53 protein-coding genes and 2 pseudogenes (2 of these 55 cut by a window edge) are annotated in these 57671 nt (G+C 66.3%); 35 read left to right on the forward strand and 20 right to left on the reverse strand.

The features are described 5' to 3' along the window. Window positions 1–1030, reverse strand: partial view of a hypothetical protein gene (locus tag NQV17_RS28465; RefSeq protein ID WP_257774829.1) — the beginning only. It extends 1379 nt beyond the left edge of the window; 1030 of the gene's 2409 nt are visible here — the first part of the coding sequence; it begins with the start codon at window positions 1028–1030; its stop codon lies beyond the left edge, outside the window. Between the two features lie 38 nt (window positions 1031–1068). Continuing rightward, window positions 1069–2631, reverse strand: coding sequence for an anion permease (locus tag NQV17_RS28470; RefSeq protein WP_257774830.1), 1563 nt, complete (start codon window positions 2629–2631; stop codon window positions 1069–1071). A 158-nt stretch (window positions 2632–2789) separates the two neighbouring features. Between NQV17_RS28470 and NQV17_RS28475 the strand changes: the two genes are divergently transcribed. The 10 genes and pseudogenes from NQV17_RS28475 to NQV17_RS28520 form a co-directional block, all read left to right on the forward strand. Beyond that, a complete protein-coding gene (locus NQV17_RS28475) occupies window positions 2790–3530 on the forward strand; it encodes a GntR family transcriptional regulator (protein ID WP_257774831.1) in 741 nt (246 codons plus the stop codon). Window positions 3531–3714: 184 nt separating this feature from the next. Then, on the forward strand, window positions 3715–4518 hold the full coding sequence (locus NQV17_RS28480; RefSeq protein ID WP_308237243.1) for a transporter substrate-binding domain-containing protein: 804 nt from the start codon (window positions 3715–3717) through the stop codon (window positions 4516–4518). A 4-nt stretch (window positions 4519–4522) separates the two neighbouring features. Further along, window positions 4523–5257, forward strand: coding sequence for an ABC transporter permease (locus tag NQV17_RS28485; protein WP_257774833.1), 735 nt, complete (start codon window positions 4523–4525; stop codon window positions 5255–5257). Next, the gene (locus tag NQV17_RS28490; protein ID WP_257774834.1) at window positions 5254–6021 is read left to right on the forward strand and encodes an ABC transporter permease subunit; all 768 of its coding nucleotides are present in this window, start codon (window positions 5254–5256) and stop codon (window positions 6019–6021) included. The genes NQV17_RS28485 and NQV17_RS28490 overlap by 4 nt, the downstream gene beginning before the upstream one ends. 21 nt (window positions 6022–6042) lie before the next feature. Next, entirely contained in the window at window positions 6043–7422 is a 1380-nt protein-coding gene (locus NQV17_RS28495; RefSeq protein ID WP_257774835.1) for an LLM class flavin-dependent oxidoreductase, read from the forward strand. A gap of 112 nt (window positions 7423–7534) precedes the next feature. Beyond that, window positions 7535–9088 carry a sugar ABC transporter ATP-binding protein gene (locus NQV17_RS28500; protein ID WP_374692765.1) on the forward strand — a complete coding sequence of 518 codons (1554 nt, stop codon included), beginning with the start codon at window positions 7535–7537 and terminating at the stop codon, window positions 9086–9088. After that, entirely contained in the window at window positions 9085–10140 is a 1056-nt protein-coding gene (locus NQV17_RS28505; RefSeq protein ID WP_257774836.1) for an ABC transporter permease, read from the forward strand. The genes NQV17_RS28500 and NQV17_RS28505 overlap by 4 nt, the downstream gene beginning before the upstream one ends. A 166-nt stretch (window positions 10141–10306) precedes the next feature. Next, window positions 10307–11377 (forward strand): substrate-binding domain-containing protein, encoded by a 1071-nt coding sequence (locus NQV17_RS28510; protein ID WP_257774837.1) that lies wholly within the window; start codon window positions 10307–10309, stop codon window positions 11375–11377. A 60-nt stretch (window positions 11378–11437) separates the two neighbouring features. Next, the gene (locus tag NQV17_RS28515; RefSeq protein WP_257774838.1) at window positions 11438–11968 is read left to right on the forward strand and encodes an OsmC family protein; all 531 of its coding nucleotides are present in this window, start codon (window positions 11438–11440) and stop codon (window positions 11966–11968) included. Window positions 11969–12025: 57 nt separating this feature from the next. Next, a pseudogene (locus NQV17_RS28520) lies at window positions 12026–12406 on the forward strand (transposase); the annotation flags it as partial. A 496-nt stretch (window positions 12407–12902) separates the two neighbouring features. Here the strand turns inward: NQV17_RS28520 and NQV17_RS28525 are convergent. Then, entirely contained in the window at window positions 12903–14474 is a 1572-nt protein-coding gene (locus NQV17_RS28525) for a hypothetical protein (protein ID WP_257774839.1), read from the reverse strand. A 72-nt stretch (window positions 14475–14546) separates the two neighbouring features. Next, window positions 14547–15364, reverse strand: a protein-coding gene (locus tag NQV17_RS28530; protein ID WP_257774840.1) for an IS5 family transposase whose coding sequence is annotated in 2 segments (ribosomal slippage) — window positions 14547–15016 and window positions 15016–15364 — 819 coding nt in all. Because the reading frame shifts where the segments join, the coding sequence is not laid out codon by codon here. Between the two features lie 173 nt (window positions 15365–15537). Between NQV17_RS28530 and NQV17_RS28535 the strand changes: the two genes are divergently transcribed. From NQV17_RS28535 to NQV17_RS28550, 4 genes are all read left to right on the forward strand, one after another. Further along, window positions 15538–15783 carry an AbrB/MazE/SpoVT family DNA-binding domain-containing protein gene (locus tag NQV17_RS28535; RefSeq protein ID WP_257774841.1) on the forward strand — a complete coding sequence of 82 codons (246 nt, stop codon included), beginning with the start codon at window positions 15538–15540 and terminating at the stop codon, window positions 15781–15783. Beyond that, entirely contained in the window at window positions 15780–16175 is a 396-nt protein-coding gene (locus NQV17_RS28540; protein WP_044847222.1) for a PIN domain-containing protein, read from the forward strand. Before NQV17_RS28535 ends, NQV17_RS28540 begins: the two co-directional genes overlap by 4 nt. A gap of 367 nt (window positions 16176–16542) precedes the next feature. Next, window positions 16543–17262 (forward strand): response regulator transcription factor, encoded by a 720-nt coding sequence (locus tag NQV17_RS28545; RefSeq protein WP_044848486.1) that lies wholly within the window; start codon window positions 16543–16545, stop codon window positions 17260–17262. Beyond that, window positions 17262–18755, forward strand: a complete 1494-nt coding sequence (locus tag NQV17_RS28550) for a HAMP domain-containing sensor histidine kinase (RefSeq protein WP_257774842.1) — start codon at window positions 17262–17264, stop codon at window positions 18753–18755. The genes NQV17_RS28545 and NQV17_RS28550 overlap by 1 nt, the downstream gene beginning before the upstream one ends. Before the next feature lie 211 nt (window positions 18756–18966). Here NQV17_RS28550 and NQV17_RS28555 read toward each other — a convergent pair whose 3' ends face one another. Both NQV17_RS28555 and NQV17_RS28560 read right to left on the reverse strand, forming a co-directional pair. Then, a complete protein-coding gene (locus tag NQV17_RS28555) occupies window positions 18967–19356 on the reverse strand; it encodes a hypothetical protein (protein WP_257774843.1) in 390 nt (129 codons plus the stop codon). 144 nt (window positions 19357–19500) lie between these two features. Then, window positions 19501–20601, reverse strand: coding sequence for an AraC family transcriptional regulator (locus NQV17_RS28560; protein ID WP_257774844.1), 1101 nt, complete (start codon window positions 20599–20601; stop codon window positions 19501–19503). Between the two features lie 326 nt (window positions 20602–20927). Between NQV17_RS28560 and NQV17_RS28565 the strand changes: the two genes are divergently transcribed. Together NQV17_RS28565 and NQV17_RS28570 are read left to right on the forward strand one after the other, a co-directional pair. Continuing rightward, on the forward strand, window positions 20928–22562 hold the full coding sequence (locus NQV17_RS28565; protein WP_257774845.1) for an AMP-binding protein: 1635 nt from the start codon (window positions 20928–20930) through the stop codon (window positions 22560–22562). 248 nt (window positions 22563–22810) lie between these two features. Beyond that, entirely contained in the window at window positions 22811–23857 is a 1047-nt protein-coding gene (locus NQV17_RS28570) for an AraC family transcriptional regulator (RefSeq protein WP_374692766.1), read from the forward strand. A 264-nt stretch (window positions 23858–24121) separates the two neighbouring features. On the opposite strand, the gene NQV17_RS28575 is transcribed toward NQV17_RS28570, so the two are convergent. From NQV17_RS28575 to NQV17_RS28610, 8 genes are all read right to left on the reverse strand, one after another. Then, entirely contained in the window at window positions 24122–25366 is a 1245-nt protein-coding gene (locus NQV17_RS28575; RefSeq protein ID WP_257774847.1) for an MFS transporter, read from the reverse strand. Between the two features lie 136 nt (window positions 25367–25502). Beyond that, window positions 25503–26930, reverse strand: coding sequence for an MFS transporter (locus NQV17_RS28580; RefSeq protein ID WP_124489188.1), 1428 nt, complete (start codon window positions 26928–26930; stop codon window positions 25503–25505). A gap of 207 nt (window positions 26931–27137) precedes the next feature. After that, entirely contained in the window at window positions 27138–27581 is a 444-nt protein-coding gene (aroQ, locus tag NQV17_RS28585) for a type II 3-dehydroquinate dehydratase (RefSeq protein ID WP_257774848.1), read from the reverse strand. 19 nt (window positions 27582–27600) lie between these two features. Next, the gene (aroE, locus tag NQV17_RS28590) at window positions 27601–28434 is read right to left on the reverse strand and encodes a shikimate dehydrogenase (protein WP_257774884.1); all 834 of its coding nucleotides are present in this window, start codon (window positions 28432–28434) and stop codon (window positions 27601–27603) included. Beyond that, entirely contained in the window at window positions 28434–29654 is a 1221-nt protein-coding gene (locus tag NQV17_RS28595; protein WP_257774849.1) for a CaiB/BaiF CoA-transferase family protein, read from the reverse strand. Before NQV17_RS28595 ends, aroE begins: the two co-directional genes overlap by 1 nt. Then, complete coding sequence (locus tag NQV17_RS28600; protein WP_044848448.1) at window positions 29654–30112, reverse strand: MaoC family dehydratase; 459 nt, start codon at window positions 30110–30112, stop codon at window positions 29654–29656. The genes NQV17_RS28595 and NQV17_RS28600 overlap by 1 nt, the downstream gene beginning before the upstream one ends. A gap of 2 nt (window positions 30113–30114) precedes the next feature. After that, window positions 30115–30507, reverse strand: coding sequence for a VOC family protein (locus tag NQV17_RS28605; RefSeq protein WP_044848449.1), 393 nt, complete (start codon window positions 30505–30507; stop codon window positions 30115–30117). After that, window positions 30504–31454, reverse strand: a complete 951-nt coding sequence (locus NQV17_RS28610; protein ID WP_044848450.1) for a ketopantoate reductase family protein — start codon at window positions 31452–31454, stop codon at window positions 30504–30506. The genes NQV17_RS28605 and NQV17_RS28610 overlap by 4 nt, the downstream gene beginning before the upstream one ends. Window positions 31455–31586: 132 nt before the next feature. Between NQV17_RS28610 and NQV17_RS28615 the strand changes: the two genes are divergently transcribed. After that, a complete protein-coding gene (locus NQV17_RS28615; protein ID WP_044848491.1) occupies window positions 31587–32507 on the forward strand; it encodes a LysR family transcriptional regulator in 921 nt (306 codons plus the stop codon). On the opposite strand, the gene NQV17_RS28620 is transcribed toward NQV17_RS28615, so the two are convergent. Further along, the gene (locus NQV17_RS28620; protein ID WP_257774850.1) at window positions 32483–32875 is read right to left on the reverse strand and encodes a hypothetical protein; all 393 of its coding nucleotides are present in this window, start codon (window positions 32873–32875) and stop codon (window positions 32483–32485) included. The two genes, NQV17_RS28615 and NQV17_RS28620, sit on opposite strands and share 25 nt — an antisense overlap. A gap of 81 nt (window positions 32876–32956) precedes the next feature. On the opposite strand from NQV17_RS28620, the gene NQV17_RS28625 reads away from it, so the two are divergent. The 11 genes from NQV17_RS28625 to NQV17_RS28675 all read left to right on the forward strand — a co-directional run bounded on the left by NQV17_RS28625 (window position 32957) and on the right by NQV17_RS28675 (window position 42446). Continuing rightward, window positions 32957–33430 carry a hypothetical protein gene (locus NQV17_RS28625; RefSeq protein ID WP_257774851.1) on the forward strand — a complete coding sequence of 158 codons (474 nt, stop codon included), beginning with the start codon at window positions 32957–32959 and terminating at the stop codon, window positions 33428–33430. A 31-nt stretch (window positions 33431–33461) separates the two neighbouring features. Beyond that, a complete protein-coding gene (locus tag NQV17_RS28630; RefSeq protein WP_044848452.1) occupies window positions 33462–33959 on the forward strand; it encodes an Lrp/AsnC family transcriptional regulator in 498 nt (165 codons plus the stop codon). Between the two features lie 150 nt (window positions 33960–34109). Further along, window positions 34110–35189 (forward strand): homoserine dehydrogenase, encoded by a 1080-nt coding sequence (locus NQV17_RS28635; protein WP_257774852.1) that lies wholly within the window; start codon window positions 34110–34112, stop codon window positions 35187–35189. Beyond that, window positions 35186–36616: an aldehyde dehydrogenase family protein gene (locus NQV17_RS28640; RefSeq protein WP_257774853.1), complete on the forward strand. Its 1431-nt coding sequence runs from the start codon at window positions 35186–35188 to the stop codon at window positions 36614–36616. The genes NQV17_RS28635 and NQV17_RS28640 overlap by 4 nt, the downstream gene beginning before the upstream one ends. An 80-nt stretch (window positions 36617–36696) precedes the next feature. Then, a complete protein-coding gene (locus NQV17_RS28645; RefSeq protein WP_257774854.1) occupies window positions 36697–37494 on the forward strand; it encodes an ABC transporter ATP-binding protein in 798 nt (265 codons plus the stop codon). A 31-nt stretch (window positions 37495–37525) separates the two neighbouring features. Further along, window positions 37526–38305 (forward strand): transporter substrate-binding domain-containing protein, encoded by a 780-nt coding sequence (locus NQV17_RS28650; RefSeq protein WP_257774855.1) that lies wholly within the window; start codon window positions 37526–37528, stop codon window positions 38303–38305. A 72-nt stretch (window positions 38306–38377) separates the two neighbouring features. Beyond that, window positions 38378–39055 (forward strand): ABC transporter permease, encoded by a 678-nt coding sequence (locus NQV17_RS28655; protein ID WP_124668288.1) that lies wholly within the window; start codon window positions 38378–38380, stop codon window positions 39053–39055. Between the two features lie 13 nt (window positions 39056–39068). Next, entirely contained in the window at window positions 39069–39764 is a 696-nt protein-coding gene (locus NQV17_RS28660; protein WP_257774856.1) for an ABC transporter permease, read from the forward strand. Between the two features lie 44 nt (window positions 39765–39808). Continuing rightward, the gene (locus NQV17_RS28665; RefSeq protein ID WP_124523939.1) at window positions 39809–40978 is read left to right on the forward strand and encodes a PLP-dependent aspartate aminotransferase family protein; all 1170 of its coding nucleotides are present in this window, start codon (window positions 39809–39811) and stop codon (window positions 40976–40978) included. Between the two features lie 104 nt (window positions 40979–41082). Continuing rightward, window positions 41083–42012 carry a homocysteine S-methyltransferase family protein gene (locus NQV17_RS28670; protein ID WP_257774857.1) on the forward strand — a complete coding sequence of 310 codons (930 nt, stop codon included), beginning with the start codon at window positions 41083–41085 and terminating at the stop codon, window positions 42010–42012. After that, on the forward strand, window positions 42009–42446 hold the full coding sequence (locus NQV17_RS28675; protein WP_044848460.1) for an Lrp/AsnC family transcriptional regulator: 438 nt from the start codon (window positions 42009–42011) through the stop codon (window positions 42444–42446). Before NQV17_RS28670 ends, NQV17_RS28675 begins: the two co-directional genes overlap by 4 nt. Before the next feature lie 129 nt (window positions 42447–42575). Here NQV17_RS28675 and pntB read toward each other — a convergent pair whose 3' ends face one another. The 5 genes and pseudogenes from pntB to NQV17_RS28700 all read right to left on the reverse strand — a co-directional run bounded on the left by pntB (window position 42576) and on the right by NQV17_RS28700 (window position 48225). Beyond that, complete coding sequence (pntB, locus tag NQV17_RS28680; protein ID WP_257774858.1) at window positions 42576–43991, reverse strand: Re/Si-specific NAD(P)(+) transhydrogenase subunit beta; 1416 nt, start codon at window positions 43989–43991, stop codon at window positions 42576–42578. A 13-nt stretch (window positions 43992–44004) separates the two neighbouring features. Continuing rightward, window positions 44005–45609: a Re/Si-specific NAD(P)(+) transhydrogenase subunit alpha gene (locus tag NQV17_RS28685; RefSeq protein ID WP_257774859.1), complete on the reverse strand. Its 1605-nt coding sequence runs from the start codon at window positions 45607–45609 to the stop codon at window positions 44005–44007. Window positions 45610–46066: 457 nt separating this feature from the next. Then, entirely contained in the window at window positions 46067–46657 is a 591-nt protein-coding gene (locus tag NQV17_RS28690) for a dimethylsulfoniopropionate lyase (RefSeq protein WP_257774860.1), read from the reverse strand. Then, window positions 46650–47081 (reverse strand): annotated as a pseudogene (locus NQV17_RS28695) (M24 family metallopeptidase); the annotation flags it as partial. The gene NQV17_RS28690 and the pseudogene NQV17_RS28695, both read right to left, overlap by 8 nt. Before the next feature lie 13 nt (window positions 47082–47094). After that, window positions 47095–48225: a hybrid-cluster NAD(P)-dependent oxidoreductase gene (locus tag NQV17_RS28700; RefSeq protein WP_257774861.1), complete on the reverse strand. Its 1131-nt coding sequence runs from the start codon at window positions 48223–48225 to the stop codon at window positions 47095–47097. Between the two features lie 558 nt (window positions 48226–48783). Here NQV17_RS28700 and NQV17_RS28705 point away from each other — a divergent pair. The 7 genes from NQV17_RS28705 to NQV17_RS28735 all read left to right on the forward strand — a co-directional run. Further along, window positions 48784–50574, forward strand: a complete 1791-nt coding sequence (locus NQV17_RS28705; RefSeq protein WP_257774862.1) for an acyl-CoA dehydrogenase — start codon at window positions 48784–48786, stop codon at window positions 50572–50574. Between the two features lie 79 nt (window positions 50575–50653). Beyond that, window positions 50654–52282, forward strand: a complete 1629-nt coding sequence (locus NQV17_RS28710; protein WP_374692767.1) for an electron transfer flavoprotein-ubiquinone oxidoreductase — start codon at window positions 50654–50656, stop codon at window positions 52280–52282. A 48-nt stretch (window positions 52283–52330) separates the two neighbouring features. Continuing rightward, complete coding sequence (gene bktB, locus NQV17_RS28715; RefSeq protein ID WP_257774864.1) at window positions 52331–53524, forward strand: beta-ketothiolase BktB; 1194 nt, start codon at window positions 52331–52333, stop codon at window positions 53522–53524. 38 nt (window positions 53525–53562) lie between these two features. Then, window positions 53563–54414: a 3-hydroxybutyryl-CoA dehydrogenase gene (locus NQV17_RS28720; RefSeq protein ID WP_257774865.1), complete on the forward strand. Its 852-nt coding sequence runs from the start codon at window positions 53563–53565 to the stop codon at window positions 54412–54414. Between the two features lie 489 nt (window positions 54415–54903). Beyond that, window positions 54904–55776 carry a hypothetical protein gene (locus NQV17_RS28725; protein ID WP_257774866.1) on the forward strand — a complete coding sequence of 291 codons (873 nt, stop codon included), beginning with the start codon at window positions 54904–54906 and terminating at the stop codon, window positions 55774–55776. 221 nt (window positions 55777–55997) lie between these two features. After that, a complete protein-coding gene (locus tag NQV17_RS28730) occupies window positions 55998–57059 on the forward strand; it encodes a hypothetical protein (protein WP_257774867.1) in 1062 nt (353 codons plus the stop codon). Window positions 57060–57269: 210 nt separating this feature from the next. Then, window positions 57270–57671 carry the start of a hypothetical protein gene (locus NQV17_RS28735; protein ID WP_257774868.1) on the forward strand. It continues 804 nt past the right edge of the window, so the window shows 402 of its 1206 coding nt (coding positions 1–402); it begins with the start codon at window positions 57270–57272; its stop codon lies beyond the right edge, outside the window.

Genomic DNA, 57671 nt, shown 5'->3' on the forward strand with positions numbered 1-57671 from the left:
TGCCGCCGATGTCGCGTGCGTAGCGTGCGTTGTACTCGGGGCTGTTGGTGCCGACCGTGTCGTGCGCATGCACATGGAGATCCGCATACAGCGCGCGCGATACCGGCAACGACGCGTCGAGCGTCAGCCACGCTTCGGCCGCACGCACGTCCGGCCGCGCGGGCACGTCGGCCACGATGCGCAGCGTGCCGGCGTCGACCGGCAGGTCGTCGACCGCGCAACTCGCGAATCCCGCCTCGGGCAGCGCATGTTCGCGCCGGTAGACAGCTTCGCCTTGCGCGTCATATGCAACGACGCGCACGGTGCCGCCGACGTCGCGGCACGCATTGCCCCAGCGATCCTGCAGCGACAGCCGGAATGGCGCGCGGGTGCCCGGCCGCACGAAGCGCGGGCCGTTCAGCAGCACGTCGGACGGCGCGCCGGCGCGGATGTCGATCGAGACGTCGCCGGGCACCGCGACGAAACGCGACGTGCCCAACGGATCGACGTAGAGCCGGAACCGGAAGTTGTCCTCGGCGAAGGTCTGCACGCGAGTGCCGGGGCCGCGACGGCGATCGCCGAGACGGATCACGATCCGGTCGCCGGCGTTCAAGTAGCCGTCGACGACATCGACGATCACCGCCTTCTGGAACGGCCGCTCGTGCCCCTTCTGGTCGAAGCGCACGTTCAGCGCCTGCACGGTGGCCGGGCTCTGGCCCGGCACGAGCGGCGCCGCATGGTATTCGGCGCTGATGTAGTTCGCGGCGCCCGGGTCGCTCGTCTGGAACAGCGCCCAGTCGGAATAGAACTTGAAGGTGGCCTTCAGCCAGCCGCCGTCGGCGATGCCGGATGAGCCGACCTCGTAGTCGAGCACGATCTCGCTCCACTCGCCGGCTTCGAGGCGCGTGACGTTGCAACGCACGCGTCCGGCGAACGGCAGGCGCTTGTGGCGTTCGTACAGGCCTGCGGGTGCAACGTGCGGGCCCAGGCGGTCGCGCAGCGCGGCGGCGCGGGCATCGACGGAATCGGGGATGTCCGTGGATTCGTTCATGAGGAATACGAAATGATGTCGTTGGAAAGCAGCGCGCTTCAATGCGCGAACGGCCAGGGCGCGCTCGCGTCCCAGACGGGGATGCCCATGTACGCATACCACGGCGCGATCACGCAGAGGCCATAGACGATCGCGATCAGCACCGATACCGCGCCGACCTTCGCGTAGTCGGCCGTCGAGAACGCGCCGCTGCTGTACGCGATGACGCCGGCGGTGATCTGCGTGGGCAGCAGATAGGCGAAGCTGTCGGTATCGCTGACGAGCATCGTGAACGCGACCGGATGCAGCCCGAGGCGCGGCGCCAGCGCGAGCGCGATCGGCGCGATCATCGTGACGGCCGCGACGTTGGACAGCATGCCGATGCGGATCACGTGCGTACCGAGCATCACGATCGCGATCGCGAGCCACCAGCCGTGCCCGCGCGCGGCGACGTAGATGTGATCGGCGGCCCAGTTCGCGAGCCCGGACGCACTGATCGCCGACGACAGCGACAGCGCACCGGCCAGCAGGAACAGCGTGCCCCAGATCGTCCGCTGCTCGACCTCGGCCCAGCCGAAGCGCAGCACGCCGGGTGCGAACAACAGCGCCAGCGCGATCAACGCGACGATTTCCGACGGCAGGCGATGGAGCGGCTCGGTCGCCCACAGCACGGCGACGGCCGCGAACAGCGCGAGCACGGCCCAGTCGTTGCGGGCGGCGGGCGGTTGCGTACCGCGCATCGCCGCGATCGCGCCGGGGCCGCCGGGAAGCGCGACGGCGCGCGAGCGGAAATGGAACTGCACCCAGCCCTGCGTGATCGCGAACATCCCGAGATACGGCCACTGCAGCTTCAGCCACGTCAGGTAGGAGATCCGGATGCCGAGCTGCTTCTCGAGCAGGCCGGACACGACCATGTTCGGCAGATGCGCGGTGAGGATGCACATGCCGCTGATCATCGCGCCGTACACGAGCGTCTGGATCACGATCGCCTTGCGCGCGGCGCGTTCGCGCGGCGATTCGCCGAACAGCCGGACGATGCCGTTGGTGACCGGCAGCAGCGTGGCGGCGCGTGCGTTCGCGGCCGGCACGACGAGCGCCATCACGCAGTTCACGGCGAACATCGCCCAGATCACGCCGTTGGCCGTGCGCACCTTCAGGCGATCGAGCAGCAGCAGGGCGATGCGCCGGTCGAGCCCGCTCGCCTGCATGATCGCGCAGAACAGGAACGCGGCGAGGCACAGGAACACGACGGGCGCGGCGAAGCCGCTGGCCGCCTTCGGAAACGACGGGCTCGCATGCGACAGCACGAGCAGCATCGGCAGCAGGATGCCGCTCACGCCGACGGGAATCGCCTCGGTGATCCAGACGATCGCGACCCACGCGACGACCGCGAGCGTCGCCTTGCCCTCGGCGGAAAGATGCGCGGGCGCAGGCAACCACCAGGCGATCGCGAAGAACGCCAGCCATGCGGCGGCAAAACCGATCGCGGCACGCCGCTGCGCGCCGCGCGATCGTCCCGCCGCGTGCGGATCGGTGCGTGGCGCCGTGGCCGCTTCGGCCCGTGTCGGCCGGCTGCCCTGCACGCCATCGAGCGGCGGCGTGCCGATTGCGTTTTCAGTCACTGGTATGCTCCCCGGGGCATCGGGACCTCGAATCGCGGCCCCGACCGTCTGTCGAGATGTAATAATACGTATTAATACAAGTTGAGCATTCGAATTGCTTTTCATATCGATATCGGGAAACGCGCATAGCGCGAACCCAGCACGACGAGGAAGGATCGATGACGCTGGTGCGTGACGACACGACATCGCTTTACGAGCAGCTTGCGACGACGCTGCGCGACGAGATCGAGCGCGGTGTGTACGAGCCGACCGGCAAGCTGCCGTCCGAGGCGCAGTTGAGCGAGCGTTTTCAGGTGAGCCGCGTGACCGTCAGGCTCGCGCTCGATCGGCTGAGCGACGCGCGCATCGTCGAGCGCAAGCAGGGCAAAGGGACGTTCGCCGCGAAGCAGCGGCTGCGGCATCGACTCGATGTGCTGCGCGGGCTGCACGACTCGATCGCCGCGCAGGGCGCGCGGGCGCGGATGGAATTGCTGCGCATGGAAGCGTGCGACGTGCCGCCGGGCTTGAGGCACGCATTTGCCGCCGACGTCACGCGCTGCATCTATCTCGAACGCCTGCACTGGGTCGACGACGAGCCCGTCGCGCTCGCGCAGACCTGCCTGCTGCCCGACGCCGGCGCCGTCACGTTCGAGCAGGCCGAGCGCATGTCGACCTACGAGGTGCTGGAGAGCCGGCTCGGCTGGCGCATCACGGATGCCGACATGTCGGTGACGGCCATGGCCGCGCCGGACGATATCGCGGCCCGGCTCAAGGCCGACAAACACGCGCCGCTGCTCGTGCTGCGGCGCACGTCGCGCCTCGCGGACGGCCGCACGTGTGAATCCACGGTGTTTCATATCCGTCCGGAACGGTTCGACCTCGTCGTGCGCAGTGGCGTGGAGGCGAAATTCGTCGGCTGAGCCCGCAATGGCGACGGCAGCGCACACGATCTGAAATTCCTGGCACAGCGTCGATCGGTATATCGCGCGATCAGATATCCATCGAAAAAATAACCATTTGGTACACGCTTGCGCGCGCATTACAGTCTGGCCTCCTGCCGGCTGCGACGCCGGTCGTTTCGACGTTATTTCAGAAATGCGCCACATGAATCGTTTGATGCGTTCCAGGGTCCGCCGTGCCGCGGCCGCGCTGTTCGTGCTCGGCCTCGTGCCGGCTTCCCATGCAGCCCAGCCGACGTTGCGCGTCGGCATCGACGCCGAGTCGTATCCGCCGTTCTTCTCGAAGGACGCGGCCGGCAAGTGGAAAGGCTGGGAAATCGACCTGCTCGATGCCGCGTGCGGCAAACTGAACGTGCGCTGCGAGCTCACCGACATTGCGTGGGACGGCCTGATTCCGGCATTGCAGAACCGCAAGATCGACGTGATCTGGTCGTCGATGACGATTACCGGCGAACGGCAGAAGGCGATCGATTTCAGCCGTGCCTATTACGAGTCGCCGACGGTGTTCGTCGGCGCGAAGAGCGACCGGCGCCGCGTCGATTGCGCGGTGCCCGCGAGCTTCAAGGGCCGCGTGATCGGTGTCGAGGCCGGCACGAACTTCTCGGCGTTCCTCGATGCCCGCTTCAAGTCGGACGCGCAGATCAAGGCCTTCGACAAGTTCGACAACGCGCTCGCGGATCTGGTGTCCGGCCGGGTCGACTACGTGCAGGAAGGCAAGGGGCTGTTTACGGCATTCCTCGCGTCGCGCGACGGCAAGGACTTCGAGGTCAAGGCGACCTGCGCCGACAATCCGGTGCTGGGCCTCGGCATCGGCGCGGGCGTGCGCCAGGGCGATGCGCTGCGCGGCAAGCTGTCGACCGCGATCGCGCAACTGCAGCAGGACGGCACGTGGGATGCGATCACCGCCCGCTATCCGAACCTGAAGGGCACGATCGAGAAGGGCCGCTGACGCGATGGCCGCGGACGATTCGCTGCTCGCATTGCTCGCATTCGGCGACGGCGGCTATGGCCGCGTGTTCGCGGGCGCGTTCGCGCTGACGCTCGGCGTCGCGGCAGCGTCGTTCGGCACCGGCGTGCTGCTCGGCATCGCCGGCGCGCTCGGCAAGCTGTCGCGCCACGCGCCGCTCGCGTGGCTCGCGCGGCTCTACACGACGCTGGTGCGCGCGCTGCCCGAGCTGTTGTGCCTGCTGCTCGCGTTCTATGCGCTCGCGCCTGCCGTCGAGGCCGCACTGCACCGCGGCGGCCTGGTACCCGACGGCTTCGCGTTCCCGCCGTTCCTCGTCGCGGCGCTGTCGCTCGGTTTCATCCAGGGCGCGTATCTGACCGACATCTTCCGCGCGGCGCTCGTCAACGTGCCGGCCGGGCAGATCGAAGCCGCGCACGCGTACGGGATGACGCCGTGGCAGACGTTCACGCGCATCCGGCTTCCGGCCGCCGCGCGGCTCGCGTTGCCGGGCACGGGCAACGTGTGGCTCAACGCGACCAAGGATGCGTCGTTCATCAGCGTGCTCGGCTCGTTCACGGATCTGCTGAAGGCGAGCCAGCTCGCGGCCGGCGCGACGCGCCACTACGTATTCTTCTATCTCGTCACGGCCGCGCTGTTCCTGTTGCTGAGCATCGCGTCGACGGGCCTCTTCGCGGCGCTCGAGCGCCACGCTAACCGTGGCACGAGGCGCGCAACCGCATGATCTTCTCGCTGCCATTCCTGCTCGACACGGTGATGCCGAAGCTGCTCGCGGCGGTGCCGACGACGCTCGCGCTGACGCTCGTGTCGGGCGCGGCCAGCGTGCTGCTGGGCGTGCCGCTCGCGCTCGCCGCCGGCGCGCGCCATGCGCCGCTGCGCTGGTCCGCGCGCGGCTGGCTCATGCTGATTCGCGGCACGCCGCTGCTCGTCCAGCTCTATTTGCTTTACTACGGATTCGGGCAGATCGTGCCGCGCGAATGGATGCGCGACAGCTGGGCGTCGCCGCTGCTGCGCGACGCGTTCTGGTACGCGATCGTCGCGTTGAGCGTGAACGAGAGCGCGTATGTCGCGACGATCCTGCGCGGCGCGATCGCCGGCGTGCCGGCCGGCGAGATCGAAGCCGGGCACGCGTACGGCATGACGCGCGTGCAGGTGCTGCGCCGCATCGTCGGCCCGCGCGCGTGGCGGCTCGCGCTGCCCGCGCTCACCGGCGAGGCGATCCTGCTGCTGAAATCGACCGTCCTCGCGTCGACCGTGACGGTGTTCGACGTGATGGGAACGGCCAATACGCTGCGCTTCGAGACGTTGCGCGTGTACGAGCCGCTGGTCGGCGCGGCTGTCGTCTATGTCGTGCTGGTCGCGCTGCTCACCATTCCGGCCGCTCGTCTCGAGAGGCATGTCAATCGCCACCTGACGCGCCCCCCCGACGCTCGCGTCCCCGTACGCCGCCGCCGCGCGTCGCCGGACGCGTGGGCGGCCCCCAACTGATTCCTGGTAACGAACCTCACGATGTCCGATCCTCGCCCCTTGCTGTTTTCCCTGTATGAACAAGCCAGCGTCGGCTGCGGCGGCGCGCCGAGCCTGTGGACCCATCCCGCCGACGAGCGGCTGCGCGCGAATACGCTCCCGTTCTGGTCGAACCTCGCGCGCACGGCCGAGCAGGCCGATCTCGACATGCTGTTCTTCGCGGACGTGCTCGGCCTGTACGACGTCTATGGCGGATCGGCCGACGCAGCGGTCCAGTGGGCGGTCGAGGCGCCCGCGAACGATCCGATGATGCTGATTCCGGCGCTCGTCGCGCAGACCGAGCGGCTCGCGTTCGGCGTGACGGCGAGCACGACGTACGAACACCCGTTCGCGCTCGCGCGCCGCTTCAGCACGCTCGATCACCTGAGCAACGGCCGGATCGGCTGGAACATCGTGACGTCCTACCTGACGAGCGCGGCGCGCAACTTCGGGCTCGACCGGATGATCGGCCACGACGAACGCTACGCGCGCGCGGAGGAGTTCCTCGACGTCGTGTACAAGCTGTGGGAAGGGAGCTGGGCGGACGATGCGGTGGTCGCCGACAAGCACGCGCCGCGCTATGCGCGCGGCGACCGCGTGCGGCCGATCGCGCACGAAGGCACGCACTACCGCGTGCAGGGGCCGCACGTCTGCGCGCCGTCGCCGCAGCGCTCGCCCGTGCTGATCCAGGCCGGCTGGTCCGGGCGCGGGCGCGAGTTCGCGGCGAAGCACGCGGAGGTGGTGTTCGTCGCGAAGTCGAATCCGCACGAGATTCGTGCGGGCCTCGACGAGATTCGCCGGCTCGCGACGGAGCGCGGCCGCGCGGCGGACGACGTGAAGTCGCTGACCGTGCTGCGGATCGTGACCGCGCGCTCGTCGAGCGACGCGAAGGAGAAATACCACACGCTGCAGCAGCACTATCACCAGCACGCGCAACTCGTCAGCTATGCGGGCGACACCGGCATCGACATCGACCGCTATGCGGACGACGAACCGCTGACGACGCACACGGAAGGGCTCACGTCCTACGTGGTGCGGCCCGACGGCAGCGGCAAGCCGCTCACCGCCGGCGACGTGCGGCGCAAGTTCGCGAGCGTCACGCGCGGCACCGACCTGATCCTCGTCGGCTCGCCCGACGAGGTCGCCGATCAGCTCGCCGAGCATGCGCGCCAATCGACGACGAGCGGCTACATGCTCAATCCGCTGATCAGCCCGGGCACGCTCGACGATTTCGCCGAGCTGATCGTACCGGAACTGAAAAAGCGCGGCCTGTACCGCACGACGGCGCCGGCCGGCACCTTCCGCTCGCGGCTGAGCGGCCGCGACCGCCTGCCGGACACCGCGCACGGCGCGTCGTTCCGGCAATCCGCCATCCGCAGCTGACGGACGGTGACGCGCCGGTCGATACGGAACGACTATCAGGGGAGGGGCGTGACGTGAACCACGACGTGCTGTTCCGGCTGCAACCGCGCCGTGCCCGACAGGGGCTTCCGGCATGAATTCGACGGCGAACGAGAATGCGGGTGCGATGCGCGAAGGCCGAACAAGTCGATCGGCGTCGCCGCCCGTCCTGAGCGTCGCCGGCATCGCGAAGCGTTTCGACGCGACCGTCGCGCTGTCGGCGTTGAACCTGACGATCGACGCGGGCGAAGTCGTCGCGTTGATGGGTGCGAACGGCGCGGGCAAGTCGACCTTCGTCAAGATCCTGAGCGGCGTGCTGCGGCCGGACGGCGGCACGCTGACACTGCGCGGCCAACCGTACCGGCCGGCGTCGCCGCACGCGGCCAAGCGGCTCGGTGTCGCGACCGTGCACCAGTCGGTCGCCGACGGTGTCGTGCCGACGCTGTCGATCGCCGACAACCTGCTGCTCGACCGGCTGTGCGATCGGGCGTCGCCGTGGCGCGCGACGCCGGCCGCGCGGCGTGGCGCGGCGGGACCGCTCGCCGCGCGGGTCGGGCTCGACGCCGACCTGGCCGCGCCGCTCGCGTCGCTGTCGCTGGCGGACCAGCAACGCGTGACGCTGGCGCGCGCGCTCGGCGCTCAGCCGTCGCTGCTGATACTCGACGAGCCGACCGCCAGCCTGTCCGCCCCGGAGGCCGAGCGGCTCTTCGCGCTGCTGGACGCGCTGCGCCGCGATGGCGTGGCAATCCTGCTGGTGTCGCATCGGCTCGGCGATTTGCGCCGCATGGCCGATCGCGTGGCGATCGTCCGCGACGGCCGCATCGTCGCGGACCTGCCCGCGCCCGTCGATCTGGATGCGGCGGTGCAGACGATGATCGGGCGGCCGTTGCCGAGCACGCGTGAGCCGGTGCCGGCCCGCGCCGCGCCGCGCGACCCGGACGCGGCGTTCAGCATGCGGCGCATCCGGCTGACGCCGGCCAGTACGCCGTTCGACCTCGACGTGCGGCGCGGCGAGATCGTCGCGATCGCGGGGCCGGTGGGCGGCGGCAAGTCGCGCCTCGCCAATACGATCTTCGGCGCCGCGCGCGCGGTGGCCGGCGACATGACGCTCGACGGGCGGCCGTGGCGGCCGCGTTCGCCGGCGGATGCGATTCGCGCCGGCGTCTTCCTGGCCGGCGAGGACCGCTGGCGCACGTCGCTGTTTCCCGACAGCGTGCCGTTCGCATCGATCGCGGGCACGATCGGCTTTCCGTTTCTGGCGCGCTGGTTCGCGCGCGGCCCGGTGCGCAGGGCGCGCGAACGCGCGGCCGCCGCGGCGGCGATCGCGCGGTTCGGTATCCGCTGCACCGGCCCGGACGATCGCGTGGCTCACCTGTCCGGCGGCAACCAGCAGAAAGTCGTGCTCGCACGCTGGCATGCCGAACCCGCGCGGCTGTTGCTGCTCGACGAACCGTTTCAGGGCATCGATGCCGGCGCGCGGGCCGATATCGTCGATACGCTGCGGCGTCATGCGCAGGCGCGCGCGACGATCGTGTTCGTCAGCGATCTCGAGGAAGCTGCCGAGATCGCGGATCGTATCGTGCGGTTCGATCGCGCGACGCTCGATGACCCGCCTCCAACGTCCTCCACCTTGCGTGCCTGCTCATGAAAACCGTGACTTCTTCCGCCCGGCGCGATGCCGCGCCCGCCGAACGGCCGCGCGCCGCGGCGGCCCGCGTCCGCGACGCGCTCGAGCGCACGGGCATCCTGCTCGTGCTGATCCTGCTGGTGATCGGGTTTGCGCTCAGGGAGCCCGCGTTCCTGAACGTCGACAATCTGTTCAGCATCCTGCAGTCGGTGTCGATCGTCGCGTTGCTCGGCATCGGCGTGACGATCACGCTCGCGGCCGGCGGTTTCGACCTGTCGGTCGGCAGCGTGGCCGCGACCGCGCAGATGGCCGCCAGCTATGTGCTGGTCGTGTGGCACGGCGGCACGCTGGCGGCGGTGATCGCCTGCGTGACGCTCGGCGTGGCCGCCGGGTGGTTCAACGGCGTGCTGATTACGCGCCTGCGCGTGCCCGATCAGCTCGCGACGCTCGGCACCTTGTTCCTGATGGCCGGCCTGCAATTGATTCCGACCGGCGGCCGTTCGCTCGCGACCGGCTCGGTGCTGCCCGACGGCACGGACGCGACCGGCGTGTTCCCCGACGCCTTTCTCGCGCTCGGCCGGCTGCGCGTGTTCGACGTGGTGCCGCTGCCGGTGCTGCTGCTCGCAGCGGTCACGGCCGTGGCCTGTGTCGCGATGGAGGCCACCCGATGGGGCCGCGTGATCTACGCGATCGGCGGAAACGAAACGGCCGCGCGGCTCGCCGGCGCGCCCGCCGCGCGCTACCGGGTCGCCGCGTACGTCGTATCGGGGGCGATCGCGTCGCTGGGCGGCGTATTGATCGCCGCGCGGGTCGGTCGCGGCGACGTGAGCGCCGGCCACTCGCTGCTGCTCGACGCGGTGGCCGCCGCGCTGATCGGTCATGCGGTATGGGGCGCGAAGCGGCCCAACGTGTTCGGTACGGTCGTCGGCGCGGTATTCGTCGGCGTGCTGCTCAACGGGCTGACGATGCTGAACGCGCCGTACTACATGCAGGATTTCATCAAGGGCGCGCTGCTCGTGCTCGCGCTCGCGTTTACGTTCGGCATCGGGCGCCGCACGGATGCGCGAGCGTGATGCGCATGCCGCGATGCGCCGCAGCGGCTAGCTTTGACGGGCCGGCTCACTGAACCGGAACGGTTTGTCATCCTAAGTCATATCTATTTCCGAATCGCTCGGTTTGAGTTCGCGTGCGGCGCTGATAGATTGGGCCGATATCGTCCTATCTGGAGACAGGCCCGCCATGCGCTCGTTGCTTCGCCGGAAATCGCGCGTCGATCTGAAGATCGGTGCATGCATGCTGTGGTTCGCGACTGCGCTGGGCGTGCCCGCCGCGCAGGCCGGTCCGCTCACGGGCGCGCCCGCGCCGTTCGACAAGGGCGGCGTGAAGATCGCGCTGGTCAACTATCTGTCGACCGGCGACTTCTTCCAGGCCTACGAGGCCGGTGCGCAGAAGCAGGCGCGTGCGCTCGGCGTCGATCTGCGCATTTACGAGGGCCGGCAGGATGCGGCCGAACAGCGCGAGCAGATCCAGCAGGCGATCAGCGTCGGCGTGTCCGCGATCATCGTCAATCACGGCCTGCCGGAATCGCTGAAGGACGTCGTGCAGCGTGCGCTGGACAAAGGCATCAAGGTCGTCGCGTTCGACGTCGACCTCGGCAACCCGAAGGTGCCGCAGATCGAGCAGAACGATCGCGACCTCGCGAACCTGCTGCTCGGGCAGGCCGTCAAGGACAACGGCGACGCGTTCTCGGCCGGGTACGTCTACGTCGCCGGTTTCGCGCCGCTCGACCGGCGCGATGCCGCGTGGCGCGACTTCAAGCGCGCGCACCCGAAGGTGCGGGAGAAGGCGCGCTGGGGCACCGTCGACAATCCGATCGCGCAGTCCGTCGCGAATCAGGCGGCCGCGGCGTATCGCGCGAATCCGGATATCCGTGTCGTCTTTGCGCCTTACGACGAGTTCGCGCGTGGCGCGAAGCTCGCCGCGGACGAAGCGAAGCTGGCGTCGAAGATCCGCATCTACAGTGCCGACATCTCGACGGCCGACATCGAGGCGATCCGCGCGCCGAACAGCGCGTGGGTCGCGACCGCCGCGACCAATCCCGCGGTCGTCGGCGCCGTGTCGGTGCGCGCAGCGGCACTGCTGGTGGCCGGCCAGGATCCGGGCGCGCGCATCGCGGTCAAGCCGACGCTGATCACGCGCGACGATCTCGTGAAAAACGACATTCGCACCGTGGCCGAACTCGGCGCGAAGTTTCCTGCGTTCCGCGCAAGCGACGCTGCGACCGCCGCATGGATTCCGGCGGCCGACTGATCGCCTCGGCACGCGGCGAATCGATCCGTCGCCCGCGTGCAGCCTACCCCTGACTCGACCATGACGACACTCAACGACTATCTCGCACAAAAACGCGATGCGTGGCACGCGAAGCAGCAGGCAGCCCGCAACGATCCCGATTTCAAGGCGACGCCGCTGAAGGCGACCGTGCGCGCGCTCGGTCGCAGCGGCGTGCGCGAGATCCGGATTCGCGACTTCCAGGTGATCAGCGACAGTCCGCCCGACTTCGCGGGCTACAACCTCGGGCCCGCGTCGCCGGAGCTGCAGCTTGGCGCGCTCGGCAGTTGCCTCACGCATATCACGTTGATCCAGGCGGCCGAGCGCGGCCTGAAGATCGATTCGATCGCGGTCGAGGTGACCGGCGACCAGCATCCGCTCGCACAGCAGCCGGGGTTCGAGCATGTCCCGGTATTCCCGCACAACATCCGCTATACGCTCGACATCGTGTCGCCCGAGCCGTCCGAGGCCATCCGCGCGCTGCATCAGGCGGTCGAGGCGGTCTGCCCGATCTTCAACCTGCTGAGGCTGCCGCAGGAGATCGACGGCGAATTGCGGCATACGCAGGGTTGACGCGCGGGAGCGGCGATGCGTTCATGCAGCTTCGCTGCATTCGCCTGCGGTCGACGGGCGCGCGAGAAGCTGCTGCGTGCATTGCTGCTGTAAGTGTTTTATTCGGTGCGCAGCGAGCGCATGCTGATGGAGCAGAGGCGCTACAACCTGCTGTTCCGTTGGTTCGTCGGCTTGGCGATCGAAGACGCCGTCTGGGATCACTCGGTGTTCTCGAAGAACCGGGATCGCTTGCTCGAGCACGAAGTGGTCGAAGCGTTCTTTACCGAAGTCATGAGCTTGGCGGACAAGCAAGGGCTGCTGTCCAGAGATCACTTCTCGGTAGATGGCACGCTGATCCAGGCGTGGGCCAGCCACAAGAGCTTCTGGCCCAAGGACGGCTCGGACGATCCACCGGCCGGCGGCGGCCGCAATGTCGACACCGACTGGAAGGGCAAGCGGCCCGAGCCGGCTAAGCTTGGCCGTCGCGCGGCGACGCGCCTGCTGGCCCGCTAGCCCGCAGGGCAGCCGTGACGATTTATCTGCAACTCAGCAGTCAATCGCATACGAAACCCTTTTAAATAGTGCTCCAGCCGTCAAAACGAGGCGCTTTTCAACAGCCTGGTAGGGCCACGCCTGGATAGGACGGGGCGGGGTTGACTGCCGCGCCGGGGATTGAAGCCCGTCAGGGGCGAGATGCGGGACGCGGCTCGACGCGCAAACGCGAAAGCCCGGTCACGGCGCGTGAGCGGCGGGAGGCGCTCGGACGACCCGGCCGGCGCAGGGTCTAACTGCCTACGGCGCAGATCGCAGATGGGCCAGCCGATCATCAACGGCGAACCCTGGATGCTGATCGAACTGTCACTACCTCCCACCAAGCGACAGCGGAAGAAGAGTCCGCTGACGCTTTGTTTCCCGAAGCGCGCTTCGCTGACCAGCCTCCTGTTTCAGCAGCCTGCTAGTCTGCAGCGTATTCAACCGACCACTTTGAATCTATATAGCTGAGAATACTGCCGGCTGCCGTTATGCAAAATCTTGGCGTGCCGCTCGTGTCCGGCAACATGCGCCGGCAGCCATGCGGCGCTTCCGTAAGCGTTTTCCACGAACCGCTCTGACGATCGAATTCCCTTAATTCAATATCCGAGCTAAATGCTCCTGTATTCCAACGCACCGCTCTTCCCTCGCTGAGATTATCAAACCGAATATCCGAGAAAACGTACGGCGGAGTATTGTATTTCAACCAAGTTTCACCATTGTCGCTTGACAAGTACAACTTGGAAAAAGCGCCTTGCGCATGATAAGCGGTCAGCACTCCGGATGCGGATGATGCGTGAAAGCCGGTCATTTCGGTGGGCGGGGTAACTGGGGTCCACGCCATCGTGGACAAATTTAGTCTTAATAGTTGAGACGGGGTGCCAACATAGTAGAAATCGCCGATTGACTCAATCTGCCCGGGAAATGCATTAATTGCCTTGAGTCCTTTTCCGCCGCCAATTTGCTTTATCTTGACCAGATCCCGCAAATCATTCTCGCCGGATTGATAGATTTCGATATTATTTATCTCCTTCCAGACAGGACCATTTACCACGCCTCGTGCCACTGCCACGAACCATCGGTTGGCTTTTCGATCGATATCCACGATTCTGGCATCACTTCCCATGGCGGCAAGAATTTTCCAGTCCCCCCGCCCAACTTCGGTGACACGAATAACACCGTTGTCGAATCCGGCCAGAAGTGCTTTGCCGTCTACCTTGACGGCAGTTACTTCGTGCAGCGAGCCTGTATCCAGCGATCTCCAGTTCCCCTGAGGGCCTCTGATCCGAATTTGACCCATATCTGCACCGTAGTACAGGTTGCCAGATGCGTCGTGTTCAAATTTCCGAGTCAATGGCGGAGCTGCAGTTTTCCATAACTGAAAGAAATCATTCGCCGCCCGCGTGTCGACAAGTTGCTTGCTTATGGCTGGCCTGTTGACGTGCCGTTCATAATCCATCAATAAGTCGGCCAGCAAGCCAAGCCCCGTAAGGGGATATATGGTTTCAATGGGCGCGGGCACTTTCTGAACCTCCCATTCGATCGGATATTTCGACATCAAAACCGATTGATATTCATTTACGACGGAATTTAAGTTTTCAACAAATTCCCTATGCCTAACCGGGAGCACCACAAATTTATATCCCCCAATCGGCAATTGAATCAAGCCACCAAGGTCCGTTATCCGGCCTCGCTGAACTTCTATTTTTGGATAATCTATCAGATTGTAATTTTTCCATTTCGCCAGCCGATACTCGCCAGCCGGAATCCAAAGCCCCGCCCCATACGAATCAATGCCCGGGTGCGGCTGCAGCAAAAAAGTGGAATTGTCTTTCAGAGACTCCAGTTGTACACTATCACTCGCACTCCCTTTTGGGATGGAAACGTATACATAGCCGTGAGTTGCTGCAAGCTGGCTGGGCGATTGAATGACAGGCGCATTGACGCAGCCGAATAAAAAAATCAAAAATAATATAAACGGATGAATTTTTTTCATTTAAATACCCTCCAGGTCGGCGGAAATTATAATCTCAATCCCGCCCCGCTTTCACCAATCTTGCAGTTGTTTTCAAATATGCCGATCGGTACGTCGAAGGGTATTCCAGCAGATCAGGCAGCAACCGAGTTTGAGGAACGCGCCGTGAATGTCGGCACGGCGCTCGAAACGAATACGGAGGCGACGGAAGTGATGCAGCCAAGCATGCGTGCGTTCAACGACCCAGCGATATTTTCCAAGGCCGCTGCCGTGTTCGGTACGACGCTTGGCAATCACCGGTTCGATACCACGATTGCGCAACGCTTTTCGATGTCGCTCGGAGTCGTATCCGCGGTCGGCGTAGACCACACGCGGTCTCTGCAGTGGGGGGCCGCGCAATCCGAGAATCGGTGGAATCGCGTCGATCAGCGGCAGCAATTGCGTGACGTCGTTGACGTTCGCGCCGGTCAGGATCGCGGCAAGCGGCGTGCCGTTGGCATCGGTGACGATGTGGTGCTTCGAACCGGGTCGAGCACGATCGGTAGGGTTTGGCCCAGTTTTTGGCCCGCCCCAACGGCGCGAATCGATGACGAATCGACAGCGGCTCGCGAGAAGTCGATCTGGTCTGCTGCTCGCAGCTTCGCGAGTAGCAGCTCGTGCAAGCGGTCCCACACACCGGCCGCCTGCCAGTCGCGCAGCCGCCGCCAACATGTCACGCCCGAGCCGCAACCCATCTCGGCAGGCAGGTCACGCCAGCGTAGTCCGGTCTTGAGAACGAACAAGATGTCGGTCAGCGCGGCGCGATTCGAAACAGGCAGGCGGCCCGGGTTCTTCTCGCGCCGCGGCTTGGATGGCGGCAGTAACGGCTCGATCAGTGTCCACAATTCGTCGTCGATGATCGGCTTGCCCATCTCTTCGGCCTCGGTTGTTCCGATGTCTGAGGTTAACGCTCGCCGCGAAAGTTAACAGGCCCACGGGCTCTTTTTGAAACCGTCTCTGAGGGTCATCGGTGCGATGCGCCTTGGAAGTCATTCTTGCTTTTTGATTTCCCTTACCATAAAGTAAGGAATCAGGAGGTGTCACTATGACGGCAGCAACTATTACTTCAAAGGGTCAGGTCACGATCCCGGTGGACGTGCGCAATCAGCTTGGCTTGGAGGCCGGCGACCGGATCGAATTCAGCTTCAACGAGGCGACAGGCCGGTACGAGGTCTATCCAGCGACGCGCTCGCTCGCGGCGCTCAAGGGCATTGTGAAGAAGCCTGCGAAACCGGTGTCGATTGACGACATGAATCAGGCCATCGCCGAGCAGGGGGCGTCAGCGCGATGATCGGACTGGATACAAACGTGCTAGTCCGCTACTTCGCGCAAGACGATGAAGTTCAGTCGAAGAAGGCGACGGCACTGATGGAGTCCCTGTCGCCCGAGCGGCCGGGATATGTTTCGCAGGTCGCATTAATCGAGGTCGTCTGGGTACTTGGGCGCTGCTACGGTGTCGAACGAGAGCAGATGAAGGACATCGTCGAATCAATGATCGGGACCAAAGAACTGGTCGTCGAAAGTGCTGACACGGTACGTAAGGCACTTCGCGTTTTCGCATCTTCAAAGGCGGATTTCGCGGACTGCCTGATCGAGCGTTCCGGGCATGTAGCCGAGTGCGAGTACACGGCTACTTTCGACGTGTCTGCCTCGAAGGTCGCGGGGATGCAGTTGATCAAGTAATCGTACCGAACACTAATACACGACGAGTAGTTCGGATGCTGCCGAGAACGCTGCCGACTTCCCGCGCTCGCCGGATCTGGGGCTTCGTCGCGGCCGCTTTTTAGTGTTTTTTTAGTGTTCGGACTGGGCAAGGGAAGTTCGATTTTTGGGGGCTGAGCGCAAAGCTTTGCTGGCATTGCCTCGGGACACAGCCACGATCCAAACTTAAACGATTTGTGACCCCTTTCCGCCGCAAAATTTTGCACAATGGCGGCAGCGCGGCATACCTGCCGCGAATCGCCCCGGGCAGGCCGGCTTGCCGGACCTGACCGGCCGGAACCGCCGTTCGAGACCGAAGACCGCCGCCGCCGTGCCGCCGCCGACCGCCATGGACCACCCCAAACGCATCCTGATCGTCGAAGACGACGCCGACATCGCCGACGTGCTCAGCCTGCACCTGCGCGACGAGCGCTACGAAGTCGTGCACAGCGCGGACGGCACGGAAGGGCTGCGCCTGCTCGAACAGGGCAACTGGGACGCGCTGATCCTCGACCTGATGCTGCCGGGCGTCGACGGCCTGGAAATCTGCCGACGCGCGCGCGCGATGGCGCGCTACACGCCGATCATCATCACCAGCGCGCGTTCGAGCGAGGTGCACCGGATCCTCGGCCTCGAACTCGGCGCCGACGATTACCTGGCGAAGCCGTTCTCGGTGCTCGAACTCGTCGCGCGGGTCAAGGCGCTGCTGCGGCGCGTCGACGCGCTCGCGCGCGATTCGCGGATCGACGCCGGCACGCTCGACGTCGCCGGGCTGTCGATCGACCCGATCGCGCGGGAAGCCGCCGTCGACGGCACGCGCATCGACCTCACGCCGCGCGAGTTCGACCTGCTGTATTTCTTCGCGCGGCATCCGGGCAAGGTGTTCTCGCGGATGGACCTGCTCAATGCCGTGTGGGGCTATCAGCACGAAGGCTACGAACACACGGTGAACACCCACATCAACCGGCTGCGCGCGAAGATCGAGGCCGATCCGGCCGAGCCCGTGAGGATCCTCACCGTGTGGGGGCGCGGCTACAAGCTCGCCGCGCCGGACCAGCGGGACACGTGATGAAGCTGACCCTCACCCAGCGGCTGTCGCTCGTGTTCTCGATCCTGTTGCTCGCGTGCTCGGGCGCGTCGGCGTGGCTGCAGATCCGCGCGAACGACATGCGCGAGAAGGAAGTCGTGCAGGGCCTGTCGCGCGATCTCGCCGCGCACATCGCCGGCAGCACGCCGCTGATGGACGCGAACGGGCTGCGCCCGGACGCCGTGCGCACGCTGTTCGGCCAGTTGATGGGCGTGAACCCGAGCGTCGAGGTGTACCTGCTCGACAACGCGGGGCGCATCAAGGGCGACGACGCGCCGCCCGGCCACGTGAAGCGCGAGCGCGTCGATCTCGCGCCGGTGCAGCGCTTCATCGCGGGCGAGCCGCTGCCGATCCTCGGCGACGATCCGCGCAGCCCCGACGCGCGCAAGGTGTTCAGCGCCGCGCCGCTGCAGCGCGCGGGCCAGCCGCCGTCCGGCTATATCTACGTGGTGCTGCTCGGCGAAGCGCACGACCGGCTGGCCGCGCGCGTCGACGCCGGCAACGTGCTGCGCACGACGCTGTGGTCGATGGCGGTCGTCGCGTTGCTCGGCCTGCTCGCGGGCCTGATCGCGTTCAGCTTCATCACGCGCCCGCTGCGCCGGCTGACCGATGCGATGCGCCGCTTCGACGCGAACGCCGCGCCCGATGCGCAGCCGCCGGTGCCGCGCTCGCCGCCGGGGCGACGCGGCGACGAGATCGCGGTGCTCGAATCCGCGTTCGCGCAGATGGCCGACCGGATCGGCGACCAGTGGCGCGCGCTGACGCGCCAGGACCAGCAGCGACGCGAACTGATCACGAACATCTCGCACGACCTGCGCACGCCGCTGACGTCGCTGCACGGCTATCTGGAGACGCTGTCGCTGAAGTCCGACACGCTCGCCGAACCCGAGCGCCGCCGCTACCTGTCGATCGCGCTCGCGCAGAGTTCGAAGGTCGGCCGGCTCGCGCAGGCGCTGTTCGAACTCGCGCGGCTCGAGTCGGGCGGCGTGCAGGCCGAGCGCGAGCCGTTCTCGCTCGTCGATCTCGTGCAGGACGTATTCCAGAAGTTCGAACTTGCCGCGCAGTCGCGCGGCATCGCGCTGCATGCGCGGATCCCGCCGCGCGTGCCGGTCGTGTCGGCCGATCTCGGGATGATCGAGCGCGTGCTGACCAACCTGCTCGACAACGCATTGCGGCACACGCCGCAGCACGGCGAGGTCGAGGTCGCGCTGACGCCGCTCGACGATCGCGTGGTGGTGACCGTGTCGGATACCGGCGAAGGGATTCCGCCGGCGCGGCGCGAAGGGCTGTTCCGGCGGCCGCAGCGGCCGATCAGCGGCGGCGCGGCGACGAGCGGCGGGCTCGGGCTGCTGATCGTGCACCGGATGCTGGCGCTCAACGGCAGCGGCATCCGGCTCGTCGATCGGGACGGGCGCGGCGCGGTGTTCGAGTTTGCGCTGGCGGTGGCGAATCCGGCGGCGGGTGACGCGCGGTGAAGCTGACTGAAGCCGACCCGCGCCGTTGGCGCGATTTCCGCCCGGATGCATGCTCGGAAATCGCGGCGGGCCGGGCCCCGCTCGTCGGTCGTCCGTGGCTTCGGACGATGGGGCGATCAACGCGTTTCGGTCGGACGATGTCGCGATTTCGGCATCAGGATGTCACGCTGAAAGCGCTCGGTGTCGAGCGCTGCCGTGCGAGTCGCCAACGTCAAGGCATCCTGAGCAATCGCTCGAATTCCGCCGATATGGCCTCGAACTTGTTCACGCCCTCTGGCGGCCACGAATCGGGGCTGCAATCGCCGAGATCCACTTGGGATGGCGTCGCGGCGGGCCGGTAGCCGCGCAGGGTCAACGGCAAGTCGGTGCCGTCGCAGCGCAGGCGTGCAAGCAAGACGCCGGTACGCTTGTTCACCACCGCAGCCTCCCAGCATTCATCGGCACAGCCGCGCGACTGGTAGACGAGCTTCTCGCCTGGATGGGTCCACTTCAGTTCGAACGGCCCGGAAGTCTGCGCATGCGCGGATGCGCAGACGAGCAGCCAGGCAACAGACTTGACGCCACCGAGAAGTGCCGGGCAACGGCTATGAAACGGTTTCATGATTCTCCCTGTTCAACGCGCAAGATCGGCACGGCGGCTGGCGAAAGCGCGCCTTCTTTCGGCTGAAAAAAGAACACGGCCGGTTTGCGCTGCCTCGGTGACGACTTCACTGATCTCGGCCCACGCCACCCGCGGTGCTCGCCGTCACCCGCCACGCTTGCGCCGCACCTCGCTCGGCGTCGTGCCGGTCCAGCGCTTGAACGCGTGGCGGAACCCCACCGCGTCGCTGAAGCCGAGCGTCAGCGCGATGTCCTCGGTGCTGAGCGTGGTGGTGCTCAGGTAATCGATCGCGAGCGCCTTGCGCACACTCGTCAGCAGTTCGCTGTACGACGAGCCTTCGGCGTCGAGCTTGCGGCGCAGCGTGCGCGACGTCATGCACAGCGTATCGGCGATCGCGTCGATGTCCGGAAACTGCCCGGGCGTGCGCGTGAGTTCCTGGTAGACGCGCCGCGTGACGCCGGCCTGGCTGCGCAACTCGTCGAGCAGGCGCGCGCAGTGCGACGACACCTGCGCGGCGGTGATCGGGTTCGCGAGCTGCGGCGCGCGCGCGAGCCACGCGGCCGGGTAGCTCAACGCATGGTGCGGCTGGTCGAACGCGATCGGGCATTCGAGCGCATCGGCGAGCTGCGCCGCGTGCGCCGGCTCCGGCTGCGCGAACTGCGCGCGGGCCGGCACGCACCACGCGCCCATCACGTCCTTGATGATCGTCACGTGCAGCGCGAACTGCATGTCGATCAGGAAGCGGTACAGCGGCAGGTCCGGCCCGGGCAGCGCGGCTTCGTGCGGATCCGGGAACAGCCACGACGCGATGTCGCCCTGTTCGACCCAGCGGATCGCGAGCATCCCGTTGGCCAGCTGGTGATATTTGACGGCGGAATCGAACACATGCGCGAGCGATTCCGAGCACAGCATCGCGTAGCCGTACATCCCGTAGCTCGACGCATGCAGCCGGCGGCCGACCTGTACGCCGAGATCGGTGCCGTCATAGCGGCCGATCGCGTTGCGCGCGGCGGTCAGGAACTGCAGCGGCGACGTGAGCGTGAACGGGTCGGCGACGGCGTCCGGCGCCAGGCCGGTGCCGTCGAGCACCGCGGCCGGGTCGAGGCCGAGTTCCTGCGCGACGCCGACGAGCACGGCCAGCTTGGCCGGCGAGAAGCGTTTCTCGCGCGACGCGGGGGCGAGCGGCGCGTCCGGCAGCGGGGCGGCGCCGGCGGCCGTCGGGGTCAAGAGCGCACTGCGCGGCATGGCTGGTTCTGCGTCCGTTTCGATACCGTTCCGGGTTCGCGATTCTGCGCCGGAACGCGCGGGCGCGCCATAGGGTTCACCCTGATGCGCATGGGCTTGCACGGTCCGGCAACGGCAAGCCGTCGTGCGAGCGCACGCCGCGGCTGGTCGCTCGCCGCGCGTCCGCGTGTCCGTTTCGATCATCTTTTCGACCGCCCGGATCATTTCCAAAGAACGGTTGGCGGGCGATAGTTCCCGCTCAGGCGACGGCCCATGCGCATCCGATCCGGTGCGCGGGCCGCCGTGCGAACGGCGCTGCCCGGTGCCGTCCCCCGAGGAGCAGGACAATGACGAAGAGACACTGGATCGGCTCGTACGGCTCGATCCCCGCCGAGATCGACCCCGATCGCTTTCCTTCCGTAACCGCGCTGCTGGACGACGCGATGCGCCGCTTCGCCGAGCGTCCCGCGTTCCGCGCGCTCGGCCGCACGCTGACCTACGCCGACGTCGACCGCCTGTCGGCCGCGCTCGCCGCGTACCTGCAGCAGGTCGTCGGCGTGCGCAAGGGCGATCGCGTGGCCGTGATGTTGCCGAACGTGCTCGCATTTCCGGTGGCGACCGTCGCGCTCGCGCGGCTCGGCGCGATCCAGGTCAACGTGAACCCGTTCTATACCGCGCACGAACTCGAGCACCAGCTCAACGACGCGGGCGTCGAAGTGGCCGTGGTGTGCGGCGGCTCGATGGGCACGTTCGCCGACGTGGTCGGCAAGACGCGCATCCGGACCGTGCTGGGCGTGGGCCGCGGCGATCTCGGCGTCGTCGATGCGCCGGCCGGCGCGTGCGACGCGTTGCCGCCGGGCTCGATCCCGCTCGCGGATGCACTCGCCGCCGGCGAATCGCTCGCATTCGAGCCGGTCGCGCTCGGCGGCGCCGATCTGCTGCTGCTGCAATACACGGGCGGCACGACCGGGCTGTCGAAGGGCGCTGCGCTGTCGCACCGCAACCTGGTCGCGAACATCGAGCAGTTCGCGGCGATCGTGTCGGGCGCACGGCAGCCGGGCGAGGAGGTCGTCGTCACGGCGATCCCGCTGTATCACATCTTCGCGCTGACGGTGAACTTCCTGTCCTACTTCGCGATCGGCGCGGAGAACTGGCTCGTCGCGAATCCGCGCGACATGGACGGCTTCATCGACGTGCTGAAGGCCGCGCGGCCGACGGTGTTCGTCGGCGTCAACACGCTGTATGCGGGGCTCGCCGGCCATCCGCGGCTGAAGGAGGTCGACTGGTCGCGGCTGAAGCTGTCGGCTGGCGGCGGCGCGGCGGTGATTGACGTGATCTCCGCGCGCTGGAAGGCCGTGACGGGCAACTTCATCCGCGAAGGGTACGGGCTGTCGGAAACGTCGCCGGTGGTCACCTTCAACCCGCAGTCGATCGACGTGTTCACCGGCACGACCGGCTTGCCGCTGCCGTCGACCGACGTGAAGCTGCTCGACGACCAGGATCGCGAGGTCGCGATCGGCGAAGCGGGCGAGATCTGCGTGCTGGGGCCGCAGGTGATGGGCGGTTACTGGCAGAAGCCGGAAGCGAATGCGGCGGCGTTCACCGCGGACGGCTACTTCCGCACCGGCGACATCGGCGTGTTCGACGCGGCCGGCTTCCTGAAGATCGTCGACCGCAAGAAGGACATGATCATCGTGTCGGGCTTCAACGTGTACCCGAACGAGGTGGAAGCGGTTGCCACCGCGTTGCCGGGCGTGGCCGAATGCGCGTGCATCGGCGTGCCGGATGCGCGTACCGGCGAGGCCGTGAAGCTGTTCGTGGTGCTCGCGCCGGACGCGGCCGTGACCGAAGCGGAGCTCGTCGCGCATTGCCGCGCGAACCTCGCGGCTTACAAGGTGCCGAAGCTGATCCGCCTGGTCGAGCGGCTGCCGAAGTCGACGGTCGGCAAGATCCTGCGCCGGGAACTGAGCCGCACCGACTGATGGCGCCGACGCGCCGCGCGCCCGACGGCGCGCGGGCCGGCGCGCCGAAAGCCGAGAAAGCCGAGAAAGCCGAGAAAGCCGAGAAAGCCGAGAAAGCCGAGAAAGCCGAGAGAGCCGAGAGAGCCGAGAGAGCCGAGAGAGCCGAGAGAGCCGAGAGAGCCGAGAGAGCCGAGAGAGCCCCAAAAGCCCCAAAAGCCCGGCCCGGGCCGCTCAAGTACAATGCGAGCGGTTCGACCGACGGGGACGCGATGACCGGTTCAGACTCACCTTCCGCCCGGCCCGGGCAGGCGCTGCCGTCGCCGAGCGCGACGGTGCCGATTTCGCTCGTCAACGGTTTCCTGGCGAGCGCGGGCGCGCAGCGCGACGTGGTCGAGCGTTACCTGCGCGGGGCCGGCATTCCGCTCGAGCTGCTCGGCGAGCCGCATGCACGCGTGACGGAAGAGCAGTTCTCGACGCTGTACCGCACGCTCGCGATCGACCTCGACGACGAGATGCCCGGCATCTTCTCGCGCCCGCTGCGCGGCGGCACGCTGAAATACCTGTGCCTGAGCCTGCTCGATGCGCGCAATCTCGAAACGGCGCAGCATCGTTTCGGCCAGTTCTTCCATATCCTGCTCGACGACTTCTTCGTCGAATCGAAGCGCGACGGTCAGGTCGCGCAGGTGCTGCTGCGGCCGAACCCGGCCGTCGGCCCGATCGGCGCGCTCGGCCAGGAGCTGATGCTCAAGCTCGTGCACGGCGTGTGTTCCTGGCTGATCGGGCAGAAGATTCCGCTGCTGCGGATCGAGTTCGCGTGCCCGCGTCCGCGCCATGCGGTCGAGCATCTGTACTTCTTCACCGGCTCCGTGCAGTTCGACTGCGAACGCACGCTGATGCGTTTCAGCGCCGACTACCTCGACGCGCCGATCCGGCAGAGCAAGCGCAACCTGCGCAAGTTCCTCGCGCGCGCGCCCGGCGACTGGATCTTCGAATCGTTCAGCGAACAGCTCGTGTGCCATCGCGTGCGGCAATACCTGTCGGCGGCGCTGCCCGACCTGCCGGTGATCGAGCGGGCGGCCGAGCATCTGCATTGCTCGGTGCGCACGCTGAGCCGCCACCTGGCCTCGGAAGGCACGACGTTCCAGGCGCTCAAGGATGAACTGCGGCGCGACATCGCGATCCAGCGGCTCACCGACACGCTCGACACGATCGCGGCGATCGGCGCCGATATCGGCTTCGACGATCCGAGCGCGTTCCATCGCGCGTTCCGTCACTGGACGGGGAGTACGCCGGGGACTTACCGGCGGCGCGCGTAGCGCGGGTTGTTCAAATCCGATTTCGATCCCGCTCCCATAACCGGCATCCTTCGTGCGCTCCCATGGACGGCTCCCCGTCGTCACGCGTCATCGTGCGTGCGGCGTGCCGTTGCGCTTTTCGTATCGGCAATAGCGCATCGCGAAGATCGTCCGTCTCGCGTCGATCGCCGTCACGAGCGGGCGGCGTCACGTCGCGCGCGACGCATTCGACGGACACGGCGAGCGCGTCGGCCGCGCACTTCACACGCAAGCACGGCGGCCCGGTCAGCTGGTCGAACTCGCCGATACGCCGGATTGCGTGCCGACCGACGTCGTGCGGATGATTGCCGGCAGCCACGCAAACGCGATCGTGACCAGCGTCACGCCGACGACGAGCATCGGCACCACCATCGGCCACGCGCCCAGTTGATAGCGCGGATCGGTGAAGACCGCTGCCGTCTGTCCCACGCTGAAAGCGAAGAACATCATGATGAAGCCGGACCACGATACCGCGCGGCCCGCCAGATGGGGCAGGCTGCTGACCGCCCCTGCCTGCCCGCAGGGCTGATGGATGCCGTGGCCGAGGCAATACACGCCATGCCCGAGGAGCAGCGGCCAGATGCTTCCGGGAAGCAGCGCACACCCCAATGCCTGAATCACCGCGCCGGTGAGGCTCAACGTTGCGCCTTGTCGCACCGTTCGCAGCATGCTTTGACGTCGCAGCAACAGGCGGCAGCCATACGTACTCAGGACATAGACGAACGTACCGCTCGCCGGTATCCAGCCATATCGCTGGGGCGACAGGCCGAGATGCCGGATGTAGATGGCGGGAGACAGCAATAGAAAGCAGAACATGCCGGTGTACGTCGACGCGGCCAGCAGCGCCCATACCCTGAACGTGGCATTGCCGAATATCTCGCGCACGTCGCGGATCGAGCCGCGGATCGAGCCCCGGCTCGAAGCGACTCGGGTGAAGCTTTCCTCGAAGCCGTACCAGCACATGACGAGCAGCCCGAACGCATACAGGCTCATCCCCGCGAGCACCCATCGCCATCCGGCCTGCTGCGTGACATACGCACCGAAAATCGGCGCGAGGAACGCCATCATCCCCATTCCCATGAAACCACGCGCCATCACGTACGGGCCGTCGGCTGCCGAATACCGGTCGCGCACGGTCGCGCGCGCGCATACCAGGATCGCGGCCATCGCAAAGCCCTGCATCGCGCGAGCGGCGACCAGCATCGCCGCGCTCGACGCGAGCGCAGCCGCGAGCGCCGCCAGCGCATAGAGCGCAAGGCCGCTCAGCAGCACGGGGCGGCGGCCGTACCGGTCGGCAAGACTGCCCATCGGCAATTGCCCGATACCGAATATCAATGCGAAAACCGTCAGGCTGACGCTGGCCGACCCCAGCGTGGCGGCGATTTCAGGCAGCGCCGGCAGGTAACTGTCGGTCGCCACCGGCTGGGCCGCCAGCAGAAGCGGCAACATGAGCGCGAAGTTCAGGCGGGCAGGGCGCGTGGTGTGCGGCATGACGGTTTTCGGCACGGTATCAGGCATCGGGTGAAGACAGCGGCAAAGCAAGTGCGCTCTGCCGGCGAGGGTGCAGCAGCAAGCCGGAACTGCCCGGCGGACGGGGCGCCGGACACGACGCCCCGTCGAGCGCCGGCTAGCTGCCCAGCGATCCCGGCACGTGTTCGTGCACGACGCGATGGCGCGCCATCGCAGCGACGCGCAGACGGTCGTATTCTGCCTTGTCGACCGGTCGAGCGTTCGCTTGCCCCAGGTCGTTCATATGGACACGATGGGTCTCGCGCGCGCTCGCCGCCGCGAGCGACGCAATCACGGTGATGCCGAACGCGATCCCGCCGACGATCAGCCAGACGTGGTGCGCGCCGGGCGGCGCGACCGCCGTGAACAGCGCGGGCAGCATCGCCGTGGCCGCGGTGCCGAGGTTCTGCGCGATCGCCATCGCCGAGACGCGCGTGCGGGTCGGGAAGAGTTCCGGGTAAAAGCACGGAAATACCGCGTTGTAGCCCTGGTACACGACCCCCCACATGAGCATCGACATCGCGAACGCGAGCGGCACGTTGCGGATGCTGATCGCATACAGGTAGGCGAACGCGAGCAGGCCGGCCGCCAGCGCGCCGACGATGATCGGCGGCCGGCGTCCGACCTTGTCGGACAGGTTGCCGACGAACGGAATCACGATCATCGCAACGATATTGCCCATCACCGTGATCCAGAGATAGATGTCTTTCTGGAAGCCGATGCCATACGCCGGCTGCACCGCATAGGCTGCGCCGAAGATCGTGGCGACGACCGGAATCACGTTCATCATCGACATGCAGGCCACGCGCACCATGTCGGGAAAGTGATGCCGGAAAGCGTCGGCGACGGGCGAGCCGGCTTGCGCCTGGTTGCGTACCGCTTCATCGAAGGCCGGCGACTCGTCGACCTGGCGGCGAATGATCAAACCCGCAACGATGACCAGCGCACTCAGCAGGAACGGAATGCGCCAGCCCCAGCTGTCGAATTGCGCGGACGGCATGTAGTAGGCGAGCGGCAGGAACACGGCGGCGGCCAGCACCTGGCCCGCCTGCACGCCCTGCAGCGTGAAGCTGACGAAGTATCCGCGCCGACCGAACGGCGCGTGCTCCAGGATCATCGAACTCGCGCCGGTGATCTCGCCGGCCACGGCGAAACCTTGCAGCAGGCGAAGCGTCACCAGCAAGGCCGGCGCGATCAGCCCGGCTTGCTGATAGGTCGGCAGCAGGCCGACGCCGACGGTCGAGATGCCCATCAGGAACATGCAGAACAGCAGGACGGTTTTGCGTCCGCGCGTGTCGCCGAGATGGCCCAGCACGAACGCGCCGATCGGGCGCGACACGTAGCCGACACCGTAAGTGGCCAGCGACGCGATGATGGCGGTCGTGGGGCTGCCGTGCGGAAAGAAGATCTGCGGGAAGATCAGCGCCGATGCCGTGGCGTAGATGAAGAAATCGTAGTATTCGAGCACCGAGCCGATCCAGCCGCTGATGGCGGCTTTTCTCGATTGGTGCCTGCCGCGGGGCTCGTCTCGCAAGGTCGTGGTCATCGTCGTCTCCAGATATTGATATGTGTGCCGGGCAACGCGGGTGATGCGGGGAGTCGTCACTGCCCGATGTGGCGACTCCGCTGTGTGACCTGACCGGGGCCCGTCGATCCGACGCACGGCGAACCAGCGCGGCGCGCCACGCCGTGCACCCGGCAACGGTCGCGCGTGGGCGTCGGTCCCGCATCGGCGGCCGATGCGGGAATCGGCCTATGCGTCGCCGAGCGCCGAGACCGCGGCCCTCAGCGCCAGCAGATAGCTCTGGACTCCGAAACCGCAAATCTGCCCGCTGACGATCTCGGCCAGCACGGAGTGATGCCGGAACGCCTCGCGCGCATGAATGTTGGACATGTGCAGTTCGACGATCGGGCACGTGAGGATGGCAAGGGCATCGCGAATGCCGTAGCTGTAATGCGTCCATGCGCCCGCGTTGATCAGCACCGCGTCCTGGCATTCCTCGAAAGCGCGATGAATGCGCTCGCACATCGCGCCTTCGCTGTTCGTCTGGAACGATTCCACCTGTACACCCAGTTCGCTCGCCAGCCCTTGCAGCCGCGCATCGATCTGCGCGAGCGTGATCGTCCCGTACTGTGCCGGGTCGCGCTTGCCGAACATGTTGTGATTGATGCCATGCAGCATCAGGATCTTCTTCATGCGAATCTCCATCGCGTGTTCAATCAAAGGGCACGGCCAGCCGATCGATCACCGAGCTGGTCTCCGGGCGTACGCCGCGCCACCACGCGAACGCTTCGGCTGCCTGCTCGACCAGCATGCCGACGCCGTCCGCAATGCCGTGTACGCCGGCGTTTTTCGCGAGCCGGAGAAACGGCGTCAGACGCTTGCCGTAGGCAAGTTCGTAGGCCGTGCCGGCCGGACTGAACACGCTCGGCGGGACCGGCGGCAGGTCGCCGGTCAGGCTGGCCGACGTCGCATTGACGACCAGGTCGAAACGCCCCATCCGTGCGAGGTCCGCGTAGCCGCCGGCAACGAGCGGACCGCGTCCGGCGACCTGCGCGACCAATGCGCGCGCCTTGTCGACGTCGCGATTCGCGATGACCAGTTCAGCCGGTCCGGCTTCGAGGAACGGCAATAGCGCGCCGCGTGCCGCGCCGCCCGCACCGAGCACCAGGACACGCTTGCCGGCCATCGGCAGCCTGAGGTTCGCCTCGATATCGCGAACCAGGCCGATGCCGTCGAAGTTGTCGGCCAGGATGCGGCCGCCGTCGAACTTGAGCGCGTTGGCCGCGCCCGCGAGCTGCGCCCGCTCGCTGCGTTCGTCCGACATCGCGAACGCGTCGAGCTTGAACGGCGCCGTGACGTTGATGCCCTTGCCGCCGCCGTCGAAAAACGCGCGAATCGTGGCAGCGAAAGCGCCTGCCGGCTCGACGGGCCCCTCGATCGCCGTATAGCTGAGATCCTGGCGCGTCTGCTGCGCGAAGAGGCCGTGAATCAACGGGGATTTCGTGTGCCCGATCGGATTGCCGATCACCGCGTATTGGTCGGTCATCATTGGCTCGCTTTTGAATAGAGGACGCCGTCGGCCTGCATCGCGTCGATTTCGGCCGCATCGAACCCGAGGGCGCGTGCGACTTCCGCGTTGTGCTGCCCGAGATCGGGCGCGACGTCGCGTATCGTCGTATCGCAATCGGAAAACCGGAACGGCAGGTTGGGCAGGCGCAGCGTCCCGTAGCGCGGATGCTGTTGCACGACGACCATGCCTCGCGCCTGGATCTGCGGATCGTTCAATACCTCGTCGATGCGCTGCACCTTCGCGCACGGAACGTCGATGCCGTCCAGCAGTTCCAGCACCGACGCGACGGAACGCGCGGCCACCCACGGCTCGACCACCGACAGGATCTCCGCGCGGTGCGCGTTGCGCCCGGTGCTGTCGTGAAACCGCGTGTCGGCGCCGAACTGCGCCGGGCCGCCGTGCGTCGCGATCAGCTCGGCGAAGCGTTTCCACGCGTCGTCGACCTGCGCGGCGATCACGAGATCGCCGTCCGCGGCGCGGAATACGCCGTAGAGCGTCGAGGTCGGCATGTCGTGCCCGGTCTGCTCGGGCAGCACGCCCTGCAGCGTGTAGCACTGCACCGCGTATTCGTGCATCGATACCAGCGTGTCGTACAGCGCCATGTCGATGTGTTGCCCGCGGCCGCTCTTCACGCGCCCGAGCAGCGCGGCGTTGATGGCCGCGACCGCATGAATGCCGGTATACATGTCGCCGAGCGAGATGCGCAGCAGCGGCGGCCGCTCGCCGGGCGTGCCGACCATCTGCATGATGCCGCTCTTGGCTTCCGCGATCAGCCCGAAGCCTGCGCGATGCGCGTCCGGACCGGTATGCCCGTACGCCGAAATCGAACAGTAGACGAGGCCCGGATTGCGCGCGGACAGTTCGGCATAGCCGAGCCCGAGCTTGTCCAGCGCGCCCGGCCGATAGTTCTCGATGAACACGTCGGCCGAGTCGCACAGACGCTGCATGAACGCCTTGCCGCGCGCGTCCTTCATGTTGACGCTCACGCCGCGCTTGCCCATGTTGAGCTGCAGGAAGTAGCCGCTTTGCTGGTCGTCGAGCACGGTCGCGTGCTGGCGTCCCGCATCGCCCGAGCCGGGGCGCTCGACCTTGATGACTTCGGCGCCGAGCGCCGCGAGACAGCGCCCGACGTACGGACCGGCAAGGAAGTGGCTGTAGTCGACGACGCGAATGCCTTCGAGTGGGCGAGCCTGCATCACAGTGCCTCCGGGCGGCGCGGCACCATCAGGCGATGCTCGCCGCGTTGAACGACCTGACCGTCCTGATTGATCAGCTCCGACGGCAGCACGACGATGCCCCAGTCCGGGCGACTCTTGCTCGCCCGCATCGAGCCGACGCGGAACGTCACGTGCAGCACGTCGCCGACCTTGATCGGCAGCAGGAAATCCCAGCTCCAGCCGAGCGACATGCCCGGCAGAAAGCGATAGTCGCTCTGCGTCTTCAGGCCGTCGGCGATGGACAGGCCGAACAGCCCGTGCGCGACGAGGCAGCCGAAATGGCTCGCGTTCGCGTATTCCTCGTCCACGTGGACGGGCGTATGGTCGCCGGTGAGGTCGGCGTACGCGAGAATGCGCTCCTTGGTCACGGTGTAGCTCGGGCTCGTGCACGTGTCGCCCTCGCGGGCGTCGTCCCAGTATTTTTCGACGATCGTCATGGTCATGCCTCCGCGCGCGGGTTGATTGCCAGCGCCTGCGCGACGCAGGAAGCCGGCCTGGCCTGGATCAGTTCGACGGCGAGCCCGTCGGGCAGGCGAAGCCAGTTGCGCCCTTGCGGCATCTCCGTCACGCCGAAGCGTTGCGCCGCGGCCAGCGCGGCCTCCAGGTCTTCGCACATCACGCCGAGATGCGCGAGCCGGCCTTCCGGGCCATCGTGTTCCGGCGCGTGGATGAACTGCAGGCCGCCGAGCGTCCAGTACTGCCGCGGCGCGTCGAGCGTGCCGTCCACTTCGCGCAGGGTCATGCCGAGCACGTCCTCGAAGAAGCGGATGTGCCAGCGGATGTCCTTGACCCAGATCGCGACGTGTTCGAGATAGGCTTTCGTGGCATTCATGCGGCGGCCTCCTGCCGTTGGCGGTCGGCCATCGCGCGTTCCAGCCCCTTGATGCAGGCGACGAGCGTTGCATTGACCGGGGTCGGCACGCCGTAGCGCTGCCCCCAGCGCACGACCGAACCGTTGATGAAGTCGATTTCGGTGATCGAGCCCTTCTCCAGGCTTTGCAGCATCGACGTCTTGAAGGACGCGGGCAGCCCCTCGGCGGCGAGCGTCCAGGCCTGTTCGGGATCGGTCATCGACAGCTTGACGCCGGCCGCCTGCGCCGCCGCGATCGCCTCGGCCACGGCCGCGAGCGACGTCGCCTTCAGCAGCGGTTCGTCGTAAAGCTGCCCGTAGGTGAGGCCGGTCAGGCCGGTCAGCGCACCCGTCGCGACGTTCACCAGCAGCTTGTCCCACATCGTGCCGACGATGTTGTCGCTGATCGTCGTGGCGAGGCCGGCGGCATCGAACGCGGCGGCGATCGCCTGCACGCGCGGTGTGATGCGGCCGTCGAGTTCGCCGATATAGGTGTATTTGCCGATCACGCCGGATTCGATATGGCCCGCACCGCGCAGCACGCCACCGACGTAGGTCTTGCCCGCGAGGACGCGCTCGCGGCCGACGACGTCGATCAGGATGTCCTCGTGTCCGAGGCCGTTCTGCAGCGACAGCACGGTGGTATCCGGCCCCACCAGCGATTGGGCGCCGCGGATGGCCGCGTCGGTGTGGAACGACTTGACCAGCACCACCACCAGGTCGGCCACGCCGACTTCGGCAGCCTGGGTCGTCGCGTGGACGCGTACGTGGCGGGTGCCGGCCGCGTCGTCGACGCGCAGGCCGTCACGGCGCATCGCATCGACGTGTGCCGGCGAGCGGTCGATCAGCCAGGTCTCGTGGCCGCCTTGGGTGAGGGTGGCGCCGATCGCGCAGCCGAGTGCGCCGGCGCCCAGAATTGCTATTTTCAATGGCTTCTCCTTTGTCGACCAGAGTTGGCGCTTTGGCGCCTTACTCTGGTCCCATGCAAAGCTGACGTATGGCATCACGATAGGAGTCGCCGCTCATGCCGACAATGCAATGGATACAATGTCGTCATTGCCCTGGACAATAACGCCACGATGCCCGCCGACCTGCCCGACCTGAAGCTGCTTCAGCTTTTCGATCTCCTGTACGACGTGCGCAGCGTCACGCGCGTCGCCGAGCAACTGGGCCAGAGCCAGCCGACGGTCAGCATCTGGCTCGGGCACTTGAGGGAACACCTGCACGATCCGCTCTTCATCCGGACACCCGGCGGCATGGCGCCCACGCCGCAAGCCGACGCGTTGATCGGGCCATGCCGGGAAATTCTCGAATCCCTGCGGCGCTTCACCGCATGGGAGATCGCGTTCGATCCGGCGACGGCCCAGCGACGCTTTCGTATCTGCATGACCGACGCGAGCCACATCACGCTGCTTCCGAGGCTGCTGGCCCATGTCCGGGCGCAGGCGCCCGGGGTTCGGCTGGAAGCCGCGCGGATCGACGGCAATACGGAACGCGCGCTCGAATCCGGCGAAGCCGATCTCGCGATCGGCTATGTGCCGTGGCTGGGTGGCGGCATTTATCAGCAGAAGCTGTACGACCAGGACTGGGTATGTCTGGCCAACCGGCATCATCCGAGGATTCGCGGTCGCCTCGGGGCAAAGCAGTATCGTTCCGAAGGACATGTCGCCATTACCGCGGGAACCGGGGCGCAACTCCTCGAACAGGCGCTGCGGCAGGCGCGCATCGAGCGGGACGTCGTGCTGGAGTTGCCGGGTTTCCTGGGCTTGGGGGCGATCGTCCAGACGACCGACCTGATCACCACGCTACCGCGTCATATCGGCCAGACACTGGCTCAGGCGAGCGATCTGGCGGTTCATGCGTGCCCGATCCCGGTCGACGGGTTTGCGGTACGGCAGCATTGGCATGCGCGATATCACCATGAGGCCGGCAACCGCTGGCTGCGCGGCGTCGTGATTCAGCTGTTTGGTGCATCGCATTGACTTGCGGGTTCGGCGGTCGTGATGGCCGGCGGACCGGCTGGCGCTCGATTGGATGCGAAACGTCCGGCAAGGAGTGTTTTTCGACGTTTTACGTCGAGGTTCGGCGCGGTTGAGATTTTTTCAGTCGCATCGAGGCGATATGATTTCTCCAGCCCCAACACCGTCGGCCGATCCGTGAAGCGCGCCAGCATCGCTGCGACGCGGCCCAGCAAGCACAAGAGAGTCGTATGCCGGACACGCCAATCGTCATCGTCGAACACGCCCGCAGGCGAGCCGCTCAAGTCCGGGCCGGCGACGTCCCCGCCGCCTTGCAGGGTGGTCCCAAATGGGTGTGCAGGATCGTCCCGGACAGGATCGTCCCGGATCACGCACCGAGGTCCTGCGAAGGGCACCGATCCGCCGCAGGCACGGCTGAAACGCTCGGCCGACTGAAGCCCGCGAACGTCGCGTTGACGGACCCTGTCCCGAGCGCCGGCGGCTGGCTGGCGCGCTCGTCGACCGACGGGGCCGGCCGGTGTCGCGCGTATGCGCATCTCGGTGCGAACCGGATCCTCGAGATGGTCGGCATGCCGGGCGTCGGCCCGTGGCTCGACGAACACGACACCTGGTGGCCCGGCGCGTACGAGTTGCCGCTGCTCGAACAGTTGTCCGCGAACGAGTCGCCTCTGCGCGACCTGCTGGGTGCGACAGCACCCGCCCATCTGCTGATGAGCTTGACCGAAGTCGACGGCACCGCGCTCGTGACCGAATCGGACGATGGCATCGAGCGTCCGTTCCGAATTCCCGCGGGTGTGGATACGATCCATTTCGCGCCCGTATGTATCTGCGGGCCGGCGGCGCAGTGGCGCGAAACGCTCGTCACCGCGTTCGACCGTGTCCGGCATCTGGTCGGGCTCAGGTCGGCCCGCCCTTTCTATCTTTGACGCAAGCCCCCGTTCTCCGGCAGACCACGCGATGACCGACGCACTCGACTCCTTCGACCGCAAGATCCTGAATATCGTCCAGCGCGATTGCAGTGCGACCGCGGACGCCATTGCCGAACGGATCGGCCTGTCCACGTCGGCCGTGCAAAAGCGGCTGAAGCGCATGCGCACCGAAAAGATCATTTCGGCGGAAATCGCGGTGGTCGATCGTGCGGCGGTCGGCAGGCCGATGACGTTCATCGCGGCAATCGAGATCGAACGCGAAAACTACGAGACGGTCGCCAGGTTCCGCGAGTGGTCGAAGGCGCATGACGAGATCCAGCAGATCTACTACGTGACCGGCTCCGCCGACCTGATCGCGATCATCACCGCACGCGACGTCGAGGCGTACGACCGGCTGTCCGCGCGGATCATGCAGAGCAATCCGATGATCCGCCGGATCAACACGAATGTCGTGCTGAGCGCGGTCAAGGTCGGGCTGTTCGTGCCGGTCGACAAGGACGGCGACGACGAACCGCCGGCCGCCTGACGGTCTTGTTTCGCGCGGGACGGGCGATCCGTCCGTCCCGCATGACGAATCGCAACGGGTGATGGCTTGAATCGGGCGAAACGCATAATTTGAAAATCGATTTGCATAACTAACCTGTGTCGTGTGGTCAATGAACAGGAGATGATCGAGATGGAACTCAAACTGGCACTGGTCGGTTTCGGCGGAGTCAATCAGGGACTGGTCGAACTGCTCAAGAAGAAGCGCGCGATGCTGGGTGCGGCGGGACTCGACGTATCGGTGACGATGGTCGCCGACCTGCGGCTCGGGATCGCGACGAATCCTCGCGGTATCGCGCTGGACGTCCTCGACGAAACCGCCCGGCGGGGCGTCGCTGCCGAAGCGCTGCGTCGCGATCCCGGCACGCTGGTGTCGCCGGACGTCGGCCTCGGTGCGGTGCTGAAGGCCATCGCGTCGGAGCACGTGGATGTCGTCATCGAGGCGACCTTCACCGATCCGACCACCGGTGAGCCCGCGTTGTCGCATTGCCGTACCGCGCTCGAATGCGGCAAGCACGTGATCACGACCAACAAGGGGCCGATCGCGCTCGCGCAGCCGGCACTGGCGCGGATCGCCGCGCAATCGGGTGCGTGCGTGATGTACGAGGGCACGGTGATGAGCGGCACGCCGGTGCTGCGGCAGCTCGCGACCTCGCTGCGCGGCTGCGACATCCGCGGCTTCGCCGGCATCCTGAACGGCACGTCGAACTACGTGCTCGGCGAGGTCGAGGCCGGCGCGAGCTTCGATGCGGCGATCCGGGATGCGCAGCAGCGCGGCTATGCGGAGGCGAACCCGGCGGCCGACGTCAACGGTTCGGACGTACAGCTGAAGGTCGTCATTCTGGCGAACGCACTGTGGAATGCCGGCCTCGAGCGCGCCGACGTGACGTGCCGCGGCATCGTGGAATTGACCGAGCAAGACGTGCGCGCGGCGGCGGCGGAGCGCATGTCCTGGCGGTTGATCGGCTCTGCCATCCGCCATCCGGACGGCACCGTTACCGCGAGCGTCGAACCGTGCAAGCTGCCGGCCGGCCATCCGCTGCTGGCCGCGAGCGGCGTGACGAACGCGATCACGTTCGACACCGACGTGCTCGGTGGCGTGACGATCAGCGGGCCGGGTGCCGGGCGCGAGGAAACGGCGTTCGCGATCCTCTCCGACCTGATCGAACTGGCGGACCGGATTGGCGCGGCCTCGCACGAGGTGGCCGCATGAGCGCGCGCGATGCGGTGATGAGCGACTGCACGGGAGCCGGCGTGGCCGATGTGCGGTCGCCGTATGACGGCTCGATCGTCGGCCAGGTTCGTCTGTCGCGAGCCGATGCGGCGCCGCTCCTCGTCGAGCGCGCGCTCGACGGCGCGCGTGCGGCCGCAACCATGTCGCGCAGCCAGCGGGCCGACCTCCTGTTTCGCGCAGCCTCGCGCGTGGAGGCACAAGCGGAGACATTCGCACGCACGATCGCGCTCGAGGCGGGCAAGCCGCTGCGGCAGGCCCGCAAGGAAGTCGCGCGCTGCGTGAACACGCTGCGCCTGTCGGGCGAGGAGGCGAAACGACTCAACGGCGAGACGATCCCGTTCGACGGGTATCCCGGCTCGGAGGATCGTAGCGGCTACTACACGCTGGAGCCGCTGGGCGTGATTCTCGCGATCACGCCCTTCAACGACCCGCTGAACCTCGTCGCGCACAAGCTCGGGCCGGCGCTCGCGACCGGCAATGCGGTCATCCTGAAGCCGTCGTTGCTCGCGCCGCTGTCCGCACAGGCGCTCGTCGAGGTCCTGTGGGAAGCCGGTGCGCCGCGCGCCGCGCTGCAGATCGTGCACGGCGGCGCGGATCTCGCGTCCGCGCTGGTGCGCGACCGGCGCATCCGGATGGTGACCTTTACCGGTGGCCCGCAGACCGGCGAGGCCATCACGCGCGATGCGGGACTCAAGAAGATCGCGATGGACCTGGGCGGCAATGCGCCGGTGATCGTCATGGCCGACTGCGACCTGAAGGATGCCGCCGAATCGTGCGTGTCGGGCGCCTTCTGGGCGGCGGGACAGAACTGCATCGGCACGCAGCGGATCTTCGTCGCCGAGGCCGCGTACGAGCCGTTCGTGCGGTATTTCGTTGAACTGACCGGCAGGATGGTCGTCGGCGATCCGCTGGACGATGCGACCGACATGGGGCCGATGATCGGCGAGGAGCAGGCGATCCGCATCGAACGCTGGGTCGACGAGGCAGTGTCGCGCGGTGCGACGGTGCTGACCGGCCATCGGCGACGCGGGGCGCTGTATGAACCGACGGTGCTCGCGGATGTGCCGCACGACGCGCGTGTCTGGACCGACGAGGTATTCGCGCCGGTCGTGACGATCGAGAAATTCACCGACCTGCAGCAGGCGCTCGACGCGGCCAACGCGTCGGAGAGCTGCCTGCATGCGGGCGTGTTCACCAACCGCCTGGAGGTGGCGCTCGGCGCGGCCGAGCGCCTGCAGGCGGGCGGCGTGATGATCAACGATTCGTCCGATTACCGCTTCGACGGCATGCCGTTCGGCGGATTCAAGCATGGGTCGCTGGGCCGCGAAGGCGTTCGGTTCGCGATGACGGACATGACGCAGCCGAAGGTGGTCTGCTTCAGGCGCAACCGGCGGCTGTCGGGCTGATGCGCGAGCGCGGGCCCCGCGCGGGCCGGCGCGGCGCGAACCGCAGCGGTGTGAGCAACGTATCGAAGAAGGAGTCGAGGATGCCAGCAGCAATTCCTGCATGCAAACCGCCGGCGGACGCGCTGGTGGTCGAGGATATTCACAAGTCGTTCGGCGGTGTCGAGGTGCTCAAGGGCATCTCGTTGACCGCGAAGAATCACGAGGTCGTGTCGATCCTCGGCAGCAGCGGGTCGGGGAAAAGTACCTTCCTCAGGTGCATCAACCTGCTGGAAATGCCCGACCGCGGCCGGATTTGCGTGAACGGCGAAACGCTCGCGCTGAAACAGGCAGGCCGCGACGGCGCGCTCGTCGCGGCCGACGCGCGGCAGGTGATGCGCGTGCGCCGCAAGCTCGCGATGGTGTTCCAGCAGTTCAATCTGTGGGCGCACATGACCGTGCTGCAGAACGTGATGTTCGTGCCGGTGCGCGTGCTCGGCGTGCCGAAGCGCGACGCCCGCGACAAGGCGATCGCGATGCTTGATCGAGTCGGGCTCGCCGGCAAGTGCGAACACTATCCGAACCAGCTGTCGGGCGGCCAGCAGCAGCGCGTCGCGATTGCACGTGCGCTCGCGACCGACCCCGACGTGATGCTGTTCGACGAGCCGACGTCGGCGCTCGATCCGGAACTCGTCGGCGAAGTGTTGAAAGTGATGCGCTCGCTGGCCGACGAGGGACGCACGATGCTCGTCGTCACGCACGAGATGGGGTTCGCGCGCGAAGTCGCGAACCGCGTCGTGTTCGTCCACCAGGGACGAATCGAGGAAGACGGCAGTCCTGACGAAGTGTTCGCGAGCCAGAAATCGCCGCGGTTCCAGAAGTTTCTGTCCAGCATCATTTGATGCGGATTCAATGCCAACCGGAGAGGAAACCATGAAAAAGCTGCTTCAGTCGCTGTGCGTGGGCGCGGCATTGCTCGGATCGGTCGCGCAGGCCGAGCAGGTCGTGCGGGTCGGCACGCTCGCCGATTACGCGCCGTTCGAATACAAGGATGCCTCCGGCAAGCTGCAGGGCATGGAGATCGACATCGGCAAGAAGATGTGCGACACGATGAAGGTCAAGTGCCAGTGGGTGACGATGGATTTCGACGCGCTGATTCCGGCACTCAAGGCGAAGCAGATCGACGCGGTGCTCGCGCAAATGTCGAAGACGCCGGAGCGCGAGCAGTCGGTGGACTTCACGCGCATCGTCACGACGGCGCCCGTGCAGCTCGTCGCGAAGCAGGGCTCCGGCATCACGGACAACGCTGCCACGCTGCGTGGCAGGACGATCGGCGTTCAGACGGCCTCGACGCACGAATCCTATCTGCGCCGCCGCCTGCCGGCGAGCAAGTCGGGGATCGACGTGAAGGTCTATCAGACGCTCGACGAGGCCTGGCTCGATCTCGAGGCCGGGCGCGTCGATGCGGTATTCGCCGACAACACGGTCGCGTACGACTGGCTGACGAAGGCCGGCAGGAAGGCAGGCTTCGACTTCGTCGGCAAGCCGATCGCCGATGCGGAGATCTTCGGCGACGGTACGGCGATCGCGGTGCGCAAGGGCGACGCGCCGTTGAAGGCGCTGTTCGACAAGGGCATCGCGCAGGTGCAGGCGGACGGCACGTTCGCCGCGGCCAACAAGCGCTATTTCCCGTTCAGCATCGCGCCGCAATAACCGCGCAGCGGGACCGCGCGGGCGCCGGACGGCGGCCCGCGCGGTCCCGGCCTTACACGGAGCGACATTACGATGGATATCCTGGTGAACTATGGCGCGCAGATCGCGGCTGGCGCGCTCGTCACGCTGGAGCTGGCGGTCGCCGCGCTGTGCGTCGGCATGCTGCTCGGCATCGCCGGTGCGTCGGCAAAACTGTCGAGCCTCGGGTGGCTCAGGCATGCGACCTATGCGCTGACCAATTTCCTGCGCGGCATTCCCGAGTTCCTGATCCTGTTGATCTGCTACTTCGGGCTGTCGCATTTTCTCAACGCGCAATTCGATGGTGCCGTTGTCATCAGCCCGTTCTCCGCCGGCGTGATCGCGCTCGCCGTGGTGTTCGGCGCGTACTCGTCGGAGATGTTCCGCGGCGCGTTCAGCGCGGTGCCGGCCGGCCAGATCGAGGCCGCGCGCGCGTACGGGATGACACGCCTGCAGACGCTGTGGTACGTGCGCCTGCCGCAGGCGTGGCGCATCTGCCTGCCGAGCCTGAACAACATGTGGCAGAACCTGCTGAAGGACACGTCGCTGGTGTCGATCGTCGGGCTCGAGGACATGTTGCGCAAGGCCAACATCGCCGCGCAGTTCACCAAGCAGCCGTTCGTCTTCTACGTGGCGGTCGGAATCGTCTATTTCGGCTTTCTCGCCGCATCGAACCCCGTGTTCGCGTGGCTCGAGCGCAGCGCGGGCCGCGGTTACGCAACACGCACCTGAGGAGGGCCATCTGATGAACGACTTTCTTTCCCTCATCGTGCAGTCCGGCCCGGACGTCGCGCGCGGCATAGGGATCACGCTCGAGCTGCTGGTGCTGTCATGCACCCTGGCGTTCGCGCTCGCGGTGCCGCTGGCGGTCGCGCGCACGTCGGCGTGCCGCTGGCTGTCGACACCGAGCCGGCTGTTCATGTCGGTGTTTCGCGGCACGCCGCTGCTGGTGCAGATTTTCGTGCTGTATTACGGGCTCGCGCAGTTCTCGATCGTGCGTGCATCGCCTCTGTGGCTGCTGGTCGGCGGATCGTTCTCGTGTGCGTTGTGCGCGCTGACGCTCAATCTCGCGGCCTACATGGCCGAAGACATCCGCGGCGGGATCGCAGGCGTCCCCGCCGGCGAGAAGGAGGCCGCGCTCGCGTTCGGGATGAGCCGCTTCATGCTCACCTGGTTCGTGATCGTGCCGCGCGCGATCGGCATCGTCGCACCGACGCTCGGCAACGAGATCGTGCTGCAGCTGAAATCGACCGCGCTTGCCAGCACGATCACCGTGCTCGACCTGACCGGTGTCGCGCGACGCATCTCCATCGAAACCTATACGACCGACGCGCTGATGCTGGCCGGCATCGTCTACGTCGGTATCACGGCGGTGCTTTCGACCGTGCTCAAGCGCGTCGAAGGTCTGCTGAATCGCCATCTGGGCGGCGTGCGTGCCTGACGGGCGCCGCATGAAAGCGACACAACGAACGATCCGAGGACGACATGGGATACAAGCTTGAAACGCTGGCGCTCGCCGCGGACCGCGACGTGACCGACGAGAAGTCGGTCGCGCCGGCGATCCACTATTCGGCGGTGTTCAAGGCAGCCGGCAGCGAGGAATTCGCGGAGATGTCGAGCGTGCCGCAGCATCCGCGCAACTACACGCGCTACGGCAATCCGGTTCACGAGCGCGTGAAGGCGGTCATGGCGGAGCTCGAGGGCACCGAGACCGCGCTCGTCACGGCATCCGGCATGGGCGCGATCGCGACCGCGATCCTCAGTGTCGTGAAGGCCGGCGATCACGTCGTCGGCCAGACGCGTCATTACATGAGCACCACGAAGCTGCTCGACGACATGCTGCGCCGGTTCGGCGTCGAGGTGACGTTCGTCGACCAGACCGACGTGGTCGCGTTCGATCGCGCGATCCGGCCGAACACACGGCTGATCGTGCTCGAGTCGCCGGTCAATCCGCTGCTGCTCGTGACCGACATCGCCGCGGTGACCGAGATCGCCAGAGCCCGCGGCATCCTAACGCTCGCGGACAACACGTTCGCGTCGCCGATCAACCAGCAGCCGCACCGGCTCGGTGTCGACATCGTCGTGCACAGCGCGACCAAGTATCTGGGCGGCCATCACGACCTGACGGGCGGTGTGATCTGCACGAGCCGCGTGCTCGCCGAGCAGATCTGGCATACGCACATCACGCTCGGGTCGGTGCTGTCGCCGATGGACGCGTGGCTCTTGCTGCGCGGGCTGCGCACGCTGCCGATGCGCGTCGAGCGGATCAATGCGAACGCCCAGGCGCTCGCCGAATTCCTCGAAGCGCACGCGAAGATCGAGCGCGTGTTCTATCCGGGCCTGCGCAGCCATCCGCAGCATGGGCTCGCGTGCCGGCAGATGCGCGGTTTCGGCGGCGTGGTCGCGTTCGGCGTGCGGGGAAGCTACGGCGAAGCGCAGCGCTTCGTCGAGGCGCTGCGCCTGCCGCTGAATGCAGGCAATCTCGGCGGCGTCGATTCGCTCGCGATCCATACGGCATCGATGTGGGCGGGCACGATGTCGGCGGAGCAGATGCGCGCTGCCGACATCCCGCTCAATTTCATCCGCTATTCGGTTGGCATCGAGCACATCGACGACCTGAAAAGCGATATCGCGCAAGCATTGGCGCAGATCTGACACGGACCCGCGCGCACGCTCGGTCGACGCCCAACGCGCGTCGCGCCGACCTTTGAGTCGATGCGGGCACGAGCTGCGCGGATTGCAACGACGGAGCACGGACTATGCAAGACATCACAGTACTCGACGGCGGCATGGGGCGCGAACTGGCGCGCATGGGGGCGCCGTTCAGGCAGCCGGAATGGTCGGCACTCGCGCTGATGGAAGCGCCGCATTACGTTAGCCTTGCGCACGACGCGTTCATCGCGGCGGGTGCCGACGTGATCACCGCGAACAGCTATGCGGTCGTGCCGTTCCATATCGGCGAAGCGCGGTTCCGTCGCGACGGTGTCGCGCTCGCGGCACTTGCCGGGCAACTCGCGCGGCAAGCGGCGGACCGCGCAGCGCGGCCCGTGCGCGTCGCGGGATCGCTTCCGCCGACCGGCGGTTCCTACCGACCCGACCTGTTCGACGCGGCGCGCGCGGATGCGATCCTGGCGACGCTCGTCGACGGGCTCGATCCCTACGTCGACCTGTGGCTGGCCGAGACGCAGAGCCTGACCGACGAGATCGGCGCGGTCCGGCGTGCGCTAGGTGCGAATCCGAAGCCGCTCTGGGTCTCGTTCACGCTGCGTGACGACGTCGACGCAGGCGCCACGCCGGTACTGCGATCGGGACAGACGCTCGACGAAGCGATCGACGCCGCCGTGTCCGCGCGCGCGACCGCGCTGCTGTTCAACTGCAGCCAGCCGGAGGTGATGGGTGTGGCGATCGAGACGGTGCAGCGCACGCTCGCGAACACCGGAACGTCGCTCGCGATCGGCGCCTATGCGAACGCGTTTCCGCCTCAGCGCGCCGATGCGCGCGCGAACGAGGAACTCGACGGCCTGCGCGGCGACGTCGATCCGCCCGGCTATGCAAGATGGGCGGAGCAGTGGCTTGGCCTGGGCGCGCGGATCGTCGGCGGGTGTTGCGGAATCGGCCCCGGCCACATCGCGGCATTGCGCGACGCGATCGATGCACGCGGCGCCGCGCACACCGGGTTCGGCCAATGAAGATCGACGGCCTGGACCAGAAGATCATCGACGCATTGTGTGCCGATGCGCGGATACCGCTCGCGGTATTGGCCGACCGGATCGGTCTGTCCAGGCAGGCGGTCCGCAACCGGATCGACCGGCTCGAAGCGCTGAACATCATCGCAGGCTATACGGTGCGGCTCGCATTGCCCGACGATGTCGTGCCGGTGCGCGCCGTGATGCTCGTGTATCGCCGGGACCGGATGCGCGGCGCGGACGTGCTCGCCGCGCTCGAGCGGATCGCCGAGGTGCGCGATTGCGCGGTCCTCAGCGGCGAGGTCGATTTGCTGGTGCAGATCGAGGCGGCCACGCACGAGCGCATCAGCGACATCTGGGCAACGATCAGCGCGCTGGACGGCGTGCAAAACATGACGACCAGTTTCGTGCTCGACTCCGTCGTCCACAAGCGCTGACCAAACCGGCGCAACGGGAAAAGGGCAGGCGGGGGAGGCTGCGCGTCGTCCGGTTCGGCGTCCGCGACGGCGTATCGAAGCCACGCGGCGCTGGAGCGGCTTGCTGCCGCTCCGCGCGCGTGGCCGTACTCAGGCTTTCAGTGCGCCGAAGATTTCATTGAGCATCGACTTCGCATCGCCGAACAACATGCGGTTGTTGTCCTTGTAGAACAGCGGATTGTCGACGCCCGCATAGCCGGACGCCATGCTGCGCTTCATCACGATCGACGTCTTCGCCTTCCACACTTCCAGCACCGGCATGCCGGCGATCGGGCTCGACGGGTCGTCCTGCGCGGCCGGGTTCACGATGTCGTTCGCGCCGATCACCATCGACACGTCGGCTTCGGGGAAGTCGCCGTTGATCTCGTCCATCTCCAGCACGATGTCGTACGGCACCTTCGCTTCGGCCAGCAGCACGTTCATGTGCCCCGGCATGCGGCCCGCGACCGGGTGGATCGCGAAACGCACGTCGACACCCTTCTCGCGCAGCAGCTTCGTCAGCTCGAACACCGTGTGCTGGGCCTGTGCGACGGCCATCCCGTAGCCGGGCACGATGATCACGCGCTTCGCTTCGCGCAGCAGCTCGGCCGTCTCCACTGCGCTCACCGCGACCGCTTCGCCGGCCGGCTGCGCGGCGCTGCCGCCGGCTGCCGCCGGTGCGCCCGCGCCGCTGCCGAAGCCGCCCGCGATCACGCTGATGAAGTTGCGGTTCATCGCGCGGCACATGATGTACGACAGGATCGCACCCGACGAGCCGACCAGCGCGCCGATCACGATCAGCAGGTCGTTGCCGAGCATGAAGCCGGTGGCGGCTGCCGCCCACCCCGAGTAGCTGTTGAGCATCGACACCACGACCGGCATGTCCGCGCCGCCGATCGCCATCACCATGTGCACGCCGAACAGCAGCGAGATCACGGTCATCACGACGAGCGGCAGCATGCCGTCCTGGATGCTTTCCGCATGCAGGAACGCGCGGCCGTAGTAGATCACGATCAGCAGCGCGGCCAGGTTCAGCCAGTGCCGTGCCGGCAGCAGCAGCGGCTTGCCGCCGATCTTGCCCGACAGCTTGCCGAACGCGATGATCGAGCCCGCGAAGGTGACGGCACCGATCAGGATGCCGACATAAATTTCCACTTCGTGGATCGCCTTCTCGGCGCCGGTGAACTGCAGCGACGTGTCGATGTAGCTCGCGAAGCCGACGAGGCAGGCCGCGAGACCGACCAGGCTGTGCATCAGCGCGACCAGTTCCGGCATCTGCGTCATCTGCACCTTCTTCGCCGCGTACAGGCCGACCGCGCCGCCGACGACGAGCGCGGCGATCACGTACGGAATGCCCGCGGCCGACACGCGCGGCCCGGCCACGGTGGCCAGCACGGCGATCAGCATGCCGATCATGCCGAGCAGGTTGCCGCGGCGCGCGGTTTCGGGGTTCGCGAGGCCGCCGAGGCTCAGGATGAACAGGATCGCGGCGCCGATATAGGAGACGGTAGTCAGGTTGGAAGTCATTATTGTCGTCCCCTTATTTGCGGAACATCGCCAGCATGCGGCGCGTGACCGCGAAGCCGCCGAACATGTTGACGGCCGTGAGCGTGAGCGCGCCGACCGCGAGACCGAGGATCAGCCCGGACGGACGATCGCCGGCGTTGGCCAGCTCACCGAGGGGCGGTGCGACCTGCACGAGCGCGCCGATCGCGATGATCGACGAGATCGCGTTGGTCACGCTCATCAGCGGCGTGTGCAGCGACGGCGTGACGTTCCAGATCACCATGTAGCCGACGAAGCACGCGAGCACGAACACCGTGAAGTGCGACAGGAAGCTCGCCGGCGCGAACTGGCCGACCAGCAGGAACGCCAGCGCGCCGATCGCGAACACGATCGCGAGCGCCTTGGCCGACATCGGCTCGCCGCTGTGGCCGTGGCCCTTGGACTTCGCCGGCGCCGCGGCTGCCGCGGGTGCGGCAGCCGGTGGCTTGGGCGCGACGGCCGCCTGCTTGATCGGCGGCGGCGGCCACGTGACGTTGCCTTCCTTGATGACGGTGAGGCCGCGGATCGCGTCGTCGTCGAAGTCGACGTTGATCGTGCCGTCCTTGGCCTTGCACAGCTCTTCGATCACGCGCAGCAGGTTGGTCGCATAGAGCGTCGACGACTGCCGCGACAGGCGCGACGCGAGATCGGTATAGCCGACGATGGTCACGCCGTGGCGCACCACGGCTTCGCCGGGCACCGTGAGTTCGCAGTTGCCGCCCTGTTCCGCGGCCATGTCGACGATCACGCTGCCGGGCTTCATCGACTGCACCATCTCGGCGGTGATGAGCTTCGGCGCCGGCTTGCCGGGGATCAGCGCGGTCGTGATGATGATGTCGGCGTCCTTGGCCTGTTGCGCATACATCGCGCGCTGCGCCTGCTGGAAGCCCTCGCTCATCACCTTCGCGTAGCCGCCGCCGCCCGAGCCTTCCTCTTCGTAGTCGACCTTGACGAACTCGCCGCCCAGCGACTTGACCTGATCGGCCACTTCCGCACGCGTGTCGTTCGCGCGCACGATCGCACCGAGGCTCGCGGCCGTGCCGATCGCGGCCAGACCGGCCACACCGGCGCCGGCGATGAACACCTTCGCCGGCGGGATCTTGCCGGCCGCCGTGACCTGGCCGTTCAGGAAGCGGCCGAACGCATGCGCGGCCTCGATCACCGCGCGATAGCCGCTGATGCCGGCCATCGACGTGAGCGCGTCCATCTTCTGCGCGCGCGACAGCGTGCGCGGCAGCGAATCGATCGCCAGCACGGTGGCGCGCTTCGCGGCCAGCTGCTGCATCAGCTCGGGATTCTGCGCGGGCCACACGAAGCCGATCAGCGCGCCGCCTTCGCGCATCAGCGCGACTTCGTCGGCGCTCGGCGGGCGCACCTTGAACACGATGTCGCTGCCGGACCAGAGCTCGGCCGCCGTGGCGGCGATGCTCGCACCGGCCGCGCGATACGTGTCGTCGTCAAAGTTCGCGCCGGCACCGGCGCCGCTTTGGACGGCCACCGAAAACCCCAGCTTGATCAGTTTCTCGACCACCTCGGGAACGGTCGCAACGCGCCGTTCGCCGGTGGCTGTCTCCAGAGGAACCCCAATCTGTAATGTCATAGTGTGAAAGATGGGTGATGGCCATCGCGAAGCGCTCGGGCCGGTGCGTCAAGGTAACAGAATCATGTGTGTGTTTAGTGGCTCGCGCGACGGTTCGCATTAAAAATGGAACGACCGTTCGCTGGGCGCGAATAGAGTATGCCCGATAACAAAGGCGCCATCGAGGACACAAAATCGTCGAACGCGTCTTCTGCCGTGCTGTTGCGTTTTATCCACGCGCGGGCGATATCGCGTCGACCGAATGGAGGTTGACGATGCGGTCGGAGCGCGATTTCCGCCGTGCGGTGCGGCTGCGGGAGCCGGCCGTCGCGCGGCGGGACTGCATAGGCTTCCCATAACCGGCTTCTTGCCCGGGTTCCCATGGCCGGCTCCCATTGATGATTCCGACCGGCCGGTAGGTCAATGGCCGGCCGCTTGTCGCAGGCGAATCCGTCGGCACCCCGCGTCGATCGTCTGATCAATTCAGCAGACACCATATCGCGAGGAACGGCGCGTTGCCGGACCGCATCGCATGCAGCGCGCCGGGCGGATTGTGGATGCCGCCGCCGATCCCGGGATCGAACCATGCGCCGTTTTGCTGCCGGAATTCGCCGGCGGTCATGAGCACGTACGCTTCCTCCGGTGCGTGACCATGATCCGGATATCTGACGCCGGGCATCATCAACGAGAAGCCGAGCTGAATGTCGTCGCGGCTTTCGGCGCCGCCGGGCCCGCAGATCATCCCGTTTACGTGCCCATCGATGTAGTTCGGGCTGCCGTCCTTGCCCGACGTGCGACGCGACCAGCCGATCTCGGGTTCGAGCGCCTTGATCAGCCGTGCGACGGTGGCGAACGTCGGGTCGACGCGTGCGACCGACTCGAGCGCCGGGTCGAGCCATTCGCAGGCGGGGTAGCGCACCGCGAGCCGCGTGCCGTTATCCGACGGGGTCTGCAGCCGCGCGAATACTTGCGGTGCGAATGCACGCGCGGCGGGCGGAAGCTTGTCCGATTGAAACAGGTCGCCGGCGACCCGGATGAAATCCGCGATGTGCTTCGGGCGTTCACTCATCCTGGTCTTTGCTCCGGTGCTCGTTTGGCATGATGAGATGGAAGTCTACGGAGAAACGTGCCGACCCGGACAGCGAAAAAGGGCGGCCGATTTGGTGCTGGCCGCCATGCGCGTTCCGCGGTTGCCGTCCGGCCAGCGGCACGCGCCGCAATCGACGGCACATCACGCTGCCGCCTTCGGACTGCCGGGGCCGCAGCAGATTCATATTGAAATGGACCTGTGCGTATGCGAATTCGTACAGCTTGAGCTGTTCGTCCGACGGACGGCCGTCGCCGACGAGCCAGGTGCGGGAGATGTCCGAGCAGTAACCGTGCGGCCCGACCAAGTCGGTGTCGAACGCGAGCAGGTCGCCCGCCTGCAGCACCCGCGACGAACACCGATCCGGACACGTGCGAACAAGGCCCGTGAGCGTGCCGTGCGCGTCGTCTGCCGCCGGACTAGAGCTCCAGCACGAGGTCCGACGTCGGGCGGCTGCAGCAGAGCAGCCGGAAACCCTTCTGCACTTCCCGGTCGCGAATCCCGCCGTTGTGCCGCATGTCGACCGTGCCGTCGAGCACCTTCGTTTTGCACGTGCCGCAGATGCCCTGGCTGCAGGATGACGGAATCGCGACGCCGGCCTTCCTCGCTGCCGACAGCACGGTGTCGGCGGCGTTCATCGTGAACGTCTTCGACGAGCGCGCCAACCTGACCGTAAACGTTTCCGACGACGATTCGGCAGCGGGGGCGGCCAGTGTCGGCGCGACACCGGCGCCGATGTCGAAGCTTTCCTGGTGATAGCGTGCGGGATCGTGTCCGCCGCTGCGCAGGACGTCGCGCACGGCATTCATGTAGCCCGCCGGGCCGCAGGTGAACGCTTCGCGCTCGGCGTAGTCGGGCACCTGTTCGGCAAGCAACGGCAGGCTGAGCCGGCCGATCGGTCCCGGCCAGTGCGCGTCATCGCCGGCACCTTCACAGACGAAGTACGTGCGAAGGCGCGGCGACAGCGCCTCGAGCCGCTGCAGCTCCTTGCGGAACACGATATCGGCGGGCGTTCTCGCGCTGTGGACGAACACGATGTCCAGGTCGAGCCCGAGATCGATGCTCGCACGCGTCATCGACATCAGCGGCGTCACGCCCGAGCCGGCGGACAGGTACAGCAATCTGGCGGCGGGTGCCGCCGTCGGCGTGAAGCTGCCCGACGGGCCGTAAGCCGGTAGCTGGCTGCCGGGCTTCATGTTGTCGTGCAGCCAGTTCGACATGATGCCGCCGGGCACGCGCTTGACCGTGATGGACACCAGATAGGGACGCGTCGGCGGCGACGAGATCGTGTAGCAGCGCTCGACCGGCTGGCCGTCGACGTTCGCCGACACCGTCATGAACTGGCCGGGTTCGAAGCGAACGGGCGAGCCGTCGCCTACACGAAACTCGAAGCTCCTGACGTCATGCGTCTCGTCGACGACGCGGCAGCACGTCAGCATCTGCTGTTCGCCGCTCGCCCAGGTTCTTCCGGTGCTGTCCCAGGTGCCGGGATCGGAGAGTCGGTCGTATGCTTCGGGTGCGGGATCGAACATGCTGTCTACGGAGTTCATGGCATCGCTTCCTTGGGGCGCGTCGCACGTTCGACGTGCGCGCAGTCGTTCGCGAAAGCCGGGCCTCGATGACGGGCGTGTATCGCACCTCGTTCCGATGGTTCGCTCCGTACCCGGATTGCCTTCGCTGTGCGCCGAGTATTGGCGGGCCCTGAAACAGCGTCAATGCGCTTTATTTTCCGGGCGGCATTACATCAGGTTATGCGTGACGTGTGTCCATACGAACAGCGGCCCGGCCGTCAACGACGAGGCCGTTGCCGATGAATCCCTTGCATGCGATGTTGACCGAATAGAGGGTTAACCCCTGATTTTCTGCCGGTACGCCGATTGCGCGTCGCGTGTGCTGCAAACGGCACCCGAACCCCCGCCCGGACGCCCGTTTCCGCCATCGCCCCGCGCATCGTGTGGCCGGTTTTGTCACCATGTGGGCCGGATATGACAATGGAAAACCGCCGGCGCGGCATTACGATGGGCCACGACGTCGCCTGGCGCTGGCCGGTTTTGCCGCAGCCGCCCGGGCCGCGCGCCTCATTCACCGCCTGATTTGGAACATCGACCATGAGCTATAACGCCCCTGTCAAGGACATGCTGTTCGTGCTGAAGGAACTCGCGGGCATCGACACCGTTGCGCAGTTGCCGGGTTTCGAGGACGCCGGCTATGACACGGCGCAGGCCGTGCTCGACGAATCCGCGAAATTCTGCGACGAGGTGCTGGCGCCGCTGAACGTCGAGGGCGACCGCAACCCGAGCAGCTGGAAGGATGGCGTCGTGACCGCGACGCCGGGTTTCGGCGCCGCGTTCCGCCAGTTCGTCGAAGGCGGCTGGCAAGGTCTGCAGCATCCGGCCGAATACGACGGCCAGGGGCTGCCGAAGCTGATCGCGACGCCGTGCATCGAGATGCTGAACGCGGCGAACCTGTCGTTCGCGCTGTGCCCGCTGCTCACCGACGGCGCGATCGAGGCGCTGCTGACGGCCGGCACCGACGAACAGAAGCAGCGCTACGTGCCGAAGCTGATCTCGGGTGAATGGACCGGCACGATGAACCTGACCGAGCCGCAGGCCGGTTCGGACCTGGCGCTGGTGCGCTCGCGCGCCGAGCCGCAGGGCGACGGCACGTACAAGGTGTTCGGCACCAAGATCTTCATCACGTGGGGCGAGCACGACATGGCGGACAACATCGTCCACCTGGTGCTCGCGCGCACGCCGAACGCGCCGGAAGGCGTGAAGGGCATTTCGCTGTTCATCGTGCCGAAGTTCCTGGTCAACGACGACGGCTCGCTCGGCGCGCGCAACGACGTGCACTGCGTGTCGATCGAGCACAAGCTCGGCATCAAGGCGAGCCCGACCGCGGTGCTGCAGTATGGCGATAACGGTGGCGGGATCGGCTACCTGGTCGGCGAAGAGAATCGCGGCCTCGAATACATGTTCATCATGATGAACGCGGCGCGTTTCGGCGTCGGGATGCAGGGGATCGGCGTGGCCGACCGTGCCTACCGGAAGGCCGCGGAATTCGCGAAGGAGCGCGTGCAGAGCCGCCCGGTCGACGGGTCGGCCAAGCAGTCGGTGACGATCATCCATCACCCGGACGTGCGCCGCATGCTCGGCACGATGCGCGCGCTGACCGAGGGCGCGCGGGCGCTCGCGTACGTCGCGGCCGCGCACAGCGACATTGCCCACCGCCATTCGGACGAGGCGACGCGCACGCGTCATCAGGCAATCTACGAATATCTGGTGCCGGTCGTGAAGGGCTGGAGCACGGAGATGGTGAACGACGTGGCGAGCCTCGGCGTGCAGGTGCACGGCGGGATGGGCTTCATCGAGGAAACCGGCGCCGCGCAGTACTACCGCGACGCGCGGATCCTGGCGATCTACGAAGGCACGACCGCGATCCAGGCGAACGACCTGGTCGGCCGCAAGACGATGCGCGATGGCGGCGCGGTGGCGAAGGCGCTGATCGCGGAGATCGGTGACACCGTCGCGGCGCTCGGCAAGGTCGACGGCGCGGCGGCCGCGTCGATGAAGGCGCAGCTGGAGAAGGGTGCGCGCGCGCTGTCGACGGTGGTGGACTACGTGGTCGCGAACGTGAAGCAGGACCCGAACGCGGTGTTCGCGGGCAGCGTGCCGTACCTGAAGCTGGCGGGCGTCGTGCTGTGCGGATGGCAGATGGCGCGCGCGCTGCTGGCGGCGCACGCGAACCGCGCGAGCGACACGGCGTTCTTCGATGCGAAGATCGCGATCGCACAATGCTATGCGGAACACGTCCTCGTGCAGGCAGGCGGGCTCGAAGCGTCGATCGTCGGCGCGAAGGGCAACGAGAGCGTGCTCGCGTTGACGGAAGACCAGTTCTGACCGTAACGGTCGGGGCGCAGGAGGAGACAGGATTTTGACCACACAGGACTTGCTCGCGCAATACGGCCCGCGCGAATCGATGGAATACGACGTCGTGATCGTCGGCGGCGGCCCGGCCGGGCTGTCGGCCGCGATCCGGCTCAAGCAGCTGGCCGCCGAGAAAGGCACCGAGATCGGCGTGTGCGTGCTCGAGAAGGGTTCCGAGATCGGCGCGCACATCCTGTCGGGCGCGGTGATGGACCCGCGCGCGATCACCGAGCTGTTTCCCGACTGGAAGGAACAGGGCGCGCCGTTGAACGTCGAGGTGACCGAAGACCGCTTCCTGTTCCTGTCCGAGAACAGCGCGGTCACGACGCCCAACTGGGCGCTGCCCGACAACTTCAAGAACCACGGCAACTACGTGATCTCGCTGGGCAACGTCACGCGCTGGCTCGGCCAGCAGGCGGAAGCCTTGGGCGTCGAGATCTTCCCGGGCTTTCCCGCCGCAGAGATTCTCTATAACGACGACGGCTCGGTGAAAGGCGTCGCCACCGGCAACATGGGCGTGGGCAAGGACGGCGAGCCGACCGAGAACTTCCAGCTCGGCATGGAACTGCACGCGAAGTACACGCTGTTCGCCGAAGGCTGCCGCGGCCATCTCGGCCGTCAGCTGATCTCGAAGTTCAAGCTCGACGCGAACGCCGATCCGCAGGCGTACGGGATCGGCATCAAGGAACTGTGGGAAATCGATCCGGCGAAGCACAAGCCGGGCCTCGTGATCCACACGGCCGGCTGGCCGCTGAAGTCCGATACCTACGGCGGCTCGTTCCTGTATCACATGGACAACAACCAGGTCGTGGTCGGCTTCGTGGTCGGCCTGGGCTACACGAACCCGTACCTGTCGCCGTTCGAGGAATTCCAGCGCTACAAGACGCACCCGTCGATCCGCGCGTTCCTCGAAGGCGGCAAGCGCGTGTCGTACGGCGCGCGGGCGATCACGGCCGGCGGCCTGCTGTCGCTGCCGAAGACGGTATTCCCGGGTGGCGCGCTGATCGGCGACGACGCGGGCTTCCTGAACGCATCGCGGATCAAGGGCAGCCACGCGGCGATCAAGACCGGCATGCTGGCGGCGGACGCCGCGTTCGACGCGCTGCAGGATGGCCGCCAGAGCGACGAGCTCAACGCGTATCCGGACGCCTTCAAGCAATCGTGGCTGTACACGGAGCTGTACCGCGCGCGTAACTTCAAGCAGTGGATGGCGAAGGGGCTGTACCTCGGCACGCTGATGGTCGGGTTGGAACAGAAGGTGATGGGCGGCAACGTGCCGTGGACGCTGCACCACAAGCATGCGGACCACGAGATGCTGAAGCCGGCATCGCAATGCACGCCGATCGAGTATCCGAAGCCGGACGGCAAGCTGACGTTCGACCGGTTGTCGTCGGTGTTCATCTCGAATACGAACCACGAGGAACACCAGCCGGCGCATCTGACGCTGAAGGATGCGGGCGTGCCGGTGAACGTGAACCTGCGCACCTACGCGGGCCCGGAGGCGCGCTTCTGTCCGGCCGGCGTCTACGAGTTCGTCAAGAACGACAGCAACGAAGATCGCTTGCAGATCAACGCGCAGAACTGCGTGCACTGCAAGACCTGCGACATCAAGGACCCGACGCAGAACATCGTGTGGGTCACGCCGGAAGGCGGCGGCGGGCCGAATTACCCGAACATGTAACGCAACGCATCCCCGCGCCCGCGGGCGCGAACGAACCGGAGTGAGACGATGAGCAATGCAGCGAAGGAAGTCGTGGTGGTGAGTGGTGTCCGTACCGCGATCGGCGATTTCGGCGGGAGCCTGAAGGATTTCTCGCCGACCGATCTCGGTGCGAAGGTCGTGAGCGAAGTGCTGTCGCGCGCGAACGTGCCGGGCGATGCGGTCGGGCATGTCGTGTTCGGCCACGTCGTGAACACCGAGCCGAAGGACATGTATTTCGCGCGCGTCGCGGCGATCAACGGCGGCGTCGCGCAGCACACGCCGGCGCTGACTGTGAACCGCCTGTGCGGCTCCGGCCTGCAGGCGATCGTGTCGGCCGCTCAGACGATCATGCTCGGCGACGCCGACGTCGCGATCGGCGGCGGCTCGGAGAACATGAGCCGCGCGCCGTACACGGTGCCGGCCGCGCGCTTCGGCCAGCGCATGGGCGACGCAAAGCTCGTCGACATGATGCTCGGCGCGCTGCACGACCCGTTCCAGACGATCCACATGGGCGTGACCGCCGAGAACGTCGCCAAAAAGTACGGCATTTCGCGTGATGCGCAGGATGCGCTCGCGCTCGAATCGCATCGTCGCGCGGCGCGCGCGATCGCCGAAGGCCGCTTCAAGGACCAGATCCTGCCGATCTCGATCCGCACGAAGAAGGGCGAGGTCGCGTTCGACACCGACGAGCACGTGCGTCACGACGCCGGCCCGGACGACTTCACGAAGCTGAAGCCGGTGTTCGTGAAGGAGGACGGCACGGTGACGGCCGGCAACGCGTCGGGGATCAACGATGCGGCCGCCGCGGTGCTGATGATGAGCGCGGATGCCGCGCGCGCGCAGGGCGTGAAGCCGCTCGCGCGTCTCGTCGCGTACGCGCATGCGGGTGTGGATCCGGCGTACATGGGCATCGGCCCGGTGCCGGCCACGCAGAAGGCGCTCGAGCGCGCGGGCCTGAAGATCACCGATCTCGACGTGATCGAGGCGAACGAGGCGTTCGCCGCGCAGGCGTGCGCGGTCACGCAGGAGCTCGGCCTCGATCCGGCCAAGGTCAACCCGAACGGCTCGGGCATTTCTCTCGGTCACCCGATCGGCGCGACCGGCGCATTGATCACGGTCAAGGCGCTGTACGAGCTGAAGCGCATCGGCGGGCGTTACGCGCTCGTGACGATGTGTATCGGCGGCGGCCAGGGGATTGCGGCGATCTTCGAGAACATCTGATAATCGACCGCTCAGCACCCGAATACACAGGAATCGTCATGGCAATCGAAACCGTCGGCGTCGTGGGCGCCGGAACCATGGGCAACGGCATTGCGCAAACCGCGGCCGTTGCCGGACTCAACGTCGTGATGATCGACGTCAGCGACGCGGCGCTCGACAAGGGCGTCGCCGCCCTGAAGGGCAGCCTCGAGCGGCTCGTGTCGAAGGACAAGCTCGACGCCGGCGCACGCGACGCTGCGCTCGCGCGCATCACGACGTCGACCGACTACGCGAAGCTCGCCGCGGTCGACATCGTGATCGAAGCCGCGACCGAGAACGTCGAGCTGAAGAGCCGCATCCTGAAGCAGATCGAGTCGGTCGCGCGGCCCGACGCGATCATCGCGACCAACACGTCGTCGATCTCGATCACGTCGCTCGCGGCGCTGCTCGCCGATCCGTCGCGCTTCGTCGGCATGCACTTCTTCAACCCGGTGCCGCTGATGCCGCTCGTCGAGATCATCCGCGGGCTGCAGACGAGCGACGCGACCGCGTCGGCGGTGCGCGCGCTGACCGAGCGTTTCGACAAGTCGCCGATCGGCGTGCGCAACGCGCCGGGCTTCGTCGTGAACCGGATCCTCGTGCCGATGATCAACGAAGCGTTCTTCGTGCTGGCCGAAGGCATCGCGTCGGCCGAGGAGATCGACGCGGGGATGAAGCTCGGCGCGAACCATCCGATCGGGCCGCTCGCGCTGGCCGACCTCGTCGGGCTGGACGTGTGCCTCGCGGTGATGGACGTGTTCCTGAAGGACTTCGGCGACACGAAGTACCGTGCGTGCCCGCTGCTGCGCGAGATGGTGTCGGCAGGGCGGCTGGGGCGCAAGACGGGGCGTGGGGTGTACGACTACAGCTGACGTCCTGCGGGCACGTCGGATCTTCAACGCGGATGACGAGCCGCGCCGGATGTCGAGTCCGGTGCCGGCTTGTCGTCCGCGTTTTCCATTTGGAGCGCGTGGGCGACGTGTCCGTGCTTCGACGCCGGTTCCTCCCGCGTTGCTTGATCGCCTGATCGTGTGCGGTGTCGCCGGAACGAGACAAGCGGATGAGGGACATATGTAATTTACGACAATGTGAACATTGCATGCCGTGACAATCCTTGACCATCTCGCGGTTTCGTCTGTGCAATTATTTGCCGCAAATGCCGAGAGAGACCAACCATGTGCCGCATCGTGCACGAAATCGAGAAACGGCGCGTTCGACGGGGAGCGGCCGGATCGGGATTATCTCTGGGATCTGTTTGGTGTTAAAGGTCGGCTCCCGGGCATTTGATGTAACTTGCGGGTAACCGGGATTATTTTGGCGCGACTTGCAACTTGACAGTGACCGATAACGACGGGTGAAGAATGACAAATATTGGTGTGAAAGCGAGGATTTGGGTTCGCGGCTCCATTGCGACTACCGTGCTGAGTTTGCTGCTTGGTGCGTGCGCATCGAAACCCCCATACGACTTCGATGCGCAAAAAATGTCGTCGGTCAAGACGATTGCGGTCGATGTGTCGAGGCCAACGGTGTATTTTGCCGTCACGGCCGGAGGGCCGGTATTCGTTCCGATTCCTGGAGTGGGCCTGTTGGCTGCGGCTGTCGGCGGCGCAATCGCCGGAGGGACGGCCGCCGTATCGACTCGCACCAACAAGGATTTCAACGACCTCGTCAAGAGTGAGCTTGGCGATACCGGACTGAACCGTAAGTACATCGAGGCACTGGAGGCCGAACTACGAGCGCAAGGCTACCAGGTGAAGGAAGTCAATCTTGGTCAGGCCGGCATGCCGAAAATCGCAGGAGATTGGCTGCATCCGACGTTGAAGGGTGATGCCTATACGGGAGCGGATGCGATTTTAATTGCACCAGCCAATACCGGTTATGGTGCCCAAGGACTGGGTTGGCCGTATGTCCGGTCGGTCAACAGCCAGATTCGAATTTTTTCGGCATCGACGTTCGAACCAATTTTCTCTCAGAACATGTTCTTGCCGATCCCGACTCATCTGAATCCGACCTCGGGTGGCGGCGGTGTTAATAAGAATACCGGCTCCAGCTTCGCTTCAGATGCCAAGGAGAATGGTCCTTATGTCTATCCCTTCTATGCTGATCTGGTGAAAGATTTGCCCAACGCCATCAAGGGAATTGACGAGGCGCTCATGAGCTTCGTGCCGCAGTTCCGTACCGCGCTACTGACCGGCCGCGGAATAACTCAATCAGCGAGCGCAAGCCAGAAGTAAGAAAACGCCGGAACGACATGATGAAAGTCGACGACATCGAGCGATTCGTGCGCGCCAGGCATCGCGACGATTCAGCAGTATGGATGGCTGTCGGTAGTCGGTATGGTGTCGTCGCATCCGTCGTGCCGCACTGCCGTCATTGCGGATGGCCTTTGCCGAACCGTACGGGAAGGCGCTCGCGTATCGAATCGTCGCGGTAGTGACGACGCGGCAGATGGCGCGTGGCGCAACGGGCCTGGGACACTCATCGAACGGGGGCAGTCATCGATTTCTTCCAGATTTTCGGCCGCTACTTCTGGCTGATTGCGATCGTGTTCAGCGCAGCCCAATACGTGCGCTGTTCGCGCCGACGCATGTCGACTCTAGCGAGCGATACGCTTCGCGACCAGGCTCGTGTCTATGGCCGGACTCTGTTCGGATTGCAGATATTGCCGTGGATCGTGATGGGCATCGGCATCTTGTCCGGTCAGGCTCACGACATCTGGGACTTCATGAACCCGCCGCATGGCGGTGTACTGCTGGCGACGGCATTTTGGGGCGTCATTGCGGCCACGGCATCGGGAACCGCGTGGTGGATCTTCACCGGCGGCGCACGAAAGGTCGTCGAGCTCGGGCTCATGGATCAGTTCGGCTATCCGGCCGAGCGCGTTACCGAGCGGGCTGTCAAGGCGATGGCCATCACCACGAGCATTGGCGCGATTGCACTTTTGATCGGTTGCACGTTGATGGGCGACTCGAGCCTGCGCAACGGCCTGACGAGTCTGACCGGCAATGGATCGCCCGCGGTGTCTGGCGACGGCTATCGGATCGTATTCGACTGTGCCAACGGCGGATGTGCAAACTGGGCGTTTCCGGCATTCGGTCTATGCTTCGTGGCGACCGGTGCTGTATTTGCGTGGTTTCGCAACGATCTTCCGATGCGGGGGCCGGCCTTCATGCGCAAAGTCTTCCCGTTCATCTGGTTGGGCTTTGCGATACTGTGGACAGCCATCGCGTTCGGAAGCACGTACGATGCCGCACATCGCATCAGGAAAGCAATCGCTTCCGGTGAGCTTCGTGTGGTGGAAGGCGCCGTGACCGCTTTCGAACCCATGCCGTATGGCGGCCACGCGATGGAGCGTTTCTGTGTCGGGCAGGTGTGCTTCTCCTACTCGGACTATGTTGTGACGGGTGGTTTCAACAACACCGCATCGCACGGCGGCCCGATCAGGGCCGGCTTGCCGGTCAGGGTCAGTTATGTCGACGGCTTGATCGTGAAGCTCGAAGTCGCACCGATGCAGTGAGCAACAACACAATCGAATTTCGACAAAATGAAAATAAGGACAGGCCTTTTCGGGGCGGTGTTGTCCGTTGCAACCGCAACGGCATATGGGTTGGGCGTGCAGAGCGCGCCTGCGGAGCCGGCAGCGTCCGCGCCGGCGGCGAATCCGGCGATCGAACTGTCGCCGGCGCAAATCACTGAACGGGCACGCGCATTCGTTGCGCAAGCCGGCGTGGATCCCGATTCGGAAAACGGGCAGATCGTGGTGGCCTGGTTCTCGAAGATCGCGCGGGATCCTGGCTATCTCGCAAGACTGACGAGCCTGCGCGGCAAATCGACCGCAGGTGCGGAAATGATGCTGTCTCCGGCCGACCGGCTGCGGTTCCTTCGGCTGATGAAGGACATCGCGGGTGAATCGCACAGCGGTTGCGAGATGTCGAAGCTGACCGGTCGCGGTCTGGTGTCGTTGGCGAAGACGTCGTCGCCGAAGATGCTGCGTAGCATCTTCGAGTTGATGGATCTGATCGGCGCGCGCAGTGGCCGGTCGCAGGCCGACGACGAGCATTACACCGTTGCCGAATTGCTCGAGGTCGACGCGCGCATCGATGCGATCGAGGTGCCGCCATCGCTGCAG

The organism is Burkholderia sp. SCN-KJ (assembly GCF_024656005.1).
GTDB lineage: Bacteria > Pseudomonadota > Gammaproteobacteria > Burkholderiales > Burkholderiaceae > Burkholderia.

Bases quoted from the DNA above. Each gene is read 5' to 3' on its own strand.
- NQV17_RS28490 (WP_257774834.1), top strand. From the start codon at position 5,254: ATGATCTTCTCGCTGCCATTCCTGCTCGACACGGTGATGCCGAAGCTG.
- NQV17_RS28665 (WP_124523939.1), top strand. From the start codon at position 39,809: ATGGGATACAAGCTTGAAACGCTGGCGCTCGCCGCGGACCGCGACGTG.
- NQV17_RS28480 (WP_308237243.1), top strand. From the start codon at position 3,715: ATGAATCGTTTGATGCGTTCCAGGGTCCGCCGTGCCGCGGCCGCGCTG.
- NQV17_RS28645 (WP_257774854.1), top strand. From the start codon at position 36,697: ATGCCAGCAGCAATTCCTGCATGCAAACCGCCGGCGGACGCGCTGGTG.
- NQV17_RS28560 (WP_257774844.1), bottom strand. From the start codon at position 20,601: ATGCCGCGCAGTGCGCTCTTGACCCCGACGGCCGCCGGCGCCGCCCCG.
- NQV17_RS28580 (WP_124489188.1), bottom strand. From the start codon at position 26,930: ATGACCACGACCTTGCGAGACGAGCCCCGCGGCAGGCACCAATCGAGA.
- NQV17_RS28705 (WP_257774862.1), top strand. From the start codon at position 48,784: ATGAGCTATAACGCCCCTGTCAAGGACATGCTGTTCGTGCTGAAGGAA.
- NQV17_RS28485 (WP_257774833.1), top strand. From the start codon at position 4,523: ATGGCCGCGGACGATTCGCTGCTCGCATTGCTCGCATTCGGCGACGGC.
- NQV17_RS28660 (WP_257774856.1), top strand. From the start codon at position 39,069: ATGAACGACTTTCTTTCCCTCATCGTGCAGTCCGGCCCGGACGTCGCG.
- NQV17_RS28565 (WP_257774845.1), top strand. From the start codon at position 20,928: ATGACGAAGAGACACTGGATCGGCTCGTACGGCTCGATCCCCGCCGAG.
- NQV17_RS28670 (WP_257774857.1), top strand. From the start codon at position 41,083: ATGCAAGACATCACAGTACTCGACGGCGGCATGGGGCGCGAACTGGCG.
- NQV17_RS28595 (WP_257774849.1), bottom strand. From the start codon at position 29,654: ATGCAGGCTCGCCCACTCGAAGGCATTCGCGTCGTCGACTACAGCCAC.
- NQV17_RS28635 (WP_257774852.1), top strand. From the start codon at position 34,110: ATGGAACTCAAACTGGCACTGGTCGGTTTCGGCGGAGTCAATCAGGGA.
- NQV17_RS28555 (WP_257774843.1), bottom strand. From the start codon at position 19,356: ATGAAACCGTTTCATAGCCGTTGCCCGGCACTTCTCGGTGGCGTCAAG.
- NQV17_RS28640 (WP_257774853.1), top strand. From the start codon at position 35,186: ATGAGCGCGCGCGATGCGGTGATGAGCGACTGCACGGGAGCCGGCGTG.
- NQV17_RS28535 (WP_257774841.1), top strand. From the start codon at position 15,538: ATGACGGCAGCAACTATTACTTCAAAGGGTCAGGTCACGATCCCGGTG.
- NQV17_RS28505 (WP_257774836.1), top strand. From the start codon at position 9,085: ATGAAAACCGTGACTTCTTCCGCCCGGCGCGATGCCGCGCCCGCCGAA.
- NQV17_RS28630 (WP_044848452.1), top strand. From the start codon at position 33,462: ATGACCGACGCACTCGACTCCTTCGACCGCAAGATCCTGAATATCGTC.
- NQV17_RS28545 (WP_044848486.1), top strand. From the start codon at position 16,543: ATGGACCACCCCAAACGCATCCTGATCGTCGAAGACGACGCCGACATC.
- NQV17_RS28540 (WP_044847222.1), top strand. From the start codon at position 15,780: ATGATCGGACTGGATACAAACGTGCTAGTCCGCTACTTCGCGCAAGAC.
- NQV17_RS28675 (WP_044848460.1), top strand. From the start codon at position 42,009: ATGAAGATCGACGGCCTGGACCAGAAGATCATCGACGCATTGTGTGCC.
- aroQ (WP_257774848.1), bottom strand. From the start codon at position 27,581: ATGAAGAAGATCCTGATGCTGCATGGCATCAATCACAACATGTTCGGC.
- NQV17_RS28720 (WP_257774865.1), top strand. From the start codon at position 53,563: ATGGCAATCGAAACCGTCGGCGTCGTGGGCGCCGGAACCATGGGCAAC.
- NQV17_RS28495 (WP_257774835.1), top strand. From the start codon at position 6,043: ATGTCCGATCCTCGCCCCTTGCTGTTTTCCCTGTATGAACAAGCCAGC.
- NQV17_RS28570 (WP_374692766.1), top strand. From the start codon at position 22,811: ATGACCGGTTCAGACTCACCTTCCGCCCGGCCCGGGCAGGCGCTGCCG.
- NQV17_RS28515 (WP_257774838.1), top strand. From the start codon at position 11,438: ATGACGACACTCAACGACTATCTCGCACAAAAACGCGATGCGTGGCAC.
- NQV17_RS28550 (WP_257774842.1), top strand. From the start codon at position 17,262: ATGAAGCTGACCCTCACCCAGCGGCTGTCGCTCGTGTTCTCGATCCTG.
- pntB (WP_257774858.1), bottom strand. From the start codon at position 43,991: ATGACTTCCAACCTGACTACCGTCTCCTATATCGGCGCCGCGATCCTG.
- NQV17_RS28510 (WP_257774837.1), top strand. From the start codon at position 10,307: ATGCGCTCGTTGCTTCGCCGGAAATCGCGCGTCGATCTGAAGATCGGT.
- NQV17_RS28685 (WP_257774859.1), bottom strand. From the start codon at position 45,609: ATGACATTACAGATTGGGGTTCCTCTGGAGACAGCCACCGGCGAACGG.
- NQV17_RS28500 (WP_374692765.1), top strand. From the start codon at position 7,535: ATGAATTCGACGGCGAACGAGAATGCGGGTGCGATGCGCGAAGGCCGA.
- NQV17_RS28710 (WP_374692767.1), top strand. From the start codon at position 50,654: ATGGAATACGACGTCGTGATCGTCGGCGGCGGCCCGGCCGGGCTGTCG.
- NQV17_RS28575 (WP_257774847.1), bottom strand. From the start codon at position 25,366: ATGCCGCACACCACGCGCCCTGCCCGCCTGAACTTCGCGCTCATGTTG.
- aroE (WP_257774884.1), bottom strand. From the start codon at position 28,434: ATGACCGACCAATACGCGGTGATCGGCAATCCGATCGGGCACACGAAA.
- NQV17_RS28525 (WP_257774839.1), bottom strand. From the start codon at position 14,474: ATGAAAAAAATTCATCCGTTTATATTATTTTTGATTTTTTTATTCGGC.
- NQV17_RS28700 (WP_257774861.1), bottom strand. From the start codon at position 48,225: ATGAACTCCGTAGACAGCATGTTCGATCCCGCACCCGAAGCATACGAC.
- NQV17_RS28650 (WP_257774855.1), top strand. From the start codon at position 37,526: ATGAAAAAGCTGCTTCAGTCGCTGTGCGTGGGCGCGGCATTGCTCGGA.
- NQV17_RS28475 (WP_257774831.1), top strand. From the start codon at position 2,790: ATGACGCTGGTGCGTGACGACACGACATCGCTTTACGAGCAGCTTGCG.
- NQV17_RS28655 (WP_124668288.1), top strand. From the start codon at position 38,378: ATGGATATCCTGGTGAACTATGGCGCGCAGATCGCGGCTGGCGCGCTC.
- NQV17_RS28605 (WP_044848449.1), bottom strand. From the start codon at position 30,507: ATGAATGCCACGAAAGCCTATCTCGAACACGTCGCGATCTGGGTCAAG.
- NQV17_RS28600 (WP_044848448.1), bottom strand. From the start codon at position 30,112: ATGACGATCGTCGAAAAATACTGGGACGACGCCCGCGAGGGCGACACG.
- NQV17_RS28725 (WP_257774866.1), top strand. From the start codon at position 54,904: ATGACAAATATTGGTGTGAAAGCGAGGATTTGGGTTCGCGGCTCCATT.
- bktB (WP_257774864.1), top strand. From the start codon at position 52,331: ATGAGCAATGCAGCGAAGGAAGTCGTGGTGGTGAGTGGTGTCCGTACC.
- NQV17_RS28690 (WP_257774860.1), bottom strand. From the start codon at position 46,657: ATGAGTGAACGCCCGAAGCACATCGCGGATTTCATCCGGGTCGCCGGC.